Consider the following 57671-nt stretch of genomic DNA (forward strand, 5'->3'; position numbering starts at 1 on the left):
AGGTAACCCTCCTGTTTTATTGGCAGATGAGCCTACGGGAGCTCTTGATAGTAAAACAAGTAAGGAAGTACTGCAAATGCTGAAGAATCTTAATGAAAAGGGACAAACAATCATTTTGATTACCCATGACTTGGAAGTTGCAAAAGAGGCAACACGGGTCGTTCGGATACATGATGGACAGTTGTTTGAAAACGGAGGTGATTGGATTGAATCTGAGCGAATCAATGAAGATGGCTATACGCAGTATCAAAACCAATAAAGTCCGTGCTTTTTTAACTATGCTTGGAATTATTATTGGAGTGGCCTCCGTGATTGTACTTGTTTCGATTGGGCAGGGATCTTCACAGTCCGTTCAGGAGGAGATCAATAGCTTGGGGACTAACCTGTTAACGGTCAGTGTCTCAGATACAGATTCTGTAGAGCTGACGGATGACACAATTGAACAGTTTAAAGACCTGAGCGGGATATCAGAAGTTGCACCTGTGGTCTCAGGCCGTGTTTATGCTAAAAACGGTGAAACTTCTACACAGGTTTCAATGACCGGTACGACGTCCTCCTATATTTCAGTGAGGGATTTAGAGCTTAGCCAAGGCCGTTTTTTAACGGATATGGAAACAGAGTTACGCTCTAAGGTGGTTGTCTTAGGGTCTGATACAGCTGACACGCTTTTTGAAAATCAAAAAGCGGTGGATCAAAACGTTCTTATTGGCGGTGTTTCCTATCGGGTAATCGGCGTGTTGAAATCAGTAGGTACCTCTATGGGATCAAGTGGTGATGATGTAATCATTGCACCAATCACAACTGCAAAGCGTGCTACGAGTAGCACGACCATCGGAACAGTGTATTTAAAAGCAGAGAACGAGAATATTGTAGAGCGTGCGATGTATCAAGTACAAGGTACAATGACGACATTATTCCCAGGTCAGAGTGATAACTATTCCGTGTCCAATCAAGAGGATTTAATGGATACAATGAGCTCGGTGTCAGATACGTTTACGCTCATGCTTGGTGGTATCGCAAGTATTTCATTACTTGTAGGTGGAATTGGAATTATGAATATAATGCTGGTATCCGTTTCAGAGCGGACGAAAGAAATTGGAATCAGAAAGGCTATTGGGGCGAATCGGAAATCCATTCTACTTCAGTTTTTAATTGAAGCGGTTGTCTTGAGTTGCTTAGGTGGGTTATTAGGAGTAGGAATTGGACTTGGAATCGCTAAATTGGTTTCAATTGTTTCAAGCTTAACAATCAGTTATTCGTGGTCGGTGACAATGATGGCCTTCCTATTCTCCATATTTATCGGTGTTGTCTTTGGTGTATTTCCTGCCAATAAGGCATCTAAATTAAATCCAATTCAAGCACTGCGTCACGAATGAACATACAATTTGAGAGAAAGCAGGCGATTAAAAGCCCGCTTTCTTTTGCATATGAAAAAGGATAAAATCAACATATATCACAATTGAAGCGGTTGGGAGGTACCCTGCATGAAGGTTTTGGTGGTAGAAGATAATGTTTCATTATTAGAGTCGATCCGACAAATTCTGACGGATGAATATGAAGTCGATACAGCAGATAATGGGGAAGATGGGCTATTCATGGCCCAGCAAAGTATATACGATATTATCATTTTGGATGTAATGCTTCCGGGAATCGATGGATTTGAAATCGTACGGAAAATCAGGGAAGCAAAAATAGATACAAGTGTCTTGTTTTTGACGGCAAAAGATGCGCTTGAGGATCGTGTCAGAGGATTGGAAATGGGTGGCGATGATTATTTAGTCAAGCCGTTTCAGGCACCGGAACTTAAGGCCAGGATTCGTGCCCTGCTTCGAAGGAGTGGCATTATATCGCTTGAGCAGCATGTGAAATACCGTGGAATTGAGCTATTGGAAAAAGAAAAGGATATTTTGGTTGATGGAAAGGTCATTAAAATGACCTTGAAACAGTTTGAATTACTGGAGTATCTAATTCAAAATAATAGGAAAATATTGACCCGTGAGCAGATTTTCGACCGCATTTGGGGGTTTGATTCAGATACGACGATTGCCATTGTGGAAGTGTTCATCCATCACCTTAGGAAAAAGTTGGAACCCTTCAATTATCATAAAGATATTCAAACCGTTCGGGGTATTGGTTATATGCTAAAACAACCATAAGGGGATTAATATGTTCCAAAAAACACGGCTTCAACTAACATTATTGAATTCTATCGTCTTTATTGTCTTAATAGCCATATTAAGCAGAACGATTTATTTCTATACGGAAAATCAGATATATAGGGATGTCAATGATTCACTTAAACAGGATTACAGGGGTTTCAGTAATGGAGGCATGCCAGGCGGACGTCCGCAAGGTGAGTTTCTCTTAGGTCCGGGCCCGAGTGTCATCGTTTGGGGACCGGATGATACTATCATTGAGCCAAGACTAAGTGTAGACAATTTTATAAAGGTTAATGAATCGGAATTTTACCCTAAAAGATTCGATGAGATTGAAGAAATATCAGTAAATGGGGCGACGTATCGTGCACTTTCCACCAAGGTCGATACGGAGTATGGAGAGATGACCGTACAATTCATCAGGAATGTAGATACAGAAAAAGAAATGCTCGATCGCTTGTTGCTCATATTGTTTGTTGGTGGAGGAATTGGAAGCTTAGTGGCCGTTGGCGCAGGCTATCTTCTGGCAGGAAGGGCTCTAATACCAGTCAAGAAATCCTGGGATCAGCAGCAACAGTTTGTCTCGGATGCCTCTCATGAAATTCGAACACCGCTTGCCGTCATTCAATCGCGAGCTGATTTGCTATTTCAATCACCGAACGCGACAATCGAGGAAAAAGCGGTTGATATATCGATTATATCTAAAGAAGTCAGGAGGTTGAATAAGCTGGTAAATGGTCTTTTAACCTTGACTCGGACGGATTCGAATCAAATGGAGGTCAAAAAGGCAAGCTTTTTCCTGGATGACTTACTTTTGGAAATTGTGGAACAGTATACGGATATAGCTTCTTTCGAAGAAAAAACAATTACTAGTTATGCTCCTAATCAGGTTGTTTTCCTTGGCGATAAAGAAAGAACACACCAGTTACTGGTGATATTAGTGGATAATGCCATGAAATTCACGGATGAGGGTGGTGTAATTTCCATTTCCTGCGTTAAAAATTCATCTTCGATTATTCTTTCTGTAGAGGATAATGGAAAAGGCATCCCCCAGGAAGAAATTCCAAAGATTTTTAATCGATTTTATCAAATTGAGCAGTCTCGCTCCGCAAATGAAGGTTCAGGATTAGGCCTGTCTATTGCTGAATGGATTGTCAACACCCACCAAGGGACTATCAAAGTGACTAGTGAACCGAATACAAGCACTCGTTTTGAAATAACTTTTCCTAGAAACCAAAAAAATAAATAATGGTTTTAAAAAGACCTATAACAGAAATCGATTTTAAATACTTTTTATTTAAATATAGAAATAAAAAAGACTCTTATTTTTCCCAGTCACTTAAGGAAAAATTAAGGGTCTTTTTAGATAATCTCCTTATAAGAAATAATACATTTTGTTACGAAGGAGAATTGTATATGGTGAAATTTAGTAAGTTACACTTTTTGATTGGGATAGTAGCTTCAGTCCTTTTAGTTGTTCAAGCAGTTTTCGGCATCATGATGTATGTGAATGGCGGTGACACACAGGAGGAGATGGCCGGACAAAGGATGATGGGCCAGCCTACTAACACCAACACTACTGACTCGGCTACAACTGATGACTCGACAACAGAAGATTCAACGGATAGCGATACGGCAGCGACCGATGATTCAACTACCGCTACGACCCCTAATCGTGGACAGGGCAATATGGGGACACCTTCTCAGGGGTGGCCTAACGGATCTGGAACTCCAGGTGAGATGCCGAGCGGTGGGGGCTTTCAAGGCGGAGACTCTTTAGCAGGTAAAGTTATCAACTTTTATCAAGGGGTGGGTGGTTTGGCCACATCTATTATCGTCCTTGTCATAGGAGGAGCTGGATTAGTCACGTCGGTGATGTCCAGAAAATCTGCAGCTTAAAAGAAATTATTATATATACATATAGATTAGGGTAAACTACATGTTTTATGAATAGATGATGAGTGAACACTGTTGCCTGAATGTTTATAGCAAGTAGAAGTTTTTATAAGAACATTTCTGCAAAAAAACTATACGTCTTTAGTGTTTGTGATAGGATTCAAAGCATGTAAAGAGAGGGTTCCTTATATAGAGGAGCCTTTTCTTTATGTTTAGAGAGTTAGCATTCCTGTAAATTTCCATTTTGAAAAGGAAAGAAAATAATTGCACTTGAAAAAATATTAGTATAATATATAAATTTGAAGATGTACGTACAAGTAATGCAATATGGATTAAATAGAAAACGTTTGCATAAAATTTTTGAGGGTATCCTACTATTAATGCACGATCATTAAAATTCACCTTAGTGGAGGCAGAATACATGAAATTTCTGATAGCAATTTTAGGGTTGCTTATTGTTTTTGGACTAGCCTTGTTGGCAAGCAGTGACCGAAAGAAAGTCAAAGTTAAACCGATTATCCTCATGGTGATCATGCAGCTTATTTTAACTTATCTATTATTAAATACGAAGTTTGGTTTAGTGATAATCAATTCGATTGCCGATGCTTTCGCAAAGCTCTTGGGTTGGGCAAATGAAGGGATTACATTTGTATTTGGTGGGATTGTAAACGAAGGAGCATCGCCGTTCTTTTTAAATGTCCTTCTTCCTATCGTATTCATCTCGGCATTAATCGGGATTTTACAGCACTTCAAAATCCTTCCGTTCGTCATGAAGTGGATCGGCTACCTGCTTAGTAAGGTGAATGGAATGGGGAAATTGGAATCTTACAATGCGGTAGCATCAGCAATTGTCGGCCAATCCGAGGTTTTCATAACCTTGAAGAAGCAACTCGGTTCCATTCCGCCATCACGTATGTATACGCTTTGTGCGTCAGCCATGTCAACCGTATCGATGTCGATTGTCGGAGCTTATATGACCATGATTGAACCAAAGTATGTTGTGACGGCTATTGTTATTAACATGTTTGGTGGATTTATCATTGCATCCATTATTAACCCTTATACGGTAACGGATGAAGATGATATTCTCCCTGTTGAAGAAGGGGCAGAGAAGCAGTCGTTCTTCGAAATGCTTGGGGAATATATCATGGATGGATTTAAGGTTGCTATCACTGTAGCCGCGATGTTAATTGGTTTCGTTGCACTAATTGCAGGAATTAACAGCTTATTCGATATGATCATCGGCATCAGTTTCCAAGACATCTTGGGGTATATTTTTGCACCGTTTGCTTTTATCATGGGGATACCGATTTCAGAAACCGTGACTGCAGGCGGAATCATGGCGACAAAACTAGTAACTAATGAATTTGTTGCCATGCTGAGCTTAGGGGACGCATCAGCAGCCTTGAGCGATAGGACGATAGGAATCGTTTCGGTTTTCTTGGTTTCATTCGCGAATTTTTCATCTATCGGAATCATTGCAGGTGCTGTTAAAGGCCTACATGAAAAACAAGGTAATGTTGTGGCTCGTTTCGGCTTGAAGTTGCTATACGGTGCGACTCTTGTCAGCATTCTATCAGCAATCATCGTCAGTGTGATCCTTTAAATCACGGGATTAGACAGCTCATCAATATACTGAATAACATTCAAGGCACTTGGGTATATCCCAAGTGCCTTGAATGTTATTCGGCGGATTGGGAGACTCTTATTTCTTGATGGGAATTGAAGGGGATTAGCATGCTGGTATATAATACATAAACAGCATAACTAGCCATGAAAAGGGAGTGGAGGATGACAATGAATAAGAGTGAAACGGCTATCTTTGCAGGAGGTTGTTTTTGGTGCATGGTTGCTCCCTTTGATGATATGGATGGGATTATTAAAGTAACATCGGGTTATACAGGTGGTAATGTAGTCAATCCCAGTTACAAACAAGTGATTTCAGGTACGACTGATCATGTAGAAGCTGTTCAAGTAGTATTTGATCCATCAATCATTTCCTATAAAGAACTATTAGAGATATTTTGGCAGCAAATTGATCCGACTGATGATGGTGGACAGTTCTCGGATAGAGGTAAGCAATACAGGGCAATAATTTACTATCTAAATGATCAGCAAAAAATGGAAGCGGAGCAATCAAAGGAAAATTTAATGATGAGCGGACGGTTTAAAAATCCTATTATTACGGGTATTTTACCCTCAGGGGAATTTTATGAGGCCGAGGAATACCATCAGGAATTCTATCGGAAAAATCAATTTCGTTATGCATTGTATCGTAAAAGCTCAGGACGCGATGCTTTTATAAAAGAAAATTGGCCTAAGGATAATGCTCATCTCAGAGAAACTTTAACCGAGAGTCAGTTTCATGTCACCCAAGAAAATGGGACAGAGCCACCTTTCGATAATGTATATTGGAATCACTTTGAAGAAGGCGTTTATGTGGATGTCGTTTCAGGGGAGCCCCTTTTCAGTTCACGGAATAAGTATGATAGTGGATGTGGGTGGCCAAGCTTTACGAAGCCGATCATGTCGGCAAGCGTCAATGAAAAAATGGATCTAAGCCATCGGATGACCCGGACGGAGGTACGCAGCAGAGAAGCTGACTCACATCTTGGTCACGTTTTTCCGGATGGTCCTGGTCCTAAGGGCACGCGCTATTGCATCAATTCTGCCGCCCTTCGATTCATTCCTAGAAATGAAATGGAGCGGGAAGGTTATGGAGATTTATTGTTGCTTTTTTCAATGAAATAATTAGTTGAGATAGGGGAACGTAAATGGATATAAAAGATGAATTGTTATATCGATACATCCTTGATCACTCTTCCATAATTACGGATGGAGTCGGCTTATTAATAGCGCATTTGATCAATTGAACCATGAGTTCACTGAGCAGTATTATCTTTTGACAAAAGAACGTTTACTAGCGCAACAGGAACTGATTAATGAATTAGGTGCTCCAGTTATTCCTATTGTTTGATGCTATTGCGGTATTGCCATTAATCGGGGAAATTGATACCTTTTTAGGCAAAGGGGATTTTGATTACTACTCCAGGCAAATGTATTAGTAGAAATGTTTCTCACTTATTTATCGACTTATCGGGTGTGACCCATCAAATCTATCAATGATAAGTACCCTTAATTTATTAGGCATTCAATCTACAATTTCCGGAATTCGTCCTGAAGTAGCACAGACGTCCATTCAGCTAGGATTGGATTTTAGTCACGTTTCGACTCACAGTACTCTTAAGCAGGCACTTTCCAAGCAAGGAATCAAACTATATGAAAGAAAACGACTCAAGGGAGTATAGAGTGAAAAAGAACCAGATCCCAATAAGGGATCTGGTTCTTTTTAGTGATTTTATAACTTGAATGAACTCTTCAATCCAACAATTTGGTTGAAGACCAAGTGATCAGCTGCAGTGAGTTTTGAATCAACATTGTAATAGCCGTGTCTGAAGAATTGGAATTTATCCTGAGGCTTAACATTTTTCATGTTGGGCTCAACAAATCCTTGTAAAATTTCTATGGATTCAGGGTTTACCCGCTCCAAGAATGATTTTTCTTCTTCTTCTTCACTTTCCTTATCCAAAATTAAAGGTTGGTAGTTACGGAATTCTGCTGAAACAGCTTGTGTAGCCTCGACCCAGTGCAGTGTCCCTTTCACTTTACGACCAGTGAAACCAGATCCGCTTTTTGTTTCAATATCGTAAGTGCAGCGAAGTTCAATGACGTTTCCGGCTTCGTCTTTTATCACTTCTTCACATTTAATGAAATAAGCATGTTTTAAACGGACTTCATTGCCCGGGAAAAGACGGAAATACTTTTTCGGGGGATTTTCCATGAAATCGTCCTGTTCGATATATATTTCACGTGAGAATGGAATTTGTCGCGTACCCATCTCCGGAACTTCTGGGTTGACCTCAGCATCCAGCCATTCAACTTCATTTTCTGGATAGTTGGTGATAACTACTTTAAGAGGCTTTAGAATAGCCATGGTCCGTGGCGCCTTCAGTTTTAGATCTTCTCGAACGAAATGATCGAGCATTTGAGAGTCTACGACACCGCTAGTTTTCGCAACGCCTATTTCAAGGCAGAATGCACGAATAGCTTCGGGTGTATAACCGCGTCTTCGTAATCCTGATACGGTAGGCATACGTGGGTCGTCCCAGCCGTCCACAAAGGCTTCATCGACAAGTTGCTTCAGTTTCCGCTTGCTCATTACGGTATTTGTCAGGTTTAGACGGCCAAATTCGTATTGCTGTGGCTTACTTTCCATTTCGCAGTTTTCAACAATCCAATCATAAAGCGGGCGTTGATCTTCAAACTCAAGCGTACAAATGGAGTGTGTGACTCCTTCAATTGCATCTTCAATAGGGTGGGCAAAGGCGTACATTGGGTAGATGCACCATTTGTCGCCGGTATTATGGTGTTCTGTATGGGAGATTCGGTAAATAACGGGATCGCGCAGATTAATGTTAGGTGAGCTCATATCGATTTTTGCTCGCAGTACTTTTGTACCGTTCTCGAATTCGCCGCTACGCATCTTTTCAAATAATTCAAGGTTTTCCTCGACTGTTCTATTGCGGTACGGGCTATCTTTTCCTGGCTCTGTTAACGTTCCACGATATTCGCGGATTTGGTCGGCATTCAGGTCATCGACGTATGCCAATCCTTTATTGATGAGCAGTACAGCTCTTTTGTACATTTCGTCAAAATAATCGGACGCGAAAAAAAGGTTATCCCAATCGTAACCGAGCCATTTCACATCTTCCTTGATAGAATTGACATACTCAATATCTTCTTTCAATGGATTGGTATCATCAAATCGAAGGTTGGTTTTACCATTAAATTCATCAGCCACTCCAAAATTCAAAATAATTGATTTGGCGTGCCCAATATGTAAATATCCGTTTGGCTCAGGAGGGAAGCGGGTGATAATATGATCATGTTTTCCGGACTCTAGATCATCTTTTATAATATTTTTAATAAAATTCGAAGAGTTATTTTCCAACTGAATTCGACCTCTTTCATTTATATACTTCTTTTAATTTTACCTGTATATATACCATAAATACAGATATTTTTCCATGTTCGAGCCGGAATCAGGGTTTTAGAATACGTTCTTAAACAATTCATCTAGTATTTAGTTTGCACAATCAGATCGGAAATATCCCTGAAACTTTAATCATTTATGTGAGGAAACTATCTAACTAGTATTTAATAAACAAAAAACGAAATCTATTGATGGGTTTTATCGAATCACTTTTATAAAAAATAAGCAATACAGGAATCAAGCCTGCATTGCTTAATAAAGGATTATAGTTAAAATACCGTTGTTTGTAAAAATTCCTTCGTTCGCTCTTCTTGTGGATTGGAGAAAAATTCTTTTGGTGGGCCACTTTCTACAACCCGTCCATTATGCATGAAGACAATCCAATCCCCAACTTCACGGGCAAAGCTCATTTCATGGGTAACGACTACCATTGTCATCCCCTCTAAGGCAAGTTCCTTCATCGTAGCTAGTACCTCACCGACAAGTTCAGGATCGAGAGCAGAGGTGGGCTCATCAAAGAGGAGGATATCGGGCTTCATGGCGAGAGCTCGAGCGATCGCAACCCGCTGTTTTTGGCCACCGGAGAGCTTGCTTGGATAGACATCTGCTTTATCTGATAACCCAACTTTGGCAAGTAGCACTTTTGCTTCCTCGATGGCTTGGGCCTTAGGGATTTTTTTGACGTGAGTCGGTGCTTCAATAACATTTTCGAGTACGGTCATGTGCGGGAAGAGATAGAAATGCTGAAAAACCATTCCAACTTTCTCACGAATTTTATTAATATCGTGGGTACCCGGCTCTACTTCAGTTCCTTCGATAAGGATTTGTCCGCTGTCTTTCTTCTCCAAGTAGTTCAAGCAACGGAGCAGGGTGCTTTTTCCGGAACCGCTAGGCCCAATCAGACAGACAACGTCACTATCTAATACCTTCATATCAATATCTTTTAGCACGTGAAGGTTTCCATAAGATTTATTTAAATTCCTAATGCGAATCATTTCTTTTTGTTCCATTTCAATTCCCCCTATCGATCACTAATGGACAGTTTCTTTTCAAATGTATTGACGATAATGGTCAGGAATGCCACAAGAATTAAATAGTAGACCGCTACAATCAATAAATATGTCATTTCATCAAAATTATTTGAACCTAACGTAGTGGCTACGTTAAACAACTCATTCATGGATATGAAGGCAGCCAGTGATGAATCCTTCAGTCCGATGATGAATTGGTTGCCTAGTGGCGGCAATGCGCGTCGGAAGGCTTGTGGTAGGATGATCCTTCTTAATGCGAGTGCATTGCTCATGCCAAGGGAACGTCCAGCCTCCATTTGGCCTTTGTCAATGGATTGGATTGTACCGCGTAAAATTTCAGAGATATAAGCTCCGTTATGAAAGGCTAGGGCAAGTGACGCTGCCCAGAAGTCTGGTAGTAGGAAGAGATTGCTGATACCAAAATAGAGAATAAATATCTGTACGATAAGCGGTGTTCCTCGTACCAGGAATACGTATGTATCTGAAATCCATGCAAGAATTTTTATATTAGAAATTTTTAAAAGTGCGAAGAGTAACCCGATGATAATTCCTACTAATATGGAAACCACCGTAAGCTCCAATGTGAGGAGCATGGCTCGGATAAACACATCCGATGAGCTAAATAATGTATCAAAAAAATGAGAAAAGCTTGGCAATGTAAAAACTCCCTTTCTATCAATCTTTATTCAGGTTTAGTAGTGATATCTTCCCCAAAGTACTTTTTGCTAATTGCTGCAAGTGTTCCATCTTCTCGGAGGTTTTCAAGTGCTTCATTAATGCGTATCAGCAGCTGGGGGTTATCGTTCGGTAGAACTATGGCCTGCTCACTGCGTTCTATCAATTGACGACCTTTGATGTCGAATCCTTCTTTGGTCGCTTCTTTACCGGTTACAAAGTCAGTAATAACGGCATCATGACGACCTCCGCTTAATGCTTTAAGAGCGGTGATATCACTGTCGTAGGTTTTTACATTGGTTGTATACTTTTCTGCTGTGGTTGCGTATGTGGAGCCTTTAGAAGCGGCAACTTCCTTTCCCTTTAAATCTTCGACTGTTTTGATATCACTATCGGATCGGACGAAAATTTGTGGACCTGAGTAGTAATACGGGGTGGAAAAAGCAACATGTTTACTTCGTTGTTCATTAATTGTATGACTGGCAACCGCGGCATCTGCCCGACCGGTTTTGACACCCTCGACGATTCCCTTAAATTTAATCCGCTTTGGGACCGGTTCTAGACCAAGTTCTTTCGCGATTGCTTCCCCGACTTCAATATCAAATCCTGTTACGGTCATGTCATCATTAACGTAACTAAATGGCTTGAATTCACCTGAGGCAGCGAATACAAACTGGTTCTTATTGATCAGCTTACTACCATCCTCTAGCTGATCTTTTTCAGCACAGCCGGACAGAAGACCAAGAATAATCAGTAATACTAGAATGAATTTAACTGATAATTTCATGATTATTTCATTTCCCCCTTTGAAAAAAACTAATAGAATGGTCTATACCCTAATGAGATCGTGAATAACCTTATTTTACAGGAAAAATAAACCAAATCAATAAAAAGTCAACCCTGAATAGGCCGACTTATGTTCTTCAACTAAAGAGGCAAGTTAGCTTCATGCTGGGTTTTTCTGAATAGACTGACTTTAACTTTGCCTATGTGTTGAAGTATAATATAGCAAAATAGAAGAAGGGCAGTTGGGAAAATAGTGAGCAACTTTGTGCAAGAACAGTTACAGGAATTTCGTGTAAAAAATCAAGATAGAGGTCGTTTAATTATAAAATGTCCGGACCAACCAGGAATTGTTGCGACGGTTACGGCATTCCTTAAAGAACATGGAGCTAATATTGTTGAATTGAGCCAGTATTCCATGAACCCAGAGGGCGGCACCTTTTTTACCAGGATTGAATTCGATTGCCCGGGCTTAAAGGAAAAGGCTTTGGATATGGAAGTCTCCTTTCAAGAAATTTCGACAAAATTTTCGATGCAATGGACATTTAACTATGTGAGTGATTTAAAGAGGACGGCAATCTTCGTTTCTAAGGAGCCACATTGCCTTCTGGAATTGCTATGGGAGTGGCAAAGCGGGGATCTATTGGCTGATATTGCGCTTGTCATCAGTAATCATGAAGATACGAGGCAAATTGTCGAATCCATGAACATTCCTTTTTATTATATTCCTGCTAATAAGGACATACGTAGGGAAGTGGAAGCACAACAGCTTAAACTTCTGGAAGAATTTAATGTCGACCTAATTGTACTAGCAAGATATATGCAGATATTGACGCCTGATTTTGTGGCTGCACATCCGAATAAAATCATCAATATCCACCATTCGTTTTTACCTGCGTTCATCGGGGCCCGACCTTATGAAAGAGCTTATAATCGAGGTGTTAAGCTGATTGGGGCAACTTCGCATTATGTAACAAACGATTTGGATGAGGGTCCAATTATCGAGCAGGATATTGAACGTGTCGATCACCGTGATTCTGCAGAAGATATGAAGAAAGTCGGCCGTTCAGCTGAACGCAGGGTACTTGCCCGTGCTGTTAAATGGCATTTGGAAGACCGTGTACTTGTTCATGAAAATAAAACAGTAGTCTTTTAATAAGAACCCCCCATTTGGCATGGAAATTTGCCGAAGGGGGGTTTTTGTATTGAATAAGTAATGATTAATACGTATATTCTACCCTTACTGAGGCCGTGATGTTTAATTCTCCAGGCTGAATAGGGGTAGAGGCCATTTTTGTATAGGAACTGGTTTGGAAAAGGGTGGGTGGCGAAGTTTCTGAGAGTTCCTCAACCTGATTAGGGACTGGATTCAATGAGATTCCTAACGTTCGAGCCATGGAAAGGGCCTTTTCGTATGCATTTTTTAAAGCAAGCGAAAGTGCCTGGTTATAGTAAGCTTCTGGATTGGATAAGGAAAAGCGAATGCTTGTAATGGAATTGGCACCACTTCTGACTGCTGTGTCGATTATGCTGCCTATTTTTTCAATGTCAGTCGTTTTGGCCTGGATAATGTGCTGGACTTTATAGTTTTTAAACAATTCTTTTCCTTCGATATAATCATATTGTGGATCAATTCTGTAATCACTTGTTTTTAATTGCTCTTCTGGAATGCCAATGGATCTAAGAGATGCAATGACTTTCGCTATTGCTTGAGAATTGGCCTGCTGAGCTACCTGAGGGTCCACATCCTCGGATATAACTCCAAGGGTGATTACGGCTTGGTCAGGAGCAGCCTGGAGCGTTTCTGAACCGGAAACTTTCAAAGTATGATTCCTGCTATGTTGATAATCCCGGTCAGGAACAATAAATTCTTGATTCATTTTGACACCAACCTTTTTAAAGAGATAATCTCAACCCTATTGTACGAAGTATTAGGGGGAAACATGATTGAAATATGAAATATCCCGGCTGCTATTAATTCTTTCGGTACATTTAAAGAAAAAAGGGATGTCTATCAGAATGTTTTTTAATCTGTTTTAGCTTAAAAAAAGATACAAAAAAACACTCGGCCTAAAACCGAGTGCGTTTTATTTATGAATGACTTGAACCCTGCCAACCTGGCCATCTGTCAATCTTACTTTAATACCATGCGGGTGGCTGCTGGAGTTGGTTAAAATATCTTTTACTGTTCCACGTGTTAGCTTTCCGCTGCGTTGATCTGCTTTAAGAACAATGTCCACAGAGGTACCTGGAGTAATATCTTTTCGATTTTGACCGTTCATGTTTAATTCAGTCCTTTTTAGAGTTATTTGCAACCTTTGATAGTGCAGTAACTTCAGTATAAGGAAAACAGCAGACCTAGTCGACTTTTAGATAACAATCACGCAAAGCTCTATTGAATCTTTTTAAGCGGCTCGACAGCAGGGCCATTTAATACTTCACCAGTGATAGAGTAACGAGAAGCATGACATGGACAGTCCCAGGTACGATCGCCGCTGTTCCATGCCACCTCACAACCCATATGAGTGCATGTGGAATCTACAATATGAAGCTGGCCTTCATGATCACGATAACACCCGGCTTTATCTCCATTTACCTTGACGATGGCTCCTTCATCGATACCTAAGTCTTCTGGCGTTTTATGAATAACTGCCAATTTACTTTTAATCATATGCTTCGCTACATCAGCGTTGTCTTCGACTATATTTTTCATTCCTTTTATACGGGCTGGATTATATAGATCTGCATATCGGTTGTCCTTTTGCAAAATATGATCAGTTAAGATTTTTGCAGCAATTGATCCATTCGTCATACCCCATTTCGCAAAGCCGGTTGCAATGAGAACGTTTGGATGATTAGATGTCACTGGGCCGACGAATGGCAGATTATCTGGTGTCACAATATCTTGTGCTGACCAGCGATAAGGAATATCTTTTACATTGAAATATTGGAAACTAAAGTCCTGTAAGGCTTCATAATGTTCAATTGTCGAAATACCCTGACCGGTTTTATGGCCTTCCCCGCCTACAAGTATAAGTTTTTCCCCATTGTCCTCTGTATAACGAAGGGAACGGGTAGGGTTGTCAGCGCTGTAATACATACCACCGGGGTATTCCTGTTCGGTCTTAATTCCAAGAACATAGGATCTTTTTATATGAGTACGAGCAAAGTATAATCCCATTTCATCATTAAAAGGGAAGTGAGAGGCAACAATTATATGGTTGCTTTTGATTGTATGCCCCGTTTCAGTTATAACGGTTGGTGGCTTGCCGTTTTCAATTTTCATAGCCGTTGTACGTTCATAGATGTTCCCTCCAGCTTCCAGAATAGGGGGGATGAGGGCTGTTAAATATTTTAATGGATGAAACTGTGCTTGGTCCTTCATAATCACAGCAGCTTTACATGGAATAGAGAAAGGGATCTTTTCTGCATAATCCCCTCGAATGCCAAGTTTTTGATAGGCCTTTAGTTCCTCTTGGATTTTACTTTTATATTCATCGGTATTTGCGTATACATAAGCATCTTGAACATTCAAATTGCATTCAATAGAATGTTCTTCTATCAATCCTTTGATAAGCTCCATTCCTTCAGTGTTGGCTTCATAGTAAAGTCTGGCCTTCTCCTCACCGTGATCAGTAATCAACTGGTCGTAAATCAAGCCGTGCTGGGCCGTGATTTTTGCGGTTGTATGGCCAGTTGTTCCATTAAGTATCTCGCTTGCCTCAATGAGTGTGACTTTCACACCTTGCTTGGCTAATAGATAAGCTGAAGTGATACCCGTAATTCCTCCACCAACAATTAAGACATCAGTTGTTATATCTGTTTCTAGCTTAGAAAACGAAGGAAAGGATAAAGTACTGCGCCAATATGGCTCCGGATATTGAGGAAGTTCTGTATTTTTTTCGGTCATTTGAATACCTCCATACGTTTCATTAGTGGTTTGTCCATTTATTACCATGCCCAAATTCTCTTTTTTTACGCTAACTTTTGAAAGAAGAAGACTATTAAAAGTTAGTTTTTTGTCTGTTTACAATATTGTATACATGTAAACAAAAGTAGATGGTTTGTACACAAAAAAGTAAACATGTTTACAAATGAGTACACATGGCTATATATATGGGTGTGTACATATTTGTTCCTAATGTATACAAAAATGAATACAATTCAACAAATAAAATAAAGCCACTACTTATGAAGGGTTGACTAATATAGAAATCTTTTCTATTGAGAGTGCTCCACCTGGTTTTTTTATGAAAAAGAAGATGTTTTTAGATGAGTTCTAGAATCGCAGCAGTAGACGTAGGAAATGATGCAATTAAAGCTATTTTTGGAAAGCTAGAGTCTAAAACTATATATACCAAATGTCATTGCAAAAGACATGAAGATCGGCCGGTCATAGGAATCGAAGAACTCGATGTAAAAAAAACTTGGGAAGGGATACATACTAGAGTCCATTCACCAGCCTTGCAAGACAATAATGCCATTTATCGTGTCGGAAATTTAACGAAAAAAAGTGATAACCCAACAGAACTAGATTTGGGGAGCAGTAAATCAGAGGAAGGCCAAACATTAGTATTTGCGTATACATAAGCATCTTGTACATTCAATAGAATGTTCTTCTATCAATCCTTTGATAAGCTCCATTCCTTCAGCATTGGTTTTATAGTATAAGTCTGGCCTTTTCCTCACCGTGATCAGTAATCAACTGGTCGTAGATCAAGCCGTGCTGGACCGTGATTTTTGCGGTTGTCTGGCCAGTTGTTCCATTAAGTATTTCGCCTGCCTCAATGAGTGTGGCTTTCACACCTTGCTTGGCTAATAGACAAGCAAGGTGATACCAGAAATTCCTCCACCAACAATTAAGACATCAGTTGTTATATCTGTTTCTAGCTTAGAAAACGAAGGAAAGGATAAAGTACTGCGCCAATATGGCTACGGATATTGAGGAAGTTCTGTATTTTTTGCGGTGATTTGAATATCTCCATACGTTTCATTAGTGGTTTGCTTATTTTTTACCATGCCCAAATACTCCTTTTTTACGCTTTCTTTTTTATGAAGAAGAGTATTAAAAATTAGTTTTTTTTGTTTGTCTGCAATATTGTATACATGTAAACAAAAATAGGTGGTTTGTACACAAAAAAGTAAATATGTTTACAAATGAGTACACATGGCTATATATAACGTGTGTACATATTTGTTCCTAATGTGTACGCAAATGAATACAATTCGACAAATAAAGCTACAACTTATGAAGCATTGACTAATATAGAAACCTTTTCTATGCTTAATAGAGTGCTCCACCTAAATTTTTTTATGAAAAAGGGGATGTTTTTAGATGAGTTCTAGAATCGCAGCAATAGACGTAGGAAATGATGCAATTAAAGCTATTTTTGGAAAGCTAGAGTCTGAATTATATATACCAAATGTCATTGCAAAAGACATTGAAGATAGGCCGGTCATAGGAATCGAAGAACTCGATGAAAAAAACCCATTGGAAGGGATACATATTAGAGTCCATTCACCAGCCTTGCAAGACAATAATGCCATTTATCGTGTCGGAAATTTAGCGACAAAAAGTGATAACCCAACAGAACTAGATTTGGGGAGCAGTAAATCAGAGGAAGACCAAACATTAGTAATGCTTTTTGCGGCTCTTGCATTGGATGCTGCCAAGCAAGGGAACAATGATAAGTTCAAAAAAGTAAATAACGTTGTCGAAGCGAATTATACGCTGGGCACAGGTCTACCTCTTCGGGAAGTTAAGGAAGGGAAAGATGTTGGATACCGTTCGAAGTTACTAGGTTCTGTTCACCAAGTAGAATTTTTAATTACACCCAAATACCAAGGTATTAAGATTAATATCAAATTTGATGAAGTGAAGGTCTATCCAGAGGGCTTCGCCGCATACATCAATTTAGTCATGGACAATGACTTGAATATCATTAACCGTGAATTAATAGATAGAAGAATTCTCATTCAAGATATTGGCGGACTATCAACAGATATCGCGGTCATTAAAAACCGTAAAGTTGACGATGATAAGGCGCAAGGATTCAATCTTGGAGTAGCTGAGGCTCTTGAATCTATTCGTGAAGAAATCAGGAAAAAACACGGTGTCGAGCTAGACAGCAGACGCGATGTCGTTGAAATCATCACGAAGAAAAACGATCGTAACCATATTATGGTTCGCGGAAGCCGGACAAGCGTCCATGATATCGTCGACCGAATTTTAGGGGAACTTGCGAAAAAGCAATACCGTCACCTACGTAATGTATGGCAGAAAAACTCGCAAACGGAAATCTGCTATTTTGTTGGCGGAGGTTCGATTGTCTTGAAAGATTACCTGAAAACGCTCAATCAAAATTTTGATGGCTATAATATAGACTTTTTTGAAGATGAACGGCAAAGCGTTTGGATGATGGCCAACGCCTATTATAAATTGATTTCGGATTTTAATCGCAGGAATTCAAAGGAACAACAGCATTCCCAGCAAAAGAAGAAAGAACAAAGATCAGGTGCTGTTAAATAGGTGAGAGAATGAAAAAAACAGCTTCTTCTGAAATCAAAAGAGGACAAGCCATCACTTTTCGTATCCCTTCAGATGTATCAGATTATACGTTAAGACAGCTGCAGAAATTGAAGGAAACAGAAAGAAGGAATTTTTCCAGTAAAATTGCCGAGTATGTTCTCGATGGAATCGGACAATCCACCCATCAGGAACGGGAAATGATTGCTCTACCCATGCCGAACAAGCTTAGCAAATCTCAGCGTGACTGGCTCAAGCATTCCCACTCAGAAGCTATGCTTGGAACGATTATGTACCATCTTTTATCCGATCCTTTACGCGCGACTGCCTTGCTAGCCTCATTGAACAGTAATGTAATTAATGAGGAGATTTATTTGCAGGATGAGCCCGAAGAACAGGATACTGAAGTGGTGCAGAAGGAAATATCTAAGAAAGATTTGGATGACTTTGATTGGAGTTTGGATGAAACCACACAACAAGTGGAGGAACCAGAACCTGAAGAGGAAAACCTTGATGATCTTCTTGGTGATTTTCTTGATCAAATGAATCAATAAGTATGTAGAAGGGTATCTGACAACATGTTGGATATCCTTCTTTTTTATTAACGGGGAATTTCAAAAAAAGAAGGACCTCAGGGCCCCTCTTGAATGAATTAAGCTAGGAAAATTAATTGATAGAGGAAAAGAATTGCAAATATGTACACTAACGGGTGCACTTCTCGGGACTTTCCTTTAGCCAATTTTAAAATAGGATAAGCGATGAATCCAAGTGCTATCCCATTGGCGATACTTGATGTTAACGGCATTGCGACAATGACCAAAAAAGCTGGGAAAGATTCATCAAAATGCGTCCAGTCAATTTCGTTAATGCTTTTAATCATCATACTTCCTACAATAATCAGGCTTGGTGCCGTGATTGCCGCTACATTTGAGACAGCTCCGATAAGGGGGCTAAAGAAGGCGGTTATTAAGAAAAGAATAGCCACCACAAGAGCTGTTAATCCYGTTTTACCGCCTGCACCTACGCCAGCAGAAGACTCAACTGAGGCAGCGGTAGGGCTTGTACCGAACATGGCACCAACAGTTGTACCAATGGAGTCTGCAAAGAAGGCACTCCCAGATTTCTCAAGCTTCCCATTTTTCAACAATCCAGCTTGACGTACAATTCCAAGTAACGCTCCGGTTGTATCAAATAGCATGACAAGTAAGATTGAGAAGACAACTCCATATAGCCCGTAGTTAATGACATCTGCAATAGATGTGATTGGGTTAGCGACGATTATTCCCTCAGGTAATGATGGTGTCGAAACAAAGCCATCAATTTTTAACTGTCCAGTAAAGAAGGCGATAATGGCTGTGACGATCATTCCAATGAATATTGCTCCCTGCACATTACGTACAAGTAACACAATCGTTATAACCAAACCAATTAACGTAAGTGCCACACTAGGGTCTCTAAAACTTCCAAGGGTAACTAGATTGGATTCATGACTTGTAACAACGCCTGACAAACGAAGTCCAATAAAGGTGATGAAAAGTCCAATTCCAGCACTGATTGCGTGCTTCAAATTATTGGGGATGGCTTCAATCAATTTTGAACGGAAAGAGGTAAGTGATAAAAAGATAAAGATAATCCCTGTAACAAAGACTGCCGAAAAGGCAACTGTATATGAGATATTATGAGTGCCTAGCACTGAGTACGCAAAATAGGCATTCAATCCCATCGCAGGTGCTATGACAATTGGATAATTGGCTAAAAGAGCCATGCAAAGAGTTCCTACTATGATTGCGATGATGGTTGCTGTGAAGGCCTGGTCAAAGGGGACCCCAGCATCAGAAAGAATCATTGGGTTTACAACTATGATATAAGCTAATGTTAAAAAGGTTGTAAGTCCCGCAAGTACTTCTGTCTTAATATTTGAATCCCGTTCTTTTAATTTAAACATGCGGTTACTCCTTTTTTATATACAAAAAATCCTTGTACTAATCATTACAAGGAGGAGGTGCTTACCCCTTTTTCAAGTAAGTAGCTCGGTAGTATAATTTATTTGATAATAAAATCTTATAAATTATATTAGAAAAACAACTAAAGTACAATAGCATGAAAAATTTACAGTGACAGGTTTTCTCGAAATTAGATAATGATATACTAACAAATAGCTTAGATTAAGGAAGTTTCACTTAGAGTGTAACTCCGCAACGTTCCTTAAGACGATTTACGAGTTTTTAAATGGGAAAAACAAGGGAATGACAAATTTAGAGAGTAGGTTTATATATGACAAATTTCATCGACTTGGGCGTTAGCCCGGCGATTAACGCGATATTAAAACAAATAGGAATTTCTAACCCGACACCTATCCAGGAGAAATCCATACCAGATATTCTTGCGGGAAGGGACGTCATCGCGAAGGCACAGACAGGGACTGGGAAGACCTTGGCGTTTTTGTTGCCGATTTTAGAAAAAGTCGATCCGACAGCATCCCACATCCAATCATTAATTGTTACACCAACTAGGGAATTAGCTTTGCAAATCACAGCGGAACTGAAAAAGTTTGCTAATGAAATTGAGGAGCTGCAGGTGCTTGCTGTGTATGGTGGACAGGATGTCGAACAGCAAATGAAAAAGTTGACACGAAATATTTCTGTCGTGGTTGCCACGCCAGGGCGGCTTTTAGATCATTTACGAAGAGGCACCATTGATTTATCGCAAACACAGACACTCGTTTTGGATGAAGCTGACCAAATGCTTCATATTGGCTTTTTACCGGAAGTAGAAGAGATTATGGGGCAACTTCCAGAAGAACGGCAGACATTGCTCTTTTCTGCCACAATGCCTGAACAAGTTCATCAGCTAGCTAAACGCTACATGAATAAACCATTAACTGCGGCAGTAAAGGCTGATCAAGTTACAGTCGAGCAAATCCGCCAACTTGTTATCGAGACGACAGATCGTGCCAAACAGTCTTCATTAATTACCATAATAAAAGAAGAACAGCCTTACCTGGCCATTATTTTTTGCCGCACAAAACGCCGTGTTTCAGTCTTGAATGATGCTTTAAAGTCCGCTGGTTTTAATTCTGAGGAACTTCATGGGGACCTTTCACAGGCCAAACGAGAACGTGTTATGAAAAACTTCAGAGATGCAAAGCTCCAATATTTAGTGGCAACGGACGTTGCGGCACGAGGGCTGGATGTAGAAGGAGTGACCCATGTATTTAACTATGATGTCCCAGAGGATGCGGAAATTTACATCCACCGAATTGGTCGAACAGGACGAGCGGGTGAGAATGGTCTAGCCGTAACCTTTATTGCTACTAAAGATTTGCAGCTGTTAAGTGATATAGAAAAAGGAATTTCAATGAAAATTGAACGAAGAACAATTGAAGGCGTCAAAATGTTCCAACCTGATGAGGCGGGTCATAAAAAGAAGCGTTATGAAGAATCTTCAGAAGAGGGAACTCGTCGCCCACGTACAGGAGGAGGTCGCCGCCACAGAGAGCGAATAGATACAAGAGGGCCTAATCGAGGAAGTCACCGTTCTGCTAATCAAGCAGACAACCGTGAATTAGAGCTAGAGAAACCACGCGGAGGCCGTACGGAAAATAGTCGTGGACCGAAACGTGAGAATCCACGTGGAGGTCGTACGGAAAACAGTAGCGGGCCGAAACGTGAGAATTCAAGGGGAGGACGCCCAGAAGATAGCCGTGGACCGAAACGTGAGAATTCAAGGGGAGGACGCCCAGAAGAYAGCCGTGGACCGAARCGTGATAATACCCGTGGAGACCGCCAAGGAGACAGCCGGGGAGCAAAAGGGGGAAATACCCAAGGGCCAAGTAATAGGAGAGGCGGATCTGGGAGCTTTTCAAATAGAGGAAGAAACAGGTAAAAGGAGGCGATGGAAGTGGAAAAGCCTTGGTTGGCAGAATATCCAGTTTCCTTAGAGCTAGCAGAGAAATTAATCAGGCTGCAGTTTCCAGAGATTGAGTTGAAAGAGATAAACCAACTTGGGGAGGGGTTTGATAACACAGTCATTCAAATTAATGAGCAATATGTATTCCGTTTCCCTCGACGCCCTATTGCAGTTACGTTAATCCAAGTGGAAAATCAACTTCTGCCCTCGATAGCAGGTAACTTTCCGCTTGCTATCCCTGAGCCGATTTTTTTTGGAAAACCAAGTACCATTTATCCATATCCCTTTACAGGTTATAAAATGGTAAAGGGATACTTGCCTGTGGAAGAATCAGTTGAAAATAAGATTATATCGGCAAAAAGATTTGCCCATTTTTTAAAAGAACTTCATAGTTTTCCTGTTGAAAAAGCGAAGCGATTAGGCGTAAGGCCTGATGGAATGATGAGGCTCGATATATCCTTTCGCCAGAAAATGCTAATGGAAAATGTCTCAACTCTATTAAAACTAGGTTACTCTGAGCAGGCATATGCCGTTAAGGATTTTTTTGAAAAACTCAAACCATTGAATGTTCATCATCCAATCTCACTCGTTCATGGAGACATTCATATCCGGAACGTTTTACTCGATAAAAAAGGTGTTCTCGCTGGAATTATTGATTGGGGAGATGTTCATATCGGAAACCCAGCTATTGATTTTTCCTTTTTATACAGCTATTTTCCAAAAGAAGCACGCCAAGTATTTTTTGGGATTTATGGTGACATCGATAAGGAGATGGAGTGCTTGGCCCGGTTCAGAGCAATATATATGCTTGTTACTCTACTCGTATATGGCATTGATCGTCAGGATGAACAGCTGATTGCTATAACGAGCACTGGTTTGAAATTTGCTATAGAAGAATAATTGTTACTTTCTTTTATGATTGGGAGGTTAATATGAAAGCAAGTTATTTTCATACAATTACGTTAATTGGGAACATGTTGGATAAATCTAACATTCCTTATCAATATACAGGTCAATCTGCTCTGTTTGTGCAAGGAGTGGAGGTTGATGAGTATAAGAACATCACCATTGATGTGCAATGGGATGTCTTTAATGAGATTTTTGAGCTTTTTTCCGAATTCGCCCCTACGCAGCCTGAAAAAAATCCTGAGAGTTCTTCTTTTCTATTGGTCATTGATGGGGTTATAGTCACAGTTCGCTGCTTGTTTAACATGACTATTAAAACAGATCCTTATCGATTGTCTATAAAGATTGGAGAAATGGAGATTTGGTGCCGGTCATTGTACAGTTATTTATACGACGAGGAAATGAAGAAGTACAGCGCTGAAATTCATGCCTACTTATCTGCCGAGCAGCAGGGCTTCACAGCTGAAAATGAACAGGCATGGAACCAGAATAATTATTTAGCGCTTGTCAATCGTTACGGAAAACCCAAAGAACTGGCATCTAAAATCGGACAAAATCCCAAATGGAGACTGCATCCATTTTATAAATATATGGGAGATGTAACAGGTAAAAAAATCACTCATTTAATGGGGTCAAATGGCGTTAAAGCGGTTGCCCTGGCCATCATAGGGGCCAATGTCAAGGTAGTTGATTTTTCTCAGGAAAACGCGACTTTTGCAAATGAATTGGCAAAAGAGGCCGATGTTTCGATTGAGTATATCATCTCTGATGTGCTGTCATTATCATCAGAACATGTATCTGAGAAACAGGATTTGGTTTTAATGGAGCTGGGTGTGCTTCACTACCTAATTGATCTTCAACCATTATTCGAAAAAATTAAAATGATTTTAAAGCCAGGTGGACGATTCATTTTACATGAATTCCACCCGATTTCAACAAAACTCATTACTTCTAATGGTAAAAAGCATAAGGTGGCAGGCAACTATTTTGCTCCAGCAATTGAAAACAACGAGGTCGCTTTTTCCAAGCATATGCCGGATGAAGAAAAAGAGAGCCTTTCAAAAGTGGTTCAGCGTAAATGGACAATAGGAGAACTTATAACGGCAGTAGGTCAATCAGGGCTTGTGATCAAGGTGCTTGAGGAAGAACCAAATCATAAGATCCACGATATCGGTCTTCCGAAAACATATACCTTGGTAGCGGAACGAGTGTAAGGATGCAGTCAAAAGTGTTAGCGTATATAAAAAGGATGTCTCTATGCCTCAGATAAAAACATAAATTTTTAAACAATCAGGAGGAACCTTTTATGAGTAAAATTTATATCATTCATGAAAATGAGGAATGGACTGCCCATTTAACCAAAAGAATGAATGAGTTAGAACTTCCCTATGAAGAATGGCATCTTGATCAGGGTGTGGTGGATTTAACAGAGGAACCGCCAGAGGGTGTTTTTTATAGCCGTATGAGTGCAAGCTCACATACTCGTGGGCACCGATTTGCGCCTGAAATGACAGAATCTGTGCTAGCGTGGCTTGAACAGCATAATCGTACAGTCTTCAATGGGACACGAGCGCTTCGTTTTGAGGTCAGCAAAGTCAATCAATATACGGCACTGACAAAGGCTGGAATTAAGACTCCGCAAACGATCGCAGCTGTAGGCAAGGAAAATATCATGAAGGCAGCAGAGAAATTAAATGCCGCTTCGTTTATCACGAAACATAACCGTGCAGGTAAGGGACTCGGTGTTCAATTATTTCACTCAGTAGATGCATTGAAACATTATGTGGAAGGTCCAGAATTCGATGAGCCAGTTGATGGGATTACATTAATTCAGGAATACATAAAAGCACCGGAGCTATTCATCACCCGTTGTGAATTCGTGGGTGGCAGTTTTATGTATGCGGTAGAGGTTGACACATCCGAAGGTTTCGAGCTTTGTCCGGCAGATGCCTGCCAAATTGGTGACTTGTTCTGCCCGATCGGTGAAGAGGTAGTAGAAAAACCAAAATTTCAAATTGTGCAAGATTTTCATGATCCGATTATTGAAAAATATGAAGCGTTTTTACAAGCGAATGAAATTTCGATTGCAGGAATTGAATTCATTCGTAATAGCGATGGTGAAATCTACACGTATGACATCAATACCAATACGAATTATAACAATGACGCTGAGGAAGCAGCAGGCCAATATGGCATGCTTGAATTAGCGAAGTTTCTAGGATCCGAATTGGCGAAACAAAACTTGAACAAATAAAATAATAAAAAGTGATGCTGACTGAAAGGGGGGTTGTATAAACCATTTCAGTCTTTTTTTGACATAAAAAGAAGGTGCCCCGTCTCAAGCGGGCACCCTCTATTAGACCAAGTTAATTATTGTTCGACCATTCTTCAACATCCCATACTTTGGTAATCCAATCTTCATAGAAATCAGGTTCATGACAGACGAGGATAATCGTACCTTTATACTCTTTTAATGCACGTTTTAGTTCTTCTTTCGCGACAACATCCAAATGGTTCGTCGGTTCATCAAAAAGCAGCCAGTTACTTTCGGTAAGCATGAGCTTACACAAGCGGACCTTCGATTGCTCACCACCACTTAAATGGCTCATTGGACGTGTAATGTGCTCGTTTTTCAAGCCAACTCGAGCAAGGATGGCTCGTACCTGCGGTTGGTCGAGATGTGGGAATGCATTCCACACTTCATCGATCGGTGTCGTGTTGCCTGCTTTCACTTCTTGTTCAAAATAAGAAGAGAAAAGGAAATCGCCAAGGGATCTTTTTCCGCTTAGAGGATCAATTTTACCAAGAATCGTTTTTAACAGCGTAGATTTTCCTACTCCGTTACAGCCGACTACGGCAATTTTTTCCCCTCGTTCGATGGTCATCGATAGCTTTGGAAGCAATGGACGGTCGTAGCCAATTTCCAAATCCTCCCCTTCAAATACATAACGGCTGCTCGCACGTGATTCTTTGAAGTCAAAAGTCGGTTTCATTGCAGTCTCCGGACGATCGATGCGTTCCATGCGGTTCAATTGCTTCTGACGACTCTTTGCCCGACCGGTCGTTGAGTAGCGGGCTTTATTTTTAGCAATGAAATCTTCCTGCTTTTTAATGAATTCACGCTGTTTTTCATATGCATTGATGTGCTGATTTTTATTCAATTCGGCAAGCTCCAGGAATTTTTCATAAGTTGCCGTGTAACGAGTCAATTTTGAAAATTCAAGATGGAAAATGACGTCGACGACTCCGTTCATGAACTCGGTATCATGCGAAATTAATAAGAATGCATTAGGATATTCCTTTAAGTAGCTGCTCAACCAGCGGATATGCTCCACATCCAAGTAGTTCGTCGGTTCGTCAAGGAGCAGTACTTCAGGCTGTTCTAAAAGTAATTTGGCAAGTAAAACTTTTGTCCGTTGTCCACCGCTTAGGGCAGAAACGTCACGGTCCAATCCGATTGCATCTAATCCCAAACCGCGTGCTGCCTCTTCAATTTTAATATCTAGATTGTAAAAACCACCGGCTTCAAGCTTGTCCTGGATTTCACCCATTTGTTCTAAAAGTTCTTCAAGTTCTTCAGGAGTAGCTGTCCCCATTTTCTCTGTTACTTCATTCAATGCTTTTTCTTGCTCGAATAACGGTAAGTACGCATCCCTTAAGACGTCGCGAATCGATTTACCTTTTGAAAGAATCGTATGTTGATCAAGATAGCCGTATTCGACACCAGGTGTCCACTCAACCCGTCCTTCATCGTGAATCAGTTGTCCTGTAATGATATTCATCATTGTTGACTTCCCAACACCATTTGCCCCGACTAGACCTACATGCTCGCCAGCCATTAGACGGAAGGAAACATCCTTGAATAAGGTACGATCGCCAAAGCTGTGTGCTAATTTATCTATAGAAAGTAAGCTCATTTATATTGAACCTCCCAATTAATTTGAAAAAATCTCTACGTTTCATCATACTAAAATCTGTACTAGATTGCTATCTAATCTTATTTACATATGAGCCCTCTATTAAACGGAGTGAGTGAAAGGATCATGTTCGAAAACTTATATAGATTGGCTTATAACTACTGACTCTTGACCAATCGAAAAACGGGTTACGAATCTTCAGGCAAACAGTGGTTGAGGAATAATTGTTTCTTAATAATGAACATGAAACAGTATTGGGAATCATGTTTATTGCGTGTTATGTCTTTGTACTTTATCGCTCCTGCATAAATTATATGAGATAATGAGGGAAGCAGTTTAAAAGGGAAAGGATGTTATTATGAGTAAAACAGTCGTACTGGCCGAGAAACCATCGGTCGGAAGAGATATAGCAAAAGTGCTGAATTGCGGAAGAAAGGGTAATGGCTTTTTTGAAGGCGATCAGTATATCGTTACTTGGGCACTCGGTCATTTGGTGACCCATGCCGACCCGGAAACTTATGATGAAAAATATAAAACGTGGCGTCTTGAGGACCTGCCTATGCTGCCTCCTTCCTTAAAATTAGTCGTGATCAAACAATCAGGCAAGCAATTTCAATCGGTTAAAACGCAATTGAACCGTAATGATGTCAAGGATGTCATCATTGCGACTGATGCAGGTCGTGAAGGAGAACTTGTTGCACGCTGGATTCTCGAGAAAGCGAATGTGAAGAAGCCCATCAAGCGGCTTTGGATCTCCTCTGTAACGGATAAAGCTATTAAAGATGGCTTTAAAAAGCTCAAAGAGGGAAAAGAGTATGAAAACCTATACGCCTCTGCGGTAGCTAGAGCGGAAGCAGATTGGATCGTAGGCATGAATGCAACACGGGCGCTCACAACCAAGCATAATGCCCAGCTATCCTGCGGTCGGGTTCAAACGCCAACGCTTGCGATGATTGCCAAAAGAGAAGAGGAAATCAAACAATTCCAGCCTAAGAAGTATTATGGTGTTTCGGCAACAGCAGAGTCCAAGTTGCGACTCATTTGGCAGGATGCTCAATCAAAAGATATCCGCACATTTGATAAAGCGAAGGCAGAAAAGGTTCTTGCTGATGTGAAAGACAAAAAGGCGGAAGTGGTGGAAGTGAACAAAACCCATAAGAAAAGCTTTGCTCCTTCTTTATATGATTTAACAGAACTTCAACGAGATGCGAATAAGAAATTTGGTTATTCAGCGAAAGAGACGTTATCAATCATGCAGCGTTTATATGAAAGCCATAAGGTCTTGACTTACCCAAGGACGGATTCACGCTTCTTATCAACGGATTTGGTTGATACGCTAAAAGAAAGATTACAGGCTGTCAGCATCAAGCCATATGCCCCGTATGCATCAAGAATATTACGTGGTCCAATTAAAGCAAATAAATCGTTTGTGGATGATAGCAAGGTTTCAGATCACCATGCAATCATTCCGACTGAGCAAACGCCACTTCCAGGAAAACTGAGCGACAAAGAATCAAAAATATATGACTTGGTTGTCAAAAGATTCCTGGCTGTATTAATGCCTCCGTTTGAATATGAACAAACGACTATCACCGCTAAGATAGGTCAAGAAACGTTCATTGCTAAAGGGAAGGTCGTCTTGAAATCAGGTTGGAAGGAAGTCTATGATCATCACTTCGATGAAGAAGAGGCTAAGGATGGCCTTGTTGAGCAACTGCTTCCTGCCGTTCAAAAAGGTGACAATTTAGTCATCTCAACTGTGAAACAAACAGATGGAGAAACAAAACCACCTGAACCATTCAATGAAGGTTCCTTACTTTCAGCAATGGAAAACCCTGCTCGGTTCATGGCTGGAGAAAGCAAAGAACTCATCAGGACTTTGGGTGAAACAGGCGGGATTGGTACCGTTGCGACCCGGGCTGACGTTATTGAAAAATTGTTCAATAGTTTCCTGATTGAAAAGAGAGGGAAGGGTCTTCATGTTACGTCGAAAGGGAAGCAGCTCCTCGAGTTGGCTCCTGAAGACTTACGTTCTCCGGCATTAACAGCACAATGGGAACAAAAGCTAACAGCCATCGCAAAAGGAAAGCTGCCAAAACAAGCTTTCATCGGCGATATGCGTACCTATGCCAAAAATATCGTTCATGAAATCAAAAATAGTGATCAAAAATTCAAGCATGATAATGTTTCTGGTACCAAATGTCCGGATTGCGGCAAGCTGATGCTTGAAGTAAATAGTAAAAAGGGGAAAATGTTAGTCTGTCAAGACCGCGAATGTGGCTACAAAAAAGGCGTTTCACGTGTAACAAATGCCAGATGTCCACAGTGTCACAAAAAGATGGAAATGCGTGGTCAAGGAGAAGCACAGACATTCACCTGTAAATGTGGTTTTCACGAAAAACTTTCTTCTTACAATAAACGAAGAGGGCAAAACAAAAATCAAAAAGTATCAAAAAATGAAGTCTCCAATTATATGAAAAAGCAAAATAAAGAAGAGCCGATCAATACTGCCTTGGCAGATGCTCTAGCTAAACTAAAATTTGATAAATAAAAGAAAAGAGTCCTTCAACTGTTTGCCGTAGGCTAAAAGTTGAAGGACTTCTTCTTTTTTTGGCAGAAAGTTTTGGACAATTATTTCGCAGGCAATATTCTTGATGTTTTCGCTTGCTAATTATAATTTATATTAATTAAGTAAGTCTAACCTAGGGGGCACCAACGTGAATTTACCAACCGATCAAAACTTATCCACCATTATAAAAGAACGTCATTCTGTCAGAAAATATGATCCAACTTATAAAATTCCCAAAAAAGAAATTGAAAATATACTAGATGAAGCTACCCAAGCACCTTCTTCAAGTAATCTCCAAGCTTGGCGCTTCATCGTTATCGAGGATCAGAATATAAAAAAGGAATTACGCCAGATTGCCAATAATCAAGAATCTGTTGAAACATCCTCTGCTGTCATTGCCGTTTTAGGGGATACAGAAATGTATAAAAACGTAGACAAAATTTATGGTATGAATGTGGAAGCTGGATTTATGGATCAGGCAACACGTGAACGTATGGTTAGCAATACAATGAACACCTACCCTCATGCTCCTAAGGAAACTCGAGAAAGCATTGCTAACTTTGATGCAGGGCTTGTTTCGATGCAACTTATGTTGATTGCTAAATCTAAGGGCTATGACACCGTTACGATGGGTGGATTTAACAAGCAGCAATTCATTGAAAAGTTCGATGTGCCTGAACGTTATGTTCCTATTGTCTTAATAGCGATAGGAAAGTCGGCAGGACCTTCTTTCCAGACAACAAGATTGCCGCTGAATGAAGTCGCAAAATTTATTTGAATGAACAATTAACAGCAGAAAAGGATGGGGCGAATGCTCCATCCTTTTCTATATGTCGCTACTTCAATTAAATCTCATTCAGTACGGTGCCGTGTATATCATATTCAAGTGTTTTGTCAGTTGTGTGTATATCCGAATCTAATGGTATAAGCGTACTGAATGGCTTCTGATCACCCGGACTGAAAATTGCTTCATCATTCTCTGGATTCCATAGGCTGTAAATACTCATAATTAGTATCCTCCTTTGGGTGAGAAGACTAGTAATTCCCTTCTTGATTATCATCTAACTTTTCAATTAACTCTAACGTTGATCACCGGGACTAAACACCGCTGCGTCATTCTCTTTGTTCCATTGGCTTCTGATTGTACTCATCGTGCACATCATCTCCTTTGGTGAGAATGTCTTACAGTATTTGTATACCCGGATGGGACAGGTTAAAACATTTATTTCAAAAAAAGGTATGATTATATATTCCATGTAACAAATATCCAATAATTAGTGAATCACCTGGAAGTTTAACTAGACTAGCTAGTGGTGGAATAAGCACTCTAACATCTTACAAAGAAACATCTTCTAAAAAATACACGTTAAAAGCTTATAAAGAGACAACTAATTCATTTTTAGATGGTGGCAAAGGAACACCAAGAACAAAAAAGAATGTTAGTTACGGAACAAAAGTAGTTGATTTTAAACAATTATCTAAATATGTATCAAGTGCGAGAGCTACTATTCTTAGTGCGTCTGTTACTTTAGTAGCTGCGGGTATTGGTGCGCTTTATTGGTGGATAATTGTTGGTTTAATAGGTGCTGCTGGTACTACAGGTATTGCAGCTTAACAAATATATAGTGAAAGTAATTCAACTAAAGCAGATATGAAAGAAGCTTATAATCTCTTAAAAGAAAGGATAGAAAACAATATGATATTATTACAAGGTTTTCTTATAAATGCAGTGATTGTGTTTTGTTTATATCAAATTATTGAAAAGAAACAAAAAATAAAAGAACAAGACAATCTTATTATTATGTACCTTTCTTATTTTTCTTATTGTTATACTTTTTTAATGGAGTAAATTAATGACCTTTAAGACAAAAGAAAGTTAATCTCCCTTAATAAAAGAAGCAAAAGATCTTTATAGTGAAAAGCTAATTACCCATATAATGGCCCCTTTTATAGAGATAGGTATGAAATACCGTATTAAATTACCTTTTTTAGTTTAATTATGTAATAATAGTAAAGAAGTACCAAAAAGGGGGATTTTATTTTGAAGAAACGTGTATTAAGTATAATGTTAATAGGAACATTGGTATTTTCTATTGTTCCATCAACATTTGCTAGTGAAATCACAACAGAAAACGAAGAGGTAACGACTGTTACAGAGCAAGAAGTACAAAATACTGGAATTATTGTAGGGGCGATTGAGGAATTAGATGAAAAATTGGATATGGAAAATTTGCCTTCCAATACTCAAGAGGAAATTGATTTATTAAGCAGTGATGCAAGAGAACTTTATAATTTCATTTTAGATTATTCTAATAATAGTTCAAAACCTTTAACAAGCGATGATACACTTGTAGTTTTGGGTGCGTATCTTAATAAGTTAAATAATAGCAGTGTACAGAACAATTCAGAACAAATTACTCCTTTTGCCCTTGGTAGTGTTAAAGAATATAAGATTAGTAATGCTAAAGTAAAAGATTTAAATGCAGCAGTAGGAGCAAACACGGGGTTTTGGACTTTATCTGCTGCTATTGCGAAGATTTGGGCTAAAAATCCAACAGTGTTAACAGCTATGTTGGTAGCTATTCCAATAGTGGGGATGAGCGCTTTAAATGTTTGTAATAGAAAAGGTAAAGGTGTAATTATTAAAAAAATCTCAATAGGGACTGCTCATCAATATTCATGTACATCTCAATGATAAAAAAGAAGAACCATTATTATTTAATGGTTCTTCTTTTTTATATATTTAGCTACTGCTTCACTAACAAAGAAAACAACTAATCCAGTTAGCAAAAAAAACAGTGAATTTATTGGTATGTCCTTATGTAATATTTGTAGAAAGCTATTTATTAACAGAGACACGGACCAATATATAAACGTGCAATAAAAGGCGATATTAACACTGTTTTTGTCTGGGTTTTTACTGGATTTAAAGAACACTAATTATCACTCCTTTTTATAACTCAATCTAATTGTAACATTCGACGAAATTATTCTGAAATGTGGAGCTATTCTTTTTTGTCTATATACTTCGATAATTAGAAATGCGTTTTTATTTCGATCTTCCTCGACTATGGAAAATTTCCATAGTCTTTATTTATTTTCATTCTAGGAATTTTGTTTAACTGGTTAACCATTGATATATAGGCTTTTATAAGTTAACTAGGGGCAACTTTATAAAGGCGAGAAGACCCGTATGGCGTCTGTCAACGGTACCGGAACGAAGGGAACATTAAGTAAGGAGTTCACGAAACCCGAACCCCTTGGACATTGAATAAACCACATTTTTTAAAAGATAAATAAGCATCTATCGTATTAATTTGTAGAAGGAGTCAGCCATTTCGTCGGCTCCTCTTTTTTATCCGATATTTACCCTGATTCCCTCCGTTTTTGAAGTGAGGGTAAGGAATTGTTTTATGTCCTGGAATTGAAAGAATTGGACGCCTGAATGGATCGGTAAATTATACCGGTTGTCAGCAATCAGTATAATCTTAGGGAAAATCTTTTTACCTTCCGGCTGCCATGGTTCATGCTGCCATTCATTACTCATGAAATAGGAGACATAACGATTAAACTTTTCATTCATAACCTTTTCGGAATAGACAGAACGCTATGCGTTTCCAAATCATAAATGAAATAAAAGCACGATTATAGGGGTGCTTTTTAGGTGTTAATATAAAATATTTTCCAGAACCAAAATACCTCTAATTGCTTAATGGTTGCGTTTCCACAATGAAGACAAAGAAGCGGTGTGGGTGAGTAATTAGTATTTGTCATTTAGTTCTCCCTTTAAGTCGATAAAATTAGAAATTCGACAAAGGAAGAGAAATTCCATTAAAAATAAAGCACCCATGACTGGGCGCTTTCAAATAATACTTTTATTGAAATCCTTCATTTTCAGCAAATCTACTGTTGTATTAAAAGTGAGAAAGTCATATAAAACAGAAAACCCCTTAATATATAAGGGGTTATTTTCTGTCTGTATTAGCGTCCCAGATAGGAATCGAACCTACGACCTACAGCTTAGGAGGCTGTCGCTCTATCCTACTGAGCTACTGGGACATATAAAAAGTTCAACGACCTATTCATTATATTTCTTATAGGCAAACTTTTCAAGTTAATAGCTTATACTTATGAAAATATTCATCATAATAGCTTAACAAGTGATGATGTTCAGTGTTAATAGTCGGAGAAAGTTGGGTAATGATGGTGTCTAATATAAGAACCTTGCTTGAGTTCAGTAGGGGAAGCAAGCCATTTATTAAAGCAAGGAGAGGCTATGTTTCCTGAAGATTCATAATATATTCATTGACATTGATAATCATTATCAACTATACTGAAGCCATAGTAAATACTCTATTTCAATAAAATAAAATTAGTAATAGACATTAGAAGAGTGTCGATTTTTCAATTATTACCAAATGAATATATTATATTAATATAAGAAAAGTGAGTGAGTTATGAAACCTATTGCATATATAAGTATGGATATTCAATTTACAAGGCTTCAGGAGATTGACTACAGAAGAGGGTTAGTATTTCTGCAATTATATGATATTCCATACGCTGATTTATCTGCATATGCGGGAATCCTGATCACGAATTTTGTAGAAGAGGCCTTCTTACTTGATCATAAACACATCCTTGAAGACTATTTAAATGATGGTGGCGTCATTTTTTCACAAGCTGAAAATTTCCTTCCTTGGCTACCTGGTTGTGGGAATTGGAAGCGATCTCCTATTTCCTTGCGAGACCGTGAAATCCGTCTTACCGAGCCCGTGCATCCAATATTCTATGGAATTGATCCTTATGATTTGAATCATAAAAAAGGAGTTCGGGGCTTTTTCTCAAGAGGATACTTAGAGGCTCCTGAACATTCGGAAGTCATTGTTGAGGATCAAGATGGGAAAGCGATCATTTATATCGATCGGAAAACGACGGGTGGCACGATTGTTGCTGGAGCTGGTACAGACCTTTACCGTTTCGGTATTGAAGAAAATAGTTCACGCGTTTTAAGCACTCAGATGCTAAATTGGATTCGTCAAGAATATGAAGCAAACAAGGAGGAACAGAAATGAAAGTAGCAATTTTAGATAACGGTTACAGCTTTCATCATCGCTTCTTTCAAATGGAAGAATTCGCTTATATGTATGACGATGTGCTCCAAATTCGGCAACTACATACCTATGATTTAAGTCAATACGACACGCTAATTGTTAATGATCGGATGTCGCTACTACTTTTAAAACGTTACCAATCGTATTTCATTAAATTCCTTCAGGAAGGAAAGCGATTAGTCGTTTTCGGCGAAGTACTGGACAATTGGCTTCCGGGAGTATATTGGGAGAATTCAGAAGTGAATTTTAGTTGGTGGGTAAAAGAGCACGGAGACCTGCCGTTAACAGCTAATAATATAGATCATCCGTTGTATCAGTATGTATGTCTTTCAGATATGAAATGGCATTATCATGGAACGTTCAAAGTTCCGGAAGGTGCAAAATCACTAGTGGATACACCGGACGGCCGCTCAATTATTTATATAGATGACGTGTCATATAACGGAGAATTAGTTATTACTACACTAGATCCAATCTTTCATATCGGATTAGGATTCATAGATCAATCCAAACCATTTTTACATGGGATGGCGAAATGGCTTAAAAAATAAGTACGGGAGAGAACATCATGAAGAAAAAATGGACAATGTTAGCGGCAACAACTGTGGTGGCAGCCTTGATTACAGGCTGCGGCAATACAGCGGAAGAAACAAAAGGAGATACAGCTGAAAAACAAACGACGGCTGAAGAGAAAGTCATTCAAGATCAGCTTGGCCGTGACGTAACTGTACCAGGTAAAGTGGAGCGCATAGCTGTTGGTGGTATTCTTCCATACTTTTCTACATGGTATGTGGCTACAAACTCAACAAAGGAGGTTGTTGGATTACATCCGAATGCTTATAATGCGGCGGAGAATTCCATCCTTGCTGACATGTCGCCGGATATTTTAAAAGCGGATACGTCGTTTATTAAAAATGGTGAAGTGAACGTAGAAGAATTAATGAAAATCAATCCGCAGCTTTATTTTGAAAACTCACAGAATCAAAAATCTATTGATAAATTAGAGGATGCAGGCGTTTCTGTGGTGGCCTTAAGTGCTATTGATGTAGCGGCAGCTGAACCATTAGCGACCTTTAACAGTTGGTTGAAAGTGACGAGTGACATTACTGGAACAACTGAGAGAACGGACATGTTCTTGGAAAAAGGCAAAAAGGTCCAAGCTGAGTTGGATGAAAAATTGGATGGTATCAAAGAGAAAGATAAGCCAAGAGCATTAATACTTTACCAACACAGCGATAAAAGCATTATGGTTGGCGGTAAAAACTTCTTTAGTAATCAATGGCTAAACGCAACAGGAGCATACGACGTTACGGCAGAAGAAGTTACCGGAACAAAAGAAGTGAATATGGAGCAAATTTATAAGTGGAATCCCGATATTATTTACATTACAAACTTTTCAACTACACAACCTGAAGACCTAACAAACAATGTATTTGAAGGTCAAGACTGGAGTCAGGTAAAGGCTGTGCAAGCAGGAAATGTTTATAAAATTCCTCTGGGTATTTACAGATGGTTCCCGCCAAGTGGAGATGCGCCGCTTATGTTGGAGTGGATGGCACAGAAAAATCATCCTGAACTATTTGACTATGATATGGAGAAAGAAATCACAGACTATTATTCAGAATTCTATGATTACGATGTAAAGGAAGAACAAGTAGAGAATATTCTGCACCCTTCTTCTGATGCTGCAAAACAGTAAAGTAGGGAATGAATATGAAAAAATGGAAAACGCTCCTGTTCTGGATTTTACCAATCGCTATGGTTATTTTGTCTCTAAGCATTGGACGTTACGGAATGGATTTAGGGACTCAAATCAAGATATTACTATCAACTTTTCTTCCAATTGACCATACTTGGACGCAGATGGAAGAAACGGTGGTCCTGCAAATACGCCTGCCGCGTATTTTGCTTGCCTTGTTAATAGGTGCTGGTCTTTCAATCGCAGGTGCCTCATTCCAAGGTATGTTTGGCAACCCGTTGGTTAGTCCGGATATCCTTGGGGTTTCGGCTGGTGCCGGGTTTGGCGCTTCCCTTGGGATTCTATTACTAGGTCATGGCTTCGCTACACAAGTGATGGCACTTGGTTTCGGCCTAGCGGCAATCGTCTTTACCTTCATGATTAGCGGAAAAAAAGATTCACCTGTTTTCATGCTTGTTCTGGCTGGTGTCGTTACATCGGCATTATTCCAGGCGTTGATTTCCTTAATTAAATTCGTCGCTGACCCGGAAGCAAAACTGCCAGCGATTACTTACTGGCTGATGGGAAGTCTTGGTACGGCAACATATAAGGACTTGTATATTGGGGGACCGATTATCCTTGTGGGCATTCTGATTCTATATTCTCTTCGTTGGAGAATAAATTTATTGACGTTGCCTGAGGATGAAGCTAAATCACTTGGTATTCCAGTAACACGTTTGAAGTGGACAGTTATTTTTGGCGCAACACTTATTACTGCTGCTTCAGTTGCGATAGGGGGTATCATTGGTTGGGTTGGGTTAATTATTCCTCACGTTGCAAGAATGCTAGTTGGTAATAACAATCAACTAGTCTTACCAGTATCTCTTTCAATCGGTGGAGCCTATTTATTGTTGATTGATAATCTGGCTCGCTCGGTAACAGCTACAGAAATTCCACTCTCAATCTTGACGGCAATTATAGGTGCACCATTTTTCGCAATATTGCTTAGAAAAACAGGAGGTGGCTGGTCATGAGAATTGAGGTGCAGGGAGGAAATTACTTTTATGCTCGGAAAAAAGAAGAAGTTCCTTACCTTTACCAAACAGACATTAACTTTTCGCTGAATGACGGAGAGATAATGGCGATACTAGGACCAAACGGTGCAGGAAAGACAACAATGTTAAAATGCATCACAGGTCTTCTGGACTGGAAAAAAGGTCAAACGCTCATTGATGGAAAGCCGCTTCCTTCGCTTTCACGCAAAACAGTCTGGAAACGGATTGGCTATGTTCCGCAGGCGCATAAAATGGTATTTGGTTTTACACTCGAAGAATTGGTCATTATGGGAAGAGCCCCATACATCAGTGCGCTTGCCCAGCCTTCCGTGAAGGACCGTGAAGCCGCTCACCTAGCCCTGGAAACTGTAGGGATTGGCCATCTTGCTGGGAAGTCCTGCAATACAGTCAGTGGTGGTGAGCTGCAACTAGCATTGATTGCACGTACGCTGGTATCAGACCCGGAAGTGCTCATTCTCGATGAACCGGAATCCCATCTTGATGTTCAAAAGCAGGTTGTGATTTTACAGACATTAAAGCGTTTGTCACAAGAAAAGAAAATCTCTTGTATCATAAACACGCATTACCCAAACCATGCGTTTTTCCTTGCTGACCATGTGTTAATGACAGCAAAACAAAAGCCGGTCGTTTACGGGGAAGTCCAGGAAGTCATGACAGAATCCCGGATGAAGGAATACTTCGGAATTGAAATGAAGAAGATTATTTATGAAGAAGATGAGAACTTTTTGATTGAAACGATGGTGCCGAAAGATTTAGGCATTCCGCGTGATCAAAGTACTTGTCGATTTACTAGTTAAAAAAAGGCAGCCACCGAGTTGCCTTTTTTTGCGCTAAATGGAATACTTTATTATTTACTGGTTTTCTGGTACTATTATGCTAGAAAAAATTAGGAGAATGATAGTGGGAAAATACAGAGTTTTATTGATGGTAGCATTGCTGGGAATTTTAATTTTGCCTGCATGCTCACAAGGGGTTTTAGAGAATATAGGTACAAAGACGGCTGCACCGATTGCGGAAGATAACATTGAAGTGGTTGCAGCAGCGGAGAATGACGCCGGGCAGAATTCGGAGGACAGATTATATCCTGAACAGATCGATACGAGAAACTGGATAAGAGCCGAGTCCACGGTTCAACTTCCAATATTGATGTATCATAGTATTTCTGAAGGTAATAACCTTCGGGTACCAAGAGAGGAATTTCAATCACAAATGAACTGGCTTCGGGAGAATGATTACTATACATTATCCCCTAGGGAAGCATTTCTTGTTTTAACGGAAAATCGGATGCCAAGTGAAAAGTGTGTCTGGCTTACTTTTGATGATGGCTATACAGATAATTACACGGAGGCTTTTCCTATATTAAAAGAATATAATATGAAAGCAACTGTTTTTATGATCGGGAAATCTATTGAAAAAAGTCATCACCTGACTGGAGAACAAATGGTGGAGATGAGCGAGAATGGGATTTCTATTGAAAGTCATACTATCAACCATCTTGAGCTTAACCGTATGACGGTAGAGCAGCAGGAAGCTGAAATGGTCCAGTCAAAGGATTTATTCGATCGTATTCTCCAACAGGACACGACAGTACTTTCATATCCTGTTGGTCGGTATAACGAGGAGAGCCTTAGGTTGTCAGAAGATGCTGGATACAAGATGGCAGTAACCACCGAAGCTGGTGGAGCTTCAAGGGACCAAGGGATGCATGCACTGCACCGAGTTCGGATTTCACCCGGATTGTCAGTCGATGGATTTGCAGCGCTGATTGAAAATGCATCACGTTATTAATTGAAGACAAGGTATTTCGGAATCAGTCTGAAAAATCATATAATAATCATTTCTTACATAGTGTATAATGAAAAGCAGTGAAAATTATATACATATGAACGATTTGGTGTCTTAATGACTTAAAAGGGAAGTTGGTGAAATACCAACGCGGTCCCGCCACTGTAAATGGGAGTTAGCGGCTGTGTACCACTGTATGTGAGATATGGGAAGGTGCCGTTGACGATGACCATTAGCCAGGAGACCTGCCAAGATTCGTACACCTGTAACCTACGCGGATGGGAAGGTGTGTGGCAGACCTTCTGAGTCCGTAATTATATTGTTGCCATACAAGCATCTTCCGTTTGACGGGAGATGCTTTTGTTTTGAAATTCGCCTCTTCACTTCAGGGTGCGTTTTCTTTAGGTGGTCGGAAATTGAATTAAAAGATTGTGAGGGATGTAAAATGAAGAAAATCTATGGTCTGATTCTAGTGATGTTACTAACTGCAGGTATGATGGTTGGTTGCAATGATACATCAAAAGAAGGAACGAAAGAAAAGCAACAAACAAATCATACTGAAAACCAAGCTTTCCCGATTACGATAAAAGATGCAACGGGTGAAAAAGTAACGATAGAAGAACAACCAAAGAAAATTGTTACATTGATACCAAGTAATACAGAAGTGGTCTTTGCACTTGGTTTGGGTAAAAAGGTTGTTGGTGTATCCGACAATGATAATTACCCGGAAGAAACGAAAGAAATTGAAAAAGTTGGCGGAATGGAAATGAACACGGAGTTAATCGTTTCCTTAAAGCCTGATCTTGTTCTTGCTCATGCATCCAGTGCCCATAATTCGAATGAGGGATTGCAGCAGCTTAAGGATGCTGGAATAGATGTCCTTGTAGTCAATGATGCACAAAGCTTTGACGAAGTGTATGAGTCTATTGATATGATTGGACAGGCAACGGGAGAACATGATAAGGCAAAAGAAATCGTTGCGAATATGAAAACGAAACTGAAGGAAATTCAGGAAAAAGCTAAATCCGTTAAGGATGAGGAAAGAAAAACCGTTCTAGTAGAGGTTTCGCCATCACCGGATATTTATACACCTGGAAAAAATACATTCATGAATGAAATGCTTAACATAATTTCAGCGAAAAATGCAGCAGCCGAATTGGACGGGTGGGCGAAAATTGATGAAGAGTCTATGATTGCTGCAAATCCGGATGTCATTATCACAACATATGGTTATTATACAAAAGATCCAGTTAGTGAAGTGACGGGCCGAAAAGGATGGGAAGATGTAGCTGCTGTTAAGGATGGTCAAGTCTTTGATGTCCATTCTGACTTAGTGACCCGTTCTGGTCCACGCTTAATAGAGGGAGTAGAGGAACTTGCCAAATCAGTCTATCCGAACCTATTTGACAACTAAGTGGGCGTTTGCTTATTTGATTGCGTTATTGTTTTTGCTTTTCGCAATGACGATTGGCATTTCCTTTGGTTCGGTGTCAGTACCGATTCCCGCGCTTATACAAATTATCGGCAAGGAATTTTTTCATTTACCAATCTCAGTTGAGCCAGATGTGATGCTGACGAATATCGTAATGAACATCCGCCTGCCACGTGTATTACTTGCAGGTTTGGTTGGGGCTTCGCTTGCGATTGCCGGGGCAGCCTTTCAGGGACTGCTCAGGAACCCGCTTGCTGACCCCTACACATTAGGGATTTCATCAGGAGCATCAGTAGGCGCTGTATTGACATTGTTTTTGAATATATCATTGCCGTTGATCGGTTTATATACCCTACCGACGTTAAGTATTATGTTTTCATTGCTTACGATTTTCTGTGTGCTAACTTTTGCGAGAAAAATGGATCGATCGATGAAAGTAGAAACAATTATTTTAACCGGAATCATTTTCAGCTCGTTTTTAAGTGCCTTCATCTCATTAATGATTGCGTTGACGGGCGAGGAATTAAGACAAATCATCGGGTGGCTGATGGGAAGCGTTTCAATGCGCGGCTGGAATTATATCGCGATTATTTTGCCGTTTTTTATCATTGGTTCGTTGATCTTGATTATGAATACCCAAGAATTGAATGCGATGACGTTTGGGGAAGATCGTGCAAAGCATTTGGGTGTGAATGTTCAGCGGAGAAAAATGTGGATTCTGATAGCTGGTTCGATATTAACTGGGGCAGCCGTTGCTGTTTCGGGAACGATTGGCTTTGTAGGATTGGTTATTCCTCATTTGGTTCGTAGGATTTGGGGGCCAGATCATAAGCATTTGTTGCCGTTATCTTTGCTCGTAGGAAGCGGGTTTTTAATTTTGGCTGACCTTGTAGCAAGGACGATCATTGCACCTTCGGAACTGCCGATTGGTGTAATTACCTCACTTATCGGGGCCCCGGCATTTGCCCTGATTTTATTAAAGAGACGGAGAGAAGGGTAGAATTCATGCTTGAAGTTAAAGGGTTAACAGGTGGATATGGCAATAAAGCTGTTTTGGACTCTGTCTCTTTTGACGTACATAAAGGGGAATTATTTGGGATTCTCGGTCCAAATGGCAGCGGGAAAACGACGCTATTAAGTATGCTTAGCGGGGTTCTCGATTATAAGGTAGGAAGCATACGAATAAGGGGAAGAGACTTGAAGGAGTATTCGGCCAAACATCTTGCACAAGTTATAGCCGTGTTGCCTCAACATTCCTCATTAGCCTTTTCTTATACGGTAAAAGAGACTGTTTCTCTTGGCCGTTATGCTCACCAAACAGGCTGGTTTCATAGTTGGACTTCTGAGGATGAGGTGATTGTCCAACGTGTGATGAAGCAAACGGGAGTCGCGGATTTTCAGGATCTTCATTTTGAACGATTATCAGGCGGTGAGAGACAGCGGGTCTTACTGGCACAAGCACTTGCCCAAGAACCGGAAATTCTTTTTTTAGATGAACCAACGAACCACTTGGATCTTTCCTATCAAAAGGAGCTTCTTGATTTAATGAGGAAAATGGCCAAGGAGCTGGAGCTAACAGTTATCTCAATCTTCCATGACTTGAATTTGGCCGGCTTGTACTGTGATCGGCTGATGTTACTTGAAAAAGGACAAATTCAAGTCATTAATGTGCCGAATGAAGTGCTCCAACAGGAACGGATTCAGGAGGTATACCGGACGACGATTGAAAAACATCCGCATCCTGCCCTTCCGAAGCCGCAAATGTTCATTGTCCCGGAAAAGCATGTCTGTGATTTCGCACCTTTGGAAATTAATGAAACCTATTTGACGGTTGGCACCGAAATAATTCAATTGAATTCACCAATTCCGCTTAGAACGATGTCTTCTGGTGTGACCGGTTCAGGAACGGGCTGGCATCAACATTTCGTGAATAGGCATGTCCATCGTGATTATAATTACGAGGATCATTTTGCTGAAATGGCTGACTTTTTAAAAACACACGGTTTTGAACCACAGGAAACGGTCGGAATGATGACAGCTGTCTTTCTCGATACGGTGGCCTTCAAGTTTTTAAGAGATGATGATTTCTCGGTTTTTATCATCGTGACGGCTGGAGTAGGGAATGCCATCGACGCCTCTTTAGCTGACCAACATTCTTGGATTTCCACTCCAGGAACCATAAATACATGGATCTTTGTAAATGGGCACATGGCAGAAGAGGCCTTTATCCACAGCATTGTCACCGCGACCGAGGCAAAAGTAAAAGCGCTTCATGATTTGCGTGTTTTGGATAAGGTGACAAATACAGTGGCGACAGGAACATCGACAGACAGTATTTTGATTGCCGCAACCCAAAGAGGGAAGGCACTTCAATATGCAGGCACCATTACTCCGCTAGGGAAGTTGATCAGTCGCGGTGTATATGATTGTACCGTAGAAGCAATAAAGAAAAATCGGAAACGGATTGAGGAACTATGATTTACCATCACCTTTTTGCTGTTACACTGGCTTTTTTCTTTGATCTATTAATAGGTGATCCACCAAATTGGCCACATCCCGTTAAATGGATAGGAACGTTGATAAGCAAGTTGGATCATTCATTCAATAGAGGCACACATAAAAAACGAAATGGCCTCTTCATGCTGGTAATTGTTTTAACACTGGTGTTATTGGCAACAGGACTAACTGTCTATTTAGCTTATCTTATCCATCCGCTTGCGGGAATTTTATGGGAAGCTGTTGTTATTTCTACGACGATTGCTCAGAAGGGATTAAAGCAGGCAGGAATGGATGTGTGTCATCCTCTGAATGAACAAGCTTTTCCTGAAGCGAGGCTAAAGCTTTCCTATATTGTCGGTCGTGATACTGCTGATCTTGATGAATCCGAAATAGTCAGAGGCACTGTAGAAACCGTAGCTGAAAATACGAGTGATGGAGTTACGGCTCCACTGTTTTGGGCAGCAATCGGCGGTGCTCCACTCGCGATGATGTACAGGGCAATTAATACCTGCGATTCAATGGTTGGTTACAAAAATGATAAATATGGACAATTTGGCTGGGCTTCAGCTAAGCTCGATGATATCGTGAACTGGATTCCTAGTCGCCTCACTGGTTTCTTGATGCTGCTAAGCTCGAAATCCAGCTATCATAGCTTGGGGGCTAGATGGAAGATTTTGTTCAATGATGCGAAAAAGCACCCAAGCCCGAATAGTGGGTGGTGTGAAGCAGGCGTTGCTGCAATTTTGGGTGTACAGCTTGGCGGCCGGAATATGTACAAAGGAGTAGTTTCTGACCGTGCCAGGATGGGCGTTCCGCTTGTTCCATTAGAAGCAATACATATTCAAAAAACGATTACTATCATGCATCGGACATCTTTTATATTTTTACTGATGCTTTGGTTAGGGGGACTTACTCTTGGCATTACCTTCTCATGGCTCTAATCCGCATTATCTTTACGAAGCGCTGGAAATCGAAATGCCTGAATCGGTTCTCGATTTTAGTGCTAATATCAACCCATTGGGTCCTCCTTTACGTATAAAGGAACGGTGGTCCGAATTCTTCGAAGGAATCTTAAATTACCCAGATCCGCATGCCGTTGAACTGACAAAATTAATTGCAAAAAAAGAAGCGCTTCCTGAGCAATCCGTTTTGGTAGGTAACGGTGGTGCGGAAATAATAATGTTGGTAGCGAACAGGTTAGCCAATAAAAAGGTCTTAATCATTCAGCCTGCATTTGCGGAATATGCAGAAGCTTGTTTAGCAGCCGAATGCGAGGTAGACTTTCATCAACTTGATGCACCTGAGTGGCAACTAGATCTCGATCGTTTGATTCCTCAATTACCTGAATATGACGCGATTTTTTTATGTACGCCTAATAATCCGACAGGGATTTCATTTAAGCAAGAAGCAGTTAGGGAATTAATCAAAGAATGCGGAAAAGCAAATTGTCTGGTTGTTTTGGATGAGGCTTTTTATGATTTTACGGAAAACGCCTTTACTTATGCTTCTTTAATTACGCAATTCCCCCATTTACTGATTCTACGATCAATGACGAAAATTTTTGCAATTCCAGGCTTGAGGTTGGGTTATTTGCTGGCGGCACCAGATATCATAAATCAGGCAAAAACCTATAAATCGCATTGGAGCGTCAATCATGTGGCATTAGAAGTCGGGAAAATCTGCCTTGCTGAAGAAGAATATATAGAAAAAACGAGAGCGTATATTCAATTGCAAAAGCAGAAACTTTTCCGGTTTTATGAAGAGCATGAGTTGATTGTCTCAAATAGCACGGTCAATTTTTATTTAGTGAAAGATGAATCCTTATCCCTTTTGCCTTTTTTATTAAAAAAGGGCATCGTACCACGTCATACGTATAATTTTCCAGGGCTAGATGGAAAGTGGCTCCGGTTCGCAGTGAAGAGTGAGTGTGATAATGCCATGCTGATGGAGGGGGTAAGACAGTGGAGAAATCTAGGCTCTGTTTTATAACCGGTGGTGTCCGGAGCGGTAAAAGCCGTTTTGCAGAAAAAAAGGCAATAGAATATGCAATCCAATTGAGTGGGAACTTGCATTACCTCGCTTGTGGCCGAGTCAGTGATGCTGAAATGGAAGAACGCATCCGCCGGCACCAAAGGGATCGCAAAAGTAGTCCAATTGCTTGGAGGACCTGGGAGTACTCGACGAATATTACACGGATTGGTTCAGACCTAAATCAAGATTCAATAATCCTACTCGATTGCCTGACAACCCTACTTGATAATGAATTATTCGGTCCCAATATACCGCTTGAAAAGGAGTTTTTACATAGTGTTTTCACAAAAATAATCAGCGGAATTAATGAGATAAGAAAACAAGCCAGCTGTTTGATAATCGTAAGCAACGAAGTGGTACAGGAGCCGATTTTTCAAAATGAGTTCCTCCATATATACGGAAAAATACTTGGCCTGCTTCATCAAGCAGTCGTCGAACAGGCAGATGAGGCTTATCTTGTTGAATCAGGGATTCCGTTATTGATGAAAGGGTGCATGCAGGAATGAACGGATGGATTGGATTCTTGATTAACCTGCAGTTCTTTACCGTGTTCCCAATAAAGAAGCAGCTACCGATGGATAAGAAATATATCCACCGTGCGATTCAAACCTTTCCTTTAGTCGGGCTTTTCCTAGGCTTGATATTGGGAGGTGTTTTATACGCGTTAGTAGAGTGGACCCCATTGTCATCCCTTTCGATTGCGTTTGTGGTTTGGTTTTTAACGATGGCATTAACAGGCGGTTTGCACCTAGATGGTTGGATTGATGCAAGTGATGCCTTCTTTTCCTATCAGGATAAAGAGAGGCGTTTAGAAATCATGAAGGATTCCAGGACAGGCGCATTCGGTGTCATCTCCGTCATCGTCCTTTTGGCCGCCCGGTTTATATTTATTTATGAAATCGTCGATAGAGTCAATGCGTGGACATACTTTTTAATTATTAGTCTTCCACTTTTAAGTAAATGTGTGATGGGCTATTTACTTAGCCGGATGCCCTTGGCAAAAAAAGAGGGACTTGGTGCTTTCTTTCAAAGTGCAGTAAGGAAAAACAGTTTATATATTTATTGGTTGTATTTTATTGTGAGTTTTGCGGTTGCATGGAGCTTCGATTTCAAGCTGGTCACTTTATTTTTTATCATGTGTCTGGCTTCTCTACTCTTCCTATTGTATATAAAGCGGAAAATCGTTAGTTGGTTCGGCGGGATAACGGGGGATGTATTGGGTGCATCCGTGGAAGGAGTTGAGCTCTGGTTATGGCTGATTCTGTGGCTATTACACTACTTCGCCATGGGCTGACAGAAGCAAATGAGCGAAGATCCTATTTAGGCTGGACAGATTCTCCATTAAGTCTGAAAGGAGAAAAGGAAATTCTAGACTTAAGGGGCTCTTACCCACAGTATGAAAAGATTCACACGAGTGATTTGCCTCGTTGTATTGAAACCGCAAGACTGTTGTTTCCAGATGTTGTTCCGATAAAACACCCTGCGTTCCGTGAAATGAACTTCGGCAGTTGGGAAGGGCGAACTTATGAAGAGTTGAAGACTGATGGCGATTATCAAAAATGGCTAGAGCGTCCTATGGAGGCAATGGTGCCTGGTGGTGAAAGCTATCCGGCATTTTCCAAACGTATTCAAAATGGCTGGAGCCAATTGATTTCCGGTGAGGAAAGCCAATATGTATTAATGACTCATGGGGGTGTAGTACGTGAATTACTTGTCCGCTATGCACCGATGGAAAAGTCTTTTTTTGATTGGGGAATTTCCCACGGTATGGGATATGAGCTGATTTGGGAGGACCGGAACAGCTTAAGGAGGGGTGAACGTTGCACTTTGTTACAGGTGGCGCCTATAATGGGAAAACAAAATGGGTAAAGCACTTTTATGGGTTGGAAAGTGAGACTCTTTGGCTATCCGGTTATCAAAAAGAACAGCCAACTATGACGGATTTTCAAGGTAATACAGTGGTATTGCATGGCTTGGATGCATGGATCCAACAAGATGCAGAAAAGATGAATGCAGAGTCGATTCGAAAACGGTGGAAGGAAATCATGGCTGACTGGCGAATATGGGAGAAGGAAAAGGATGATCACAACTGTATTGTAATCGGATCAGATATTTCCAAAGGAATTGTTCCGATGGAGGCACAAGATCGCAAATGGCGCGATGCCTGCGGCTGGGTTTTTCAAGATGTCGCCTCCTTATCAAACCGTGTGGATGTCATTTGGTACGGTATCAATCAGCAAATAAAATAGAGGAGGAAATAGAGATGAAAATTTATACACGTACTGGGGATAAGGGACAAACTAGCGTAATCGGAGGACGTCTGGACAAGGATGACATCCGTGTCGAATCTTACGGAACAGTGGATGAAGTGAACAGCTATATCGGCCTTGCAGTAACTGAATTGGACTCAGCAATTTTTGCAGACGTACTAACGGACTTGGAAAAAATTCAGCATGAGTTATTTGACTGTGGCGGTGATTTGGCGACAGTTTCTGAGAAAGCCCCGCAGAAGCTAACGGATGAGGCAATTACCTATTTGGAAGAACGAATTGACGCCTTTATCGTCGAAGCACCGGAATTAGAAAAGTTTATCCTTCCAGGAGGCTCAAAAGCGTCTGCAACCATTCATATTGCCCGGACGGTTACACGCAGGGCGGAGCGGTTGGTTGTTTCTTTGATTAAGTCGGGTGCGGCAGTTTCACCACTATCTCTTCAATATTTAAATCGTTTGTCTGATTACTTCTTTGCTGTAGCACGCGTGATTAACTTCCGCCTTGGCGTGAAAGATGTGGAATATATCCGCAGCGCAAATGTATTCCGTGGAGGAAAAAGAAAGGAAAAAGAGTAAACATGAACGTAAGAAAAATTAGTACAATTGCTATTTTTATTGCTTTATCGGCGGTTGGGGCAATGATTAAAGTCCCTTCCCCAATAGGCAGTATGGCTTTAGACAGTTTTCCGGCCCTTTTGGCGGCTGTCATACTTGGTCCGGTGTCCGGAGCTATAGTAGCTGGACTTGGTCATATTATTTCAGCTTTCATCGGTGGCATGACACTAGGCCCTTTCCATTTTTTGATCATGGTAGAAATGGCGGTCCTCGTTTGGATGTTTGGTGTTTTATATGTACACGGAAAGAAAATAGGCGCATTTTTCCTCTTCTTTATCGGTAATGCCTTCATCTTAGCTCTACCTTTCGTATTTCTGGTTAGCCTTGAATTTTACACGATGCTAGTTCCGGGGTTAACAGGGGCTACAGCAATAAATATAGTGTTGGCGGCCCTTTTACTTCCACGTCTAGAACCAGTTTTGAAAAAAGTGATTTTTAAAGATGGAATCGTAGAATGAATGATTCATTGATCTTACCGTTTACGGAGTCACAATCATTAGTCGTTTCTTGTGATAATAGTGGCGGAATTGGGTTGAAGGAAAAAGATCTCGTTCAAGTCCCATACGAAGTCGTTGGATATTTTTCGTTCCGGGTTGCCGTTATGGAGTGCCTGGCTGCTGGCGGAAGTCCAATGACCGTTGTCCTTCATAATTTCTGCGGCGATGAAGCCTGGGAGGCCTTGAAAATAGGCGTCATGAAGGGAATGGATGAAATCGGTCTGGATCTCTCTATTACAGGTAGCACCGAAAGTAACATGCCGCTTCTTCAATCCGCACTTGGTCTTATGGTGATTGGAAAACGCAGGAATGAACGTGTAATGAAGCCAATTCTTCAACGGAAAATGGCCCTTATTGGCATGCCACTTGTTGGTGAAGAAGTTATGAAACAACAAGAGTGGATCGCGCCGTTATCTTTATATAAAAGCCTTTGTGAGCTGGAAGAAGCTCAGGTACTTCCTGTTGGCTCAAAAGGGATAGCAAATGAATGGAAGCATCTGGACCCAAGTGGGGAAGGTGTTTCTGCACATATAAGAAGTAAAGTGGATATCGAAAAATCATCAGGACCGTCTACTTGCTTTCTTATTGCTTATCCTGAACATCTGGAGGATGAAATCAAGCTCCAATCCGGTTCTTTTTTTATGGGTGAATGATTATTTTATGAATTAAGTAGGTATCGAGTTTAGTTCATTATGAACTGGTTCCTCGTTCTATTGGTCTCTTTTGTAGTTGCATTCTGTACATTAGGCTATACTAGAGGTTTTAATAATGAAGAACTTAACCAATTTATGTCTGCTTGCCTTGCTCCAACTGCATCCATTATCTTGATTATCGGAGCTGGTGACGCATTTAAAAATGTATTAATCACAAGTGGAGTAGGGGAAGCTATTGCAAGTTAGCCACATCCTTTGACATTTCATCAATTCTCTTTGGCTGGTTAGTGGCAGCTATGATTCGTATAGCAACGGGTTCAGCAACCGTCGCAATGACGACAGCTGTAAGTATTGTGCTACCAATTATTTCATCGGTACCGGGTGTTAATATTGAATTACTGGTACTTGCAATCGGTTCAGGCTCATTAATTCTTTCCCACGTGAATGATGCTGGATTTTGGATGATTAAAGAATTCTTTAATTTAACAGTCGCACAAACGTTTAAATCTGGGACGGTTATGGAAACGATAATTTCAGTCGTTTCACTTATCCTAATCTTACTATTGAATTCAATTGTTTAAGAGAAAGGAGCACGATGTAAAAATATGAAACATTCAGGTTATATGATGGGGATCGATATTGGTACGACGAGCACGAAAGTTGTACTTTTTTCAAAGAAGGGCGAGGTCGTCCATTCATGTTCTAAAGGATATCCGCTTCACAGTCCAACTCCGTCTGTTGCGGAACAAGATCCAGAAGAAATCTATAAAGCGGTTATTATTGCAATCGGTGAAGTGATGATTGCAAGCGGAATTGAAAAGGATGAACTAAGTTTTATTTCGTTTAGTTCAGCGATGCATAGTTTGATTGCCATGGGTAAAGACGGTAAGCCGCTCACAAATAGTATTACGTGGGCAGATAACCGAAGTGTCGCCTATGCAGAGCAATTGAAGGCATCGGATCAGGGGACACAATTGTATCACAGAACGGGAACACCCATTCACCCTATGTCCCCAATCACGAAAGTTATGTGGCTTAGAAAAGAGCATCCAGAAATCTTTAACAAAACGGATAAATTTTTAGGGATTAAAGAATATATTATCTATAAATTTTTCAAAGAGTTTGTAATGGATTATTCACTTGCATCTGCAACAGGTATGTTCAACTTGAAAAACTTGGCGTGGGATCAAGAGGCATTGACTATTGCTGGAATTGAATCGGACAAGCTTCCTAAGCTTGTGCCAACGACCCATATCCTTTCTGGATTGAGCCAGGAATTAGCTGCAAAAATGAACATTGATGCTAGTACTCCATTTGTTATAGGTGCAAGTGATGGGGTGCTTGCCAACTTAGGCCAAAATGCTATCAAGCCGGGTGTGCTTGCGGTAACAATAGGAACAAGCGGTGCAGTGCGAACCGTCAGTGACCATCCGCTTACTGATCCGAAAGGGCGGACGTTCTGTTATGCCCTCACTGAGAATCATTGGGTAATTGGCGGACCAGTCAATAATGGGGGAATCACTTTCCGATGGGCCCGGGATCAATTTGGTCGGGTAGAAATCGAAAGAGCTAAGGCCTCGGGTCAGGATCCATATGAGATACTGACCGAAATGGCTTCAAATATTGCACCTGGCTCAGACGGGTTAATATTCCACCCGTATATGGCAGGGGAACGGGCGCCATTATGGAGTGCTGATGCTAGGGGTTCCTTCTTTGGACTAGCTCTTCATCATACTCGCGATCATATGGTGCGGGCTGTGCTTGAAGGTGTGATGTACAACTTATACAGTGTCCTCCTTGCTGTAAGGGAACTGACAGGTGCTCCGGAGAAAATCCATGCAAGTGGCGGATTTGTCCGCTCCAAGCTATGGCGGCAAATTATGGCTGATGTATTTAATCAGAATGTGACAATCCCAGAAAGCTTTGAAAGCTCGAGTTTAGGTGCTGCCGTTCTAGGATTATATGCTTTAGGTGAAATTGAAAGCCTGGATGAGGTTGAAAACATGATTGGGCATACAAATGAACTTGTTCCAATCGAGGAGAACGTTAAAGTATATGAAGAACTAATGTCGATTTATTTATCTGTAAGCCGGCAATTAGAAGGCGACTACAAGCGTATTGCTGATTATCAAAGACGTCATTTAGAATAAATTTGAGTGAAAGCACAGATGCAGAAGCGCTGTGCTTTTCTTTTGGCTTACATATAAAAATGGTAAAATGGTAGAAAAAAGGATAAGGGGACTATTGAGATGGGAGCCAGTAAAACAAATGCTATGCGAATTCTCGATAACAAACATATAAAGTATGACATGATGAGCTATGATGTCCACGACGGCCAAATAGACGGTGTTACCGTGGCGAGTAAAATTGGTAAAGCGCCAGAAACCGTGTTTAAAACACTCGTTACCCACAGCGGACCTCAGCAGCTTTATGTATTTGTCATTCCTGTAGACACCGAGCTGGATTTGAAAAAAGCAGCGATAGCAGCAGGTGCGAAAAAAATTGAAATGCTCGCTGTTAAAGACTTGCAGAAATACACAGGGTATATTCGGGGGGGCTGCTCACCAATCGGTATGAAAAAGCAGTATCCGACTTTTATTGATGAAAGTGCAACCAATCTGTGTGAAATCATCGTAAGCGGTGGAAAAATTGGGACACAAATTGTTTTGAAACCGTCAGAATTCCTTGTGGCCGCACAAGCGGAACCTAGAGCTCTTATCAAATAGATAAAGAATACTATTAAACCTAAACCTTTAGGCATTCACCTACCTGGGTTTTCCTGCATAAGCTGTCTTGAAGATGCACATCTGTATGGTGAAGGAGAGTGTGAAAGTGGCAGGAAATGTGATGCATTATTTCGCTGGAGGCAATACGGCTAAAGGTTTTTATAGTTTATATGATTCCAATCTAGCTGGCTTAGAGAAATTATTTATTTTAAAAGGCGGACCTGGTTCAGGTAAATCGACTATTATGAAAAAAATTGGCCAGGAATGGCTGGATAAAGACTATGATATCGAGTTTTTGCATTGTTCGTCGGATAATGATTCCATTGATGGGATAATTATTCCCGCCTTAAAAATCGGTCTCGTTGATGGGACTGCTCCACATGTGATTGAACCGAAAGCACCGGGAGCCATTGAGGAATACGTCAATCTAGGGGCTGCCTGGAATACTCAACAGCTGGCAGCTGAAAGAACGACAATCATACGATTTACCAATGCCAGAAGCAAGAGTTTTGAGAAGGCATATGCTCTTTTCGCAGAAGCATTAAAGATACATGATGAATGGGAAGATATTTATAAGGCGAACATTGATTTCGTTAAATTAAATGGATTAACCAATAAATTGATAGAAGGCTTTTATAGAGATATTGTTCTCAACAAAAAAGCAGATGTTCGTCACCGGTTTTTAGGTGCCGCTACGCCAGAGGGAGCAGTTGATTACATCCCGAGTATTACTAAAGGAGTGCAAAAACGCTACTTTTTAAAGGGCCGACCTGGCTCAGGGAAATCGACGATGCTGAAAAAGATTGCAAAGGCTGCGGAGAAAAGAGGATTTGATGTAGAAGTGTATCATTGCGGTTTTGATCCTGAAAGTTTGGATATGGTAATCGTCCGGGAGGCAGGAATCGCTATTTTTGACAGCACCTCTCCGCATGAATATTTCCCGAGTAGAGAGGGTGATGAAATCATTGATATTTATAAAACAGCCATCCACTCTGGAACAGATGAAATTTATGCTGATCAGATCAAGGATGTTTCCTCCAGATACCGGGCGAAAATGAATGAAGCAACTGCATGTCTTGTAAAAGCGAAAGAGCAGCATGACGCACTTGAAGCCATTTATGTAAAAGCAATGGACTTTACTGCAATTGATGACATTCAAAAGGACATTCAAGAACAAATTACTGCACGGTCAAAGACTGTGGATAGTCATACGATTTTACATTAAGGAAAAAAACTGTACCTATTCCAAATAGGTGCAGTTTTTTTATATACATAGAAGAGACAACTGAAAGATAATCATTTTTTAAATTGGCGTTAAAAAGCTCTCCCGTTTGTTATACGTGTTTATCAACTCTCTTTCGGTTAAAATAAGGGTTATATTGAAAAAAAAGGAGCGGGTTGAATTGATTAAGACGATTGCGATTGATATGGACGGAACATTATTAAACAAGATGCAAAAGGTGAGTGATGAAAATAAAGCCGCTATCCAGAGGGCGCAAAGAGAAGGAGTTGAGGTGATCATTGCTACAGGAAGATCGTACGAGGAAGCAAAGTACGCTTTAGATGAAACGGGCATTGTGTGTCCGATTATCTGTGTAAATGGGGCTGCTATTTTCACGCAGGACGGAAAAATTGCTGCTTCCAATCCGATGTCACCTGCTACTGCACAGAGTGTTGCCGAATACCTTGAAGAACAGGAAATTTATTTTGAAATTTATACGAGTCAAGGAATCTATTCTAAAGACTATGAAAACGCAATATCTGCTTTAGTGGATGTTTTTGTTACAGCTAATCCGGACATTGACCCTGTGGGGATCAGAAAATTTGCAGAGGACCGTTTACAGCTTGGACAGGTAAAGTCCGTTTCCAATTACTCAGATTTATTCAGCCACTCTGATATAGAATATTATAAAATTCTAAGCTTCTCCCAAAATTTAAGTAAATTAGACCAAATTGCTTCACAATTGAAAACTCAGGATGGGGTGACCGTCACCTCTTCAGGACGTGAAAATGTGGAAATCATGAGTGGGCAGGCGCAAAAAGGTACTGCGCTTGAAAAATATGTGACTAAAAAGTCTGCTTCGATGCAGGAAACTATGGCCATCGGAGATAATTATAATGATATATCAATGTTTGAAAGAGTGGGTTTGTCTGTCGCAATGGGAAATGCCCCGCTTGATATTCAAAAGCTTTGTGATGAAGTAACAGGTATTAATGATGATCACGGTGTTGCTACAGCTATTTTAAAGGTACTTACGCAGTCATCAGCATACTAAATATGGAACGAAAGGAGAAGAACTTTTGAAAAGATGGTGCTTATATTTTCTCATGGCCGCATTAACTTTAACTGGTTGTAACGTTAATAAAGAAGAGAACAGTAAAGCACAGCCGAGCCCTGATAAAGAAGTGTCGGAAACTCTAGGAGAGGGCCCTGAGGTGCTGTTAACGAACTTAATTGCACCTTGGTCGATTCAGAAGAATGGGGATACAATGTATGTGTCAGAGCGGACAGGTACCATCGTTCAATGGGAAAGGGGCGAGATGACGAGGCAAAAGGTTAAGCTTAAAAAGACATTGTCTGTGAAGGCCGAAGCTGGATTACTTGGATTTTTGTTAACTCCTGACTTCTCGAATAACAGGCGTGCAATTGCCTACTACACGTATGAAGAAGGCGGGAATTCTATTAATCGAATCGTTACTTTACAAAAGGATAATGATACGTGGCGGGAGTTGGAGACATTAATCGACGGAATACCAAGCGGTGACTACCATCATGGAGGTCGAATCAAGATTGGCCCGGATGATAAGGTATATGCAACAACAGGGGACGCGAGGAATCCAACAATAGCCCAGGATCTTGATTCTTTAGGTGGGAAGGTCCTACGAATGAACCTTGATGGTACCATTCCGAAAGATAATCCAATCGAAAATTCATACGTCTATTCATACGGACACCGCAACCCACAAGGCTTGGCCTGGGATGAGGCTGGACAGATGTATGAAAGTGAACATGGTGAGTCTGCTCACGATGAATTAAATAAAATTGCCCCCGGTATGAACTATGGCTGGCCAGAAATAGAGGGCGATGAACAAAAGCCGAATATGGTAAATCCATTGATACATTCCGGTGAAAATACATGGGCCCCTTCTGGAATTGCTTATGTTGACGGAAAGCTATACATTGCAACCTTAAGGGGAGAATCGCTCAAGAGCTATGATGTACAAAGCGGAAAAATGACTGATATTATCACAGATTCCGGGCGGATACGTGATGTGTTTGTGGATGAAGATTCTCTCTATTTTATAAGCAACAATACGGATGGTCGGGGAAACCCTGATGAAAAAGATGATAAGCTGTATCGCTTGCCGCTCTCTCAGATAAATTGAAAAAGGCCCTAAAAGGGCCTTTCAGTTTGTAGACAAAATGGGGTTCGGAATGGTCTCACCCCGATGATTATAAAAGACGACATGGTTATCCTTCATGAATTTTCACTTTTATATATATGGAATGAAATCCTTACTAGATTGAAGAAATTTGCGACACTCCTGCCAAATAACTGGATAGCCGAGACCCGCAGACGCTTGCTGCGAGAAGGCTTGGCAGACAGTCGGCGGAAAGGGAGCGGATTTCTGAAATCAACTGGAACGTTTTTTTGAGGGTTTGTAAATCTGATCGCTGATTTCCACTCCAGGCACTCGCTTTCCGCGGGCGGTCCGGGAGCCTCCTCGGCGCTCGCCTGCGGGGTCTCCCTTGGACACGCTTTTCCCGCAGGAGTCTCGCCTTCCGTTCCAATCAACTGGAACGTTTTTCAAATAAAAAAACTATAGGCAAACTGACTTTTCTTCGAATTTGGCTATAGTCTGGAGGGGTTCGGAATGGCCTCTTCCCGAACCATGATTATAAAACAAGACTAGGTTATACTTCATGTTTTTTATTGTTTTATGAAACCCTCATTGGATTGAAGAAATTTGCGACACTCCTGCCGAATAACTGGCTTGCCGAGACCCCGGAGGCGCTTGCGGCGAGGAGGCTTGGCAGACAGTCGGCGGAAAGGGAGCGGATTTCTGAAATCAAGCTGGAACGTTTTTCAAATAAAAAAACTGTAGGCAAACTCGCTTTTCTTCGAGTTTGTCTACAGTCTGAAAGGCCCTAAAAGGGCCTTTTTTTTGTGTGTTTTAAGAAGCATCGAACTTAGCAAATAATCAGCTTGAATACTGCTGAAGGTTTAGAGAAAAATATCAGTGCACTATTTAAGTAGTTGGGCATTTTCTTCATCTGTAGGGTAGACATTTCTAATAAATCAGCGTATAGTTACCTAGGTAACTATTTAATAGGGGGAATACCTTTGTCCTTTCATAATGGTTTTTTTCATCATAATCTGCAATTTTCAAGGTCATTTACTAAAAAGTTAAATGAACAATTGGCCAAGGTTGATCTTTTTCATTCTCAATGGTTGATTGTATATTATTTGAATCAGTATGGGTGTTCTACGCTTGTCGAAATCAGTAATTATTTAGATGTGGAGAAACCGACAGTAACTCGGACGGTCAATCGTTTAGAAGAACGTAAGTTGATTGAACAAATACCCGGAAAAGATAAGCGGGAACGGAGAATACAGTTAACTGAATCAGGTGAAAGAACCTATCAAGAAGCCAAAAAAGTAGTTGAGGAATTTGAACTTCAATTAATGAGTGGTTTGGCTGAAGAGGATCGTGAGACAACGTTACGAACTTTGCTTTTCTTAAAGGAAAAATTAAAATAATTTGGAAGGAAGAAGGATTGAAATGAATCAGAAACCGAAATTGTGGACGAAAGACTTTTTGATTGTATCGTCTGCGAACTTTTTTCTATTTTTAACATTTTATGTATTAATGGTAACATTGACCATTTACACGATGGATAACTTTCATGCATCCCAAGCGCAAGCTGGTCTTGCTTCAAGTATTTTCGTCCTAGGGGCTGTACTTGTAAGGCCGATTGCAGGGAAAAAGATTGACCAGATTGGCCGCAGAAGAATGTTGCTTGGATCATTGATCTTATTTCTAATATCATCCATTGGCTATTTTCTAGTAGATAGTTTATCACTTTTGTTAATTGATCGATTAATTCACGGTATCTCTTTTGGCCTTGCTACTACAGCAACGGGAACGATTGCAGCAGATATTATTCCGAATGAACGACGTGGTGAAGGAACAGGTTACTTTGCCATGAGCACAAACTTGGCAATGGCATTTGGGCCGTTTATTGGATTATTGATTACACAGCATTTTAGTTATTCCATTATTTTCTATGCTGCATCTTTATTTGCTGCATTCTCTTTAGTTGCTTCATTATTTATGCATGTACCTGAGGGGGAAAAAGAACGAGTATCTCAACAAAAAGGCTTTAAAATTGGCGATTACTTTGAAAAAAGAGCTTTACCTATTTCTATTTTTATTGGATTTGCCGGTTTTACGTATTCGAGCATCTTGTCCTATTTAACATCCTTTGCAAAGGAACTAAATTTAATGGACGCGGCGAGCTTTTTCTTTGTAGTGTTTGCTATATTCCTTTTGGTGTCACGTCCCTTTACAGGGCGTATGTTTGATGTGAAAGGTGAAAATGCAGTTATTTATCCATCGCTCCTACTATTTGCGGTGGGTATGGTCATTCTTAGCCAAGCCCATCATGGAATCACCCTCCTAATAGCTGGCGCATTAATCGGAGTGGGATATGGTACTTTCCAATCAAGCTGTCAGGCGATTTCAATTAAGGAGGCCCCATCAAACCGAATGGGATTAGCAACTTCTACGTACTTTACAATGTATGATTTTGGTATTGGTGTAGGTCCATTCCTACTTGGATTCCTCATTCCTTTTACCGGGTTCCAAG

54 protein-coding genes, 1 tRNA gene, 3 pseudogenes and 1 riboswitch (1 of these 59 running past the window's edge) are annotated in these 57671 nt (G+C 40.4%); of the genes and pseudogenes, 46 read left to right on the forward strand and 12 right to left on the reverse strand.

Translation table 11 applies throughout. The annotated features are described in order from the left end of the window. From AC1DUW_RS00005 to AC1DUW_RS00040, 8 genes and pseudogenes are all read left to right on the forward strand, one after another. Positions 1-259: pseudogene (locus tag AC1DUW_RS00005) on the forward strand (macrolide ABC transporter ATP-binding protein); the annotation flags it as partial. After that, positions 231-1376 (forward strand): ABC transporter permease, encoded by a 1146-nt coding sequence (locus AC1DUW_RS00010; protein WP_053348368.1) that lies wholly within the window; start codon positions 231-233, stop codon positions 1374-1376. The pseudogene AC1DUW_RS00005 and the gene AC1DUW_RS00010, both read left to right, overlap by 29 nt. A 108-nt stretch (positions 1377-1484) precedes the next feature. After that, positions 1485-2156 (forward strand): response regulator transcription factor, encoded by a 672-nt coding sequence (locus AC1DUW_RS00015; protein ID WP_053348369.1) that lies wholly within the window; start codon positions 1485-1487, stop codon positions 2154-2156. A gap of 10 nt (positions 2157-2166) precedes the next feature. After that, a complete protein-coding gene (locus tag AC1DUW_RS00020; RefSeq protein ID WP_053348370.1) occupies positions 2167-3405 on the forward strand; it encodes a sensor histidine kinase in 1239 nt (412 codons plus the stop codon). Positions 3406-3572: 167 nt separating this feature from the next. Continuing rightward, positions 3573-4055 (forward strand): hypothetical protein, encoded by a 483-nt coding sequence (locus tag AC1DUW_RS00025; RefSeq protein WP_053348371.1) that lies wholly within the window; start codon positions 3573-3575, stop codon positions 4053-4055. Between the two features lie 418 nt (positions 4056-4473). Beyond that, positions 4474-5658, forward strand: a complete 1185-nt coding sequence (locus AC1DUW_RS00030; protein WP_053348372.1) for a NupC/NupG family nucleoside CNT transporter — start codon at positions 4474-4476, stop codon at positions 5656-5658. 185 nt (positions 5659-5843) lie between these two features. Further along, positions 5844-6803 (forward strand): peptide-methionine (R)-S-oxide reductase MsrB, encoded by a 960-nt coding sequence (gene msrB, locus AC1DUW_RS00035; RefSeq protein ID WP_053348373.1) that lies wholly within the window; start codon positions 5844-5846, stop codon positions 6801-6803. Between the two features lie 371 nt (positions 6804-7174). Continuing rightward, positions 7175-7360, forward strand: a complete 186-nt coding sequence (locus AC1DUW_RS00040) for an STAS domain-containing protein (protein ID WP_477641770.1) — start codon at positions 7175-7177, stop codon at positions 7358-7360. 50 nt (positions 7361-7410) lie between these two features. Here the strand turns inward: AC1DUW_RS00040 and AC1DUW_RS00045 are convergent, their stop codons facing one another. From AC1DUW_RS00045 to AC1DUW_RS00060, 4 genes are all read right to left on the reverse strand, one after another. Beyond that, positions 7411-9063 (reverse strand): glutamine--tRNA ligase/YqeY domain fusion protein, encoded by a 1653-nt coding sequence (locus AC1DUW_RS00045; RefSeq protein WP_057216200.1) that lies wholly within the window; start codon positions 9061-9063, stop codon positions 7411-7413. A 311-nt stretch (positions 9064-9374) separates the two neighbouring features. Continuing rightward, complete coding sequence (locus tag AC1DUW_RS00050) at positions 9375-10115, reverse strand: amino acid ABC transporter ATP-binding protein (RefSeq protein WP_053348375.1); 741 nt, start codon at positions 10113-10115, stop codon at positions 9375-9377. An 11-nt stretch (positions 10116-10126) separates the two neighbouring features. After that, positions 10127-10792: an amino acid ABC transporter permease gene (locus AC1DUW_RS00055; RefSeq protein WP_053348376.1), complete on the reverse strand. Its 666-nt coding sequence runs from the start codon at positions 10790-10792 to the stop codon at positions 10127-10129. Between the two features lie 26 nt (positions 10793-10818). Next, positions 10819-11598, reverse strand: a complete 780-nt coding sequence (locus tag AC1DUW_RS00060; RefSeq protein WP_053348377.1) for a transporter substrate-binding domain-containing protein — start codon at positions 11596-11598, stop codon at positions 10819-10821. 252 nt (positions 11599-11850) lie between these two features. On the opposite strand from AC1DUW_RS00060, the gene purU reads away from it, so the two are divergent. After that, a complete protein-coding gene (purU, locus tag AC1DUW_RS00065) occupies positions 11851-12750 on the forward strand; it encodes a formyltetrahydrofolate deformylase (RefSeq protein ID WP_053348378.1) in 900 nt (299 codons plus the stop codon). Positions 12751-12814: 64 nt separating this feature from the next. Here the strand turns inward: purU and AC1DUW_RS00070 are convergent, their stop codons facing one another. The 3 genes from AC1DUW_RS00070 to AC1DUW_RS00080 all read right to left on the reverse strand — a co-directional run bounded on the left by AC1DUW_RS00070 (position 12815) and on the right by AC1DUW_RS00080 (position 15504). Continuing rightward, positions 12815-13474: an SIMPL domain-containing protein gene (locus AC1DUW_RS00070; protein ID WP_053348379.1), complete on the reverse strand. Its 660-nt coding sequence runs from the start codon at positions 13472-13474 to the stop codon at positions 12815-12817. Positions 13475-13681: 207 nt separating this feature from the next. Next, a complete protein-coding gene (locus AC1DUW_RS00075; protein WP_053348380.1) occupies positions 13682-13876 on the reverse strand; it encodes a YwbE family protein in 195 nt (64 codons plus the stop codon). A 110-nt stretch (positions 13877-13986) separates the two neighbouring features. Next, a complete protein-coding gene (locus AC1DUW_RS00080; protein WP_053348847.1) occupies positions 13987-15504 on the reverse strand; it encodes an FAD-dependent oxidoreductase in 1518 nt (505 codons plus the stop codon). 362 nt (positions 15505-15866) lie between these two features. Here AC1DUW_RS00080 and AC1DUW_RS00085 point away from each other — a divergent pair. The 3 genes and pseudogenes from AC1DUW_RS00085 to AC1DUW_RS00095 all read left to right on the forward strand — a co-directional run. Then, positions 15867-16181 (forward strand): annotated as a pseudogene (locus tag AC1DUW_RS00085) (ParM/StbA family protein); the annotation flags it as partial. A gap of 748 nt (positions 16182-16929) precedes the next feature. Beyond that, positions 16930-18123, forward strand: a complete 1194-nt coding sequence (locus AC1DUW_RS00090; RefSeq protein WP_053348381.1) for a ParM/StbA family protein — start codon at positions 16930-16932, stop codon at positions 18121-18123. Between the two features lie 8 nt (positions 18124-18131). Continuing rightward, positions 18132-18674, forward strand: a complete 543-nt coding sequence (locus tag AC1DUW_RS00095; protein ID WP_053348382.1) for a hypothetical protein — start codon at positions 18132-18134, stop codon at positions 18672-18674. Positions 18675-18772: 98 nt separating this feature from the next. On the opposite strand, the gene AC1DUW_RS00100 is transcribed toward AC1DUW_RS00095, so the two are convergent. Next, a complete protein-coding gene (locus AC1DUW_RS00100) occupies positions 18773-20065 on the reverse strand; it encodes an NCS2 family permease (RefSeq protein ID WP_053348383.1) in 1293 nt (430 codons plus the stop codon). A 329-nt stretch (positions 20066-20394) separates the two neighbouring features. On the opposite strand from AC1DUW_RS00100, the gene AC1DUW_RS00105 reads away from it, so the two are divergent. From AC1DUW_RS00105 to AC1DUW_RS00120, 4 genes are all read left to right on the forward strand, one after another. After that, positions 20395-22005: a DEAD/DEAH box helicase gene (locus AC1DUW_RS00105; RefSeq protein WP_477641771.1), complete on the forward strand. Its 1611-nt coding sequence runs from the start codon at positions 20395-20397 to the stop codon at positions 22003-22005. A 15-nt stretch (positions 22006-22020) separates the two neighbouring features. Next, entirely contained in the window at positions 22021-22929 is a 909-nt protein-coding gene (locus AC1DUW_RS00110) for a phosphotransferase (protein ID WP_053348385.1), read from the forward strand. 32 nt (positions 22930-22961) lie between these two features. Further along, positions 22962-24149, forward strand: coding sequence for a class I SAM-dependent methyltransferase (locus AC1DUW_RS00115; RefSeq protein WP_236695031.1), 1188 nt, complete (start codon positions 22962-22964; stop codon positions 24147-24149). A 92-nt stretch (positions 24150-24241) separates the two neighbouring features. Beyond that, positions 24242-25189, forward strand: coding sequence for an ATP-grasp domain-containing protein (locus tag AC1DUW_RS00120; RefSeq protein ID WP_053348386.1), 948 nt, complete (start codon positions 24242-24244; stop codon positions 25187-25189). Between the two features lie 112 nt (positions 25190-25301). On the opposite strand, the gene AC1DUW_RS00125 is transcribed toward AC1DUW_RS00120, so the two are convergent. Next, entirely contained in the window at positions 25302-26852 is a 1551-nt protein-coding gene (locus AC1DUW_RS00125; protein WP_053348387.1) for an ABC-F family ATP-binding cassette domain-containing protein, read from the reverse strand. A 358-nt stretch (positions 26853-27210) separates the two neighbouring features. Between AC1DUW_RS00125 and AC1DUW_RS00130 the strand changes: the two genes are divergently transcribed. Further along, positions 27211-29403: a DNA topoisomerase III gene (locus AC1DUW_RS00130; protein WP_053348388.1), complete on the forward strand. Its 2193-nt coding sequence runs from the start codon at positions 27211-27213 to the stop codon at positions 29401-29403. Between the two features lie 166 nt (positions 29404-29569). Beyond that, a complete protein-coding gene (locus AC1DUW_RS00135) occupies positions 29570-30199 on the forward strand; it encodes a nitroreductase family protein (RefSeq protein WP_053348389.1) in 630 nt (209 codons plus the stop codon). Between the two features lie 67 nt (positions 30200-30266). On the opposite strand, the gene AC1DUW_RS00140 is transcribed toward AC1DUW_RS00135, so the two are convergent. Then, complete coding sequence (locus AC1DUW_RS00140) at positions 30267-30428, reverse strand: hypothetical protein (protein WP_161804974.1); 162 nt, start codon at positions 30426-30428, stop codon at positions 30267-30269. A 1034-nt stretch (positions 30429-31462) separates the two neighbouring features. On the opposite strand from AC1DUW_RS00140, the gene AC1DUW_RS00145 reads away from it, so the two are divergent. Next, on the forward strand, positions 31463-32116 hold the full coding sequence (locus AC1DUW_RS00145) for a hypothetical protein (protein WP_053348390.1): 654 nt from the start codon (positions 31463-31465) through the stop codon (positions 32114-32116). 660 nt (positions 32117-32776) lie between these two features. Here the strand turns inward: AC1DUW_RS00145 and AC1DUW_RS00150 are convergent. Then, complete coding sequence (locus AC1DUW_RS00150) at positions 32777-33004, reverse strand: hypothetical protein (RefSeq protein ID WP_053348392.1); 228 nt, start codon at positions 33002-33004, stop codon at positions 32777-32779. Between the two features lie 402 nt (positions 33005-33406). Then, positions 33407-33480, reverse strand: a tRNA-Arg gene (locus AC1DUW_RS00155). 398 nt (positions 33481-33878) lie between these two features. Between AC1DUW_RS00155 and AC1DUW_RS00160 the strand changes: the two genes are divergently transcribed. The 27 genes and pseudogenes from AC1DUW_RS00160 to AC1DUW_RS00290 all read left to right on the forward strand — a co-directional run. After that, positions 33879-34496 (forward strand): hypothetical protein, encoded by a 618-nt coding sequence (locus AC1DUW_RS00160; protein WP_053348393.1) that lies wholly within the window; start codon positions 33879-33881, stop codon positions 34494-34496. Further along, complete coding sequence (locus tag AC1DUW_RS00165) at positions 34493-35086, forward strand: hypothetical protein (RefSeq protein ID WP_053348394.1); 594 nt, start codon at positions 34493-34495, stop codon at positions 35084-35086. The genes AC1DUW_RS00160 and AC1DUW_RS00165 overlap by 4 nt, the downstream gene beginning before the upstream one ends. Before the next feature lie 17 nt (positions 35087-35103). Beyond that, positions 35104-36234 carry an ABC transporter substrate-binding protein gene (locus AC1DUW_RS00170; RefSeq protein WP_477641772.1) on the forward strand — a complete coding sequence of 377 codons (1131 nt, stop codon included), beginning with the start codon at positions 35104-35106 and terminating at the stop codon, positions 36232-36234. 14 nt (positions 36235-36248) lie between these two features. Beyond that, positions 36249-37247 (forward strand): FecCD family ABC transporter permease, encoded by a 999-nt coding sequence (locus AC1DUW_RS00175; protein WP_053348396.1) that lies wholly within the window; start codon positions 36249-36251, stop codon positions 37245-37247. Then, positions 37244-38086, forward strand: coding sequence for an ABC transporter ATP-binding protein (locus AC1DUW_RS00180; protein WP_201187580.1), 843 nt, complete (start codon positions 37244-37246; stop codon positions 38084-38086). Before AC1DUW_RS00175 ends, AC1DUW_RS00180 begins: the two co-directional genes overlap by 4 nt. Before the next feature lie 127 nt (positions 38087-38213). Continuing rightward, on the forward strand, positions 38214-39077 hold the full coding sequence (locus AC1DUW_RS00185) for a polysaccharide deacetylase family protein (protein ID WP_083450966.1): 864 nt from the start codon (positions 38214-38216) through the stop codon (positions 39075-39077). 87 nt (positions 39078-39164) lie between these two features. Then, a riboswitch (cobalamin riboswitch) is annotated at positions 39165-39341 on the forward strand. Positions 39342-39519: 178 nt separating this feature from the next. Continuing rightward, positions 39520-40488: an ABC transporter substrate-binding protein gene (locus AC1DUW_RS00190; RefSeq protein ID WP_053348399.1), complete on the forward strand. Its 969-nt coding sequence runs from the start codon at positions 39520-39522 to the stop codon at positions 40486-40488. Further along, the gene (locus AC1DUW_RS00195; RefSeq protein WP_053348400.1) at positions 40451-41506 is read left to right on the forward strand and encodes a FecCD family ABC transporter permease; all 1056 of its coding nucleotides are present in this window, start codon (positions 40451-40453) and stop codon (positions 41504-41506) included. Before AC1DUW_RS00190 ends, AC1DUW_RS00195 begins: the two co-directional genes overlap by 38 nt. 5 nt (positions 41507-41511) lie before the next feature. After that, positions 41512-42984, forward strand: coding sequence for a heme ABC transporter ATP-binding protein (locus tag AC1DUW_RS00200; RefSeq protein WP_053348401.1), 1473 nt, complete (start codon positions 41512-41514; stop codon positions 42982-42984). Further along, a complete protein-coding gene (gene cbiB / locus AC1DUW_RS00205; protein WP_053348402.1) occupies positions 42981-43946 on the forward strand; it encodes an adenosylcobinamide-phosphate synthase CbiB in 966 nt (321 codons plus the stop codon). The genes AC1DUW_RS00200 and cbiB overlap by 4 nt, the downstream gene beginning before the upstream one ends. Beyond that, entirely contained in the window at positions 43921-44994 is a 1074-nt protein-coding gene (cobD, locus tag AC1DUW_RS00210; protein ID WP_152952395.1) for a threonine-phosphate decarboxylase CobD, read from the forward strand. Before cbiB ends, cobD begins: the two co-directional genes overlap by 26 nt. Further along, positions 44967-45542, forward strand: coding sequence for a bifunctional adenosylcobinamide kinase/adenosylcobinamide-phosphate guanylyltransferase (locus AC1DUW_RS00215; protein WP_053348403.1), 576 nt, complete (start codon positions 44967-44969; stop codon positions 45540-45542). Before cobD ends, AC1DUW_RS00215 begins: the two co-directional genes overlap by 28 nt. After that, on the forward strand, positions 45539-46330 hold the full coding sequence (gene cobS, locus AC1DUW_RS00220) for an adenosylcobinamide-GDP ribazoletransferase (RefSeq protein WP_053348404.1): 792 nt from the start codon (positions 45539-45541) through the stop codon (positions 46328-46330). Before AC1DUW_RS00215 ends, cobS begins: the two co-directional genes overlap by 4 nt. Beyond that, positions 46288-46905, forward strand: coding sequence for a histidine phosphatase family protein (locus AC1DUW_RS00225; RefSeq protein ID WP_053348405.1), 618 nt, complete (start codon positions 46288-46290; stop codon positions 46903-46905). Before cobS ends, AC1DUW_RS00225 begins: the two co-directional genes overlap by 43 nt. Continuing rightward, entirely contained in the window at positions 46857-47285 is a 429-nt protein-coding gene (locus tag AC1DUW_RS00230; RefSeq protein WP_053348406.1) for a bifunctional adenosylcobinamide kinase/adenosylcobinamide-phosphate guanylyltransferase, read from the forward strand. Before AC1DUW_RS00225 ends, AC1DUW_RS00230 begins: the two co-directional genes overlap by 49 nt. A gap of 14 nt (positions 47286-47299) precedes the next feature. Further along, positions 47300-47884 (forward strand): cob(I)yrinic acid a,c-diamide adenosyltransferase, encoded by a 585-nt coding sequence (locus tag AC1DUW_RS00235; RefSeq protein ID WP_053348407.1) that lies wholly within the window; start codon positions 47300-47302, stop codon positions 47882-47884. Between the two features lie 2 nt (positions 47885-47886). Next, on the forward strand, positions 47887-48381 hold the full coding sequence (locus AC1DUW_RS00240; RefSeq protein WP_252429824.1) for an ECF transporter S component: 495 nt from the start codon (positions 47887-47889) through the stop codon (positions 48379-48381). Next, positions 48378-49073, forward strand: a complete 696-nt coding sequence (locus tag AC1DUW_RS00245) for an ATP-binding protein (protein WP_477641773.1) — start codon at positions 48378-48380, stop codon at positions 49071-49073. The genes AC1DUW_RS00240 and AC1DUW_RS00245 overlap by 4 nt, the downstream gene beginning before the upstream one ends. 33 nt (positions 49074-49106) lie before the next feature. Further along, positions 49107-49654: pseudogene (locus AC1DUW_RS00250) on the forward strand (GntT/GntP/DsdX family permease); the annotation flags it as partial. A gap of 24 nt (positions 49655-49678) precedes the next feature. After that, positions 49679-51223 carry a gluconokinase gene (gene gntK, locus AC1DUW_RS00255; protein ID WP_477641774.1) on the forward strand — a complete coding sequence of 515 codons (1545 nt, stop codon included), beginning with the start codon at positions 49679-49681 and terminating at the stop codon, positions 51221-51223. Between the two features lie 99 nt (positions 51224-51322). Then, complete coding sequence (gene ybaK / locus AC1DUW_RS00260; RefSeq protein WP_053348412.1) at positions 51323-51799, forward strand: Cys-tRNA(Pro) deacylase; 477 nt, start codon at positions 51323-51325, stop codon at positions 51797-51799. Between the two features lie 106 nt (positions 51800-51905). Continuing rightward, on the forward strand, positions 51906-53024 hold the full coding sequence (locus tag AC1DUW_RS00265) for a PRK06851 family protein (RefSeq protein ID WP_053348413.1): 1119 nt from the start codon (positions 51906-51908) through the stop codon (positions 53022-53024). Between the two features lie 178 nt (positions 53025-53202). Continuing rightward, positions 53203-54075: a Cof-type HAD-IIB family hydrolase gene (locus tag AC1DUW_RS00270; protein ID WP_053348414.1), complete on the forward strand. Its 873-nt coding sequence runs from the start codon at positions 53203-53205 to the stop codon at positions 54073-54075. 25 nt (positions 54076-54100) lie between these two features. After that, the gene (locus tag AC1DUW_RS00275) at positions 54101-55186 is read left to right on the forward strand and encodes a PQQ-dependent sugar dehydrogenase (RefSeq protein WP_053348415.1); all 1086 of its coding nucleotides are present in this window, start codon (positions 54101-54103) and stop codon (positions 55184-55186) included. Between the two features lie 63 nt (positions 55187-55249). Further along, positions 55250-55456: a hypothetical protein gene (locus AC1DUW_RS00280; protein ID WP_477641775.1), complete on the forward strand. Its 207-nt coding sequence runs from the start codon at positions 55250-55252 to the stop codon at positions 55454-55456. A 689-nt stretch (positions 55457-56145) separates the two neighbouring features. After that, positions 56146-56562: a MarR family winged helix-turn-helix transcriptional regulator gene (locus AC1DUW_RS00285; protein ID WP_056524067.1), complete on the forward strand. Its 417-nt coding sequence runs from the start codon at positions 56146-56148 to the stop codon at positions 56560-56562. Positions 56563-56584: 22 nt separating this feature from the next. Continuing rightward, a protein-coding gene (locus AC1DUW_RS00290) for an MFS transporter (protein WP_053348851.1) crosses the window boundary here: on the forward strand, positions 56585-57671 show its 5' portion. The gene runs 119 nt beyond the window's last position; only the first 1087 of its 1206 coding nucleotides appear in the window; the start codon lies at positions 56585-56587; the stop codon falls past the right edge of the window.

The sequence above is a fragment of the Peribacillus sp. P4_C12 genome (assembly GCF_056402095.1).

Excerpts from the sequence above, each read along its gene's own strand:
- AC1DUW_RS00010 (WP_053348368.1), top strand. The coding sequence starts at position 231 with ATGGCTATACGCAGTATCAAAACCAATAAAGTCCGTGCTTTTTTAACT.
- AC1DUW_RS00015 (WP_053348369.1), top strand. The coding sequence starts at position 1,485 with ATGAAGGTTTTGGTGGTAGAAGATAATGTTTCATTATTAGAGTCGATC.
- AC1DUW_RS00020 (WP_053348370.1), top strand. The coding sequence starts at position 2,167 with ATGTTCCAAAAAACACGGCTTCAACTAACATTATTGAATTCTATCGTC.
- AC1DUW_RS00025 (WP_053348371.1), top strand. The coding sequence starts at position 3,573 with ATGGTGAAATTTAGTAAGTTACACTTTTTGATTGGGATAGTAGCTTCA.
- AC1DUW_RS00030 (WP_053348372.1), top strand. The coding sequence starts at position 4,474 with ATGAAATTTCTGATAGCAATTTTAGGGTTGCTTATTGTTTTTGGACTA.
- msrB (WP_053348373.1), top strand. The coding sequence starts at position 5,844 with ATGACAATGAATAAGAGTGAAACGGCTATCTTTGCAGGAGGTTGTTTT.
- AC1DUW_RS00040 (WP_477641770.1), top strand. The coding sequence starts at position 7,175 with ATGATAAGTACCCTTAATTTATTAGGCATTCAATCTACAATTTCCGGA.
- AC1DUW_RS00050 (WP_053348375.1), bottom strand. The coding sequence starts at position 10,115 with ATGGAACAAAAAGAAATGATTCGCATTAGGAATTTAAATAAATCTTAT.
- AC1DUW_RS00060 (WP_053348377.1), bottom strand. The coding sequence starts at position 11,598 with ATGAAATTATCAGTTAAATTCATTCTAGTATTACTGATTATTCTTGGT.
- AC1DUW_RS00070 (WP_053348379.1), bottom strand. The coding sequence starts at position 13,474 with ATGAATCAAGAATTTATTGTTCCTGACCGGGATTATCAACATAGCAGG.
- AC1DUW_RS00075 (WP_053348380.1), bottom strand. The coding sequence starts at position 13,876 with ATGAACGGTCAAAATCGAAAAGATATTACTCCAGGTACCTCTGTGGAC.
- AC1DUW_RS00080 (WP_053348847.1), bottom strand. The coding sequence starts at position 15,504 with ATGACCGAAAAAAATACAGAACTTCCTCAATATCCGGAGCCATATTGG.
- AC1DUW_RS00090 (WP_053348381.1), top strand. The coding sequence starts at position 16,930 with ATGAGTTCTAGAATCGCAGCAATAGACGTAGGAAATGATGCAATTAAA.
- AC1DUW_RS00095 (WP_053348382.1), top strand. The coding sequence starts at position 18,132 with ATGAAAAAAACAGCTTCTTCTGAAATCAAAAGAGGACAAGCCATCACT.
- AC1DUW_RS00115 (WP_236695031.1), top strand. The coding sequence starts at position 22,962 with ATGAAAGCAAGTTATTTTCATACAATTACGTTAATTGGGAACATGTTG.
- AC1DUW_RS00120 (WP_053348386.1), top strand. The coding sequence starts at position 24,242 with ATGAGTAAAATTTATATCATTCATGAAAATGAGGAATGGACTGCCCAT.
- AC1DUW_RS00125 (WP_053348387.1), bottom strand. The coding sequence starts at position 26,852 with ATGAGCTTACTTTCTATAGATAAATTAGCACACAGCTTTGGCGATCGT.
- AC1DUW_RS00130 (WP_053348388.1), top strand. The coding sequence starts at position 27,211 with ATGAGTAAAACAGTCGTACTGGCCGAGAAACCATCGGTCGGAAGAGAT.
- AC1DUW_RS00140 (WP_161804974.1), bottom strand. The coding sequence starts at position 30,428 with ATGAGTATTTACAGCCTATGGAATCCAGAGAATGATGAAGCAATTTTC.
- AC1DUW_RS00150 (WP_053348392.1), bottom strand. The coding sequence starts at position 33,004 with ATGAATGAAAAGTTTAATCGTTATGTCTCCTATTTCATGAGTAATGAA.
- AC1DUW_RS00160 (WP_053348393.1), top strand. The coding sequence starts at position 33,879 with ATGAAACCTATTGCATATATAAGTATGGATATTCAATTTACAAGGCTT.
- AC1DUW_RS00165 (WP_053348394.1), top strand. The coding sequence starts at position 34,493 with ATGAAAGTAGCAATTTTAGATAACGGTTACAGCTTTCATCATCGCTTC.
- AC1DUW_RS00170 (WP_477641772.1), top strand. The coding sequence starts at position 35,104 with ATGAAGAAAAAATGGACAATGTTAGCGGCAACAACTGTGGTGGCAGCC.
- AC1DUW_RS00175 (WP_053348396.1), top strand. The coding sequence starts at position 36,249 with ATGAAAAAATGGAAAACGCTCCTGTTCTGGATTTTACCAATCGCTATG.
- AC1DUW_RS00180 (WP_201187580.1), top strand. The coding sequence starts at position 37,244 with ATGAGAATTGAGGTGCAGGGAGGAAATTACTTTTATGCTCGGAAAAAA.
- AC1DUW_RS00185 (WP_083450966.1), top strand. The coding sequence starts at position 38,214 with ATGGTAGCATTGCTGGGAATTTTAATTTTGCCTGCATGCTCACAAGGG.
- AC1DUW_RS00190 (WP_053348399.1), top strand. The coding sequence starts at position 39,520 with ATGAAGAAAATCTATGGTCTGATTCTAGTGATGTTACTAACTGCAGGT.
- AC1DUW_RS00200 (WP_053348401.1), top strand. The coding sequence starts at position 41,512 with ATGCTTGAAGTTAAAGGGTTAACAGGTGGATATGGCAATAAAGCTGTT.
- cbiB (WP_053348402.1), top strand. The coding sequence starts at position 42,981 with ATGATTTACCATCACCTTTTTGCTGTTACACTGGCTTTTTTCTTTGAT.
- cobS (WP_053348404.1), top strand. The coding sequence starts at position 45,539 with ATGAACGGATGGATTGGATTCTTGATTAACCTGCAGTTCTTTACCGTG.
- AC1DUW_RS00225 (WP_053348405.1), top strand. The coding sequence starts at position 46,288 with ATGGCTGATTCTGTGGCTATTACACTACTTCGCCATGGGCTGACAGAA.
- AC1DUW_RS00235 (WP_053348407.1), top strand. The coding sequence starts at position 47,300 with ATGAAAATTTATACACGTACTGGGGATAAGGGACAAACTAGCGTAATC.
- AC1DUW_RS00240 (WP_252429824.1), top strand. The coding sequence starts at position 47,887 with ATGAACGTAAGAAAAATTAGTACAATTGCTATTTTTATTGCTTTATCG.
- AC1DUW_RS00245 (WP_477641773.1), top strand. The coding sequence starts at position 48,378 with ATGAATGATTCATTGATCTTACCGTTTACGGAGTCACAATCATTAGTC.
- gntK (WP_477641774.1), top strand. The coding sequence starts at position 49,679 with ATGAAACATTCAGGTTATATGATGGGGATCGATATTGGTACGACGAGC.
- ybaK (WP_053348412.1), top strand. The coding sequence starts at position 51,323 with ATGGGAGCCAGTAAAACAAATGCTATGCGAATTCTCGATAACAAACAT.
- AC1DUW_RS00280 (WP_477641775.1), top strand. The coding sequence starts at position 55,250 with ATGATTATAAAAGACGACATGGTTATCCTTCATGAATTTTCACTTTTA.